40 protein-coding genes (1 of these 40 only partly in view) are annotated in these 45,334 nt (G+C 62.2%); 16 read left to right on the top strand and 24 right to left on the bottom strand.

The window, feature by feature from the left end; genetic code table 11:
* Nucleotides 1–826: methyl-accepting chemotaxis protein (locus ACJO3T_RS15655; protein WP_406965502.1), on the top strand; the 826-nt coding region annotated here is incomplete at its 5' end.
* Nucleotides 827–876: 50 nt separating this feature from the next.
* The gene (locus ACJO3T_RS15650; protein ID WP_406965504.1) at nucleotides 877–1,335 is read left to right on the top strand and encodes an ATPase; all 459 of its coding nucleotides are present in this window, start codon (nucleotides 877–879) and stop codon (nucleotides 1,333–1,335) included.
* A 42-nt stretch (nucleotides 1,336–1,377) separates the two neighbouring features.
* Here ACJO3T_RS15650 and ACJO3T_RS15645 read toward each other — a convergent pair whose 3' ends face one another.
* Nucleotides 1,378–2,139 (bottom strand): SDR family oxidoreductase, encoded by a 762-nt coding sequence (locus ACJO3T_RS15645; protein ID WP_406965505.1) that lies wholly within the window; start codon nucleotides 2,137–2,139, stop codon nucleotides 1,378–1,380.
* 206 nt (nucleotides 2,140–2,345) lie between these two features.
* On the opposite strand from ACJO3T_RS15645, the gene yihG reads away from it, so the two are divergent.
* Nucleotides 2,346–3,248: a 1-acylglycerol-3-phosphate O-acyltransferase, YihG family gene (gene yihG, locus ACJO3T_RS15640; RefSeq protein WP_406965541.1), complete on the top strand. Its 903-nt coding sequence runs from the start codon at nucleotides 2,346–2,348 to the stop codon at nucleotides 3,246–3,248.
* Here the strand turns inward: yihG and ACJO3T_RS15635 are convergent.
* On the bottom strand, nucleotides 3,229–3,972 hold the full coding sequence (locus ACJO3T_RS15635) for a sulfite exporter TauE/SafE family protein (RefSeq protein WP_406965506.1): 744 nt from the start codon (nucleotides 3,970–3,972) through the stop codon (nucleotides 3,229–3,231). The two genes, yihG and ACJO3T_RS15635, sit on opposite strands and share 20 nt — an antisense overlap.
* Nucleotides 3,973–4,223: 251 nt before the next feature.
* On the opposite strand from ACJO3T_RS15635, the gene ACJO3T_RS15630 reads away from it, so the two are divergent.
* Nucleotides 4,224–4,574 carry a YchJ family protein gene (locus ACJO3T_RS15630; RefSeq protein ID WP_406979071.1) on the top strand — a complete coding sequence of 117 codons (351 nt, stop codon included), beginning with the start codon at nucleotides 4,224–4,226 and terminating at the stop codon, nucleotides 4,572–4,574.
* 49 nt (nucleotides 4,575–4,623) lie between these two features.
* On the opposite strand, the gene ACJO3T_RS15625 is transcribed toward ACJO3T_RS15630, so the two are convergent.
* Nucleotides 4,624–5,964 carry an alpha/beta fold hydrolase gene (locus tag ACJO3T_RS15625; protein ID WP_406979070.1) on the bottom strand — a complete coding sequence of 447 codons (1,341 nt, stop codon included), beginning with the start codon at nucleotides 5,962–5,964 and terminating at the stop codon, nucleotides 4,624–4,626.
* A gap of 265 nt (nucleotides 5,965–6,229) precedes the next feature.
* Here ACJO3T_RS15625 and ACJO3T_RS15620 point away from each other — a divergent pair, with 265 nt between their 5' ends.
* Entirely contained in the window at nucleotides 6,230–6,460 is a 231-nt protein-coding gene (locus tag ACJO3T_RS15620; protein WP_406965510.1) for a DUF3565 domain-containing protein, read from the top strand.
* Here ACJO3T_RS15620 and ACJO3T_RS15615 read toward each other — a convergent pair whose 3' ends face one another.
* A complete protein-coding gene (locus tag ACJO3T_RS15615; RefSeq protein ID WP_406979069.1) occupies nucleotides 6,461–7,141 on the bottom strand; it encodes a type 1 glutamine amidotransferase domain-containing protein in 681 nt (226 codons plus the stop codon).
* A gap of 230 nt (nucleotides 7,142–7,371) precedes the next feature.
* Between ACJO3T_RS15615 and ACJO3T_RS15610 the strand changes: the two genes are divergently transcribed.
* Entirely contained in the window at nucleotides 7,372–7,572 is a 201-nt protein-coding gene (locus ACJO3T_RS15610; protein ID WP_406965512.1) for a hypothetical protein, read from the top strand.
* Between the two features lie 5 nt (nucleotides 7,573–7,577).
* Here the strand turns inward: ACJO3T_RS15610 and ACJO3T_RS15605 are convergent, their stop codons facing one another.
* Nucleotides 7,578–8,969: a CHAD domain-containing protein gene (locus tag ACJO3T_RS15605; protein ID WP_406979068.1), complete on the bottom strand. Its 1,392-nt coding sequence runs from the start codon at nucleotides 8,967–8,969 to the stop codon at nucleotides 7,578–7,580.
* Between the two features lie 162 nt (nucleotides 8,970–9,131).
* Between ACJO3T_RS15605 and ACJO3T_RS15600 the strand changes: the two genes are divergently transcribed.
* Entirely contained in the window at nucleotides 9,132–10,205 is a 1,074-nt protein-coding gene (locus tag ACJO3T_RS15600; RefSeq protein ID WP_406979066.1) for a TRAP transporter substrate-binding protein, read from the top strand.
* A gap of 330 nt (nucleotides 10,206–10,535) precedes the next feature.
* Here the strand turns inward: ACJO3T_RS15600 and ACJO3T_RS15595 are convergent, their stop codons facing one another.
* A complete protein-coding gene (locus tag ACJO3T_RS15595) occupies nucleotides 10,536–11,108 on the bottom strand; it encodes a PEP-CTERM sorting domain-containing protein (protein ID WP_406965517.1) in 573 nt (190 codons plus the stop codon).
* 349 nt (nucleotides 11,109–11,457) lie between these two features.
* Between ACJO3T_RS15595 and ACJO3T_RS15590 the strand changes: the two genes are divergently transcribed.
* The gene (locus ACJO3T_RS15590; RefSeq protein WP_406979064.1) at nucleotides 11,458–12,261 is read left to right on the top strand and encodes an SDR family NAD(P)-dependent oxidoreductase; all 804 of its coding nucleotides are present in this window, start codon (nucleotides 11,458–11,460) and stop codon (nucleotides 12,259–12,261) included.
* Nucleotides 12,262–12,327: 66 nt separating this feature from the next.
* Here ACJO3T_RS15590 and ACJO3T_RS15585 read toward each other — a convergent pair whose 3' ends face one another.
* From ACJO3T_RS15585 to ACJO3T_RS15555, 7 genes are all read right to left on the bottom strand, one after another.
* The gene (locus tag ACJO3T_RS15585) at nucleotides 12,328–13,263 is read right to left on the bottom strand and encodes a ketopantoate reductase family protein (protein ID WP_406979063.1); all 936 of its coding nucleotides are present in this window, start codon (nucleotides 13,261–13,263) and stop codon (nucleotides 12,328–12,330) included.
* Between the two features lie 47 nt (nucleotides 13,264–13,310).
* On the bottom strand, nucleotides 13,311–14,093 hold the full coding sequence (locus ACJO3T_RS15580) for an SDR family NAD(P)-dependent oxidoreductase (RefSeq protein ID WP_406979062.1): 783 nt from the start codon (nucleotides 14,091–14,093) through the stop codon (nucleotides 13,311–13,313).
* Nucleotides 14,094–14,194: 101 nt separating this feature from the next.
* The gene (locus tag ACJO3T_RS15575) at nucleotides 14,195–15,364 is read right to left on the bottom strand and encodes an MFS transporter (RefSeq protein WP_406979061.1); all 1,170 of its coding nucleotides are present in this window, start codon (nucleotides 15,362–15,364) and stop codon (nucleotides 14,195–14,197) included.
* A gap of 166 nt (nucleotides 15,365–15,530) precedes the next feature.
* A complete protein-coding gene (locus ACJO3T_RS15570; RefSeq protein ID WP_406965522.1) occupies nucleotides 15,531–16,832 on the bottom strand; it encodes a TRAP transporter large permease in 1,302 nt (433 codons plus the stop codon).
* On the bottom strand, nucleotides 16,829–17,377 hold the full coding sequence (locus ACJO3T_RS15565; protein WP_406965523.1) for a TRAP transporter small permease subunit: 549 nt from the start codon (nucleotides 17,375–17,377) through the stop codon (nucleotides 16,829–16,831). The genes ACJO3T_RS15570 and ACJO3T_RS15565 overlap by 4 nt, the downstream gene beginning before the upstream one ends.
* 177 nt (nucleotides 17,378–17,554) lie before the next feature.
* Complete coding sequence (locus tag ACJO3T_RS15560; protein ID WP_406979059.1) at nucleotides 17,555–18,637, bottom strand: TRAP transporter substrate-binding protein; 1,083 nt, start codon at nucleotides 18,635–18,637, stop codon at nucleotides 17,555–17,557.
* 265 nt (nucleotides 18,638–18,902) lie between these two features.
* Entirely contained in the window at nucleotides 18,903–20,456 is a 1,554-nt protein-coding gene (locus ACJO3T_RS15555) for a long-chain-fatty-acid--CoA ligase (protein ID WP_406979058.1), read from the bottom strand.
* 350 nt (nucleotides 20,457–20,806) lie between these two features.
* Between ACJO3T_RS15555 and ACJO3T_RS15550 the strand changes: the two genes are divergently transcribed.
* The 5 genes from ACJO3T_RS15550 to ACJO3T_RS15530 are packed head-to-tail and all read left to right on the top strand — an operon-like array spanning nucleotide 20,807 to nucleotide 26,120.
* Nucleotides 20,807–21,769, top strand: a complete 963-nt coding sequence (locus ACJO3T_RS15550; RefSeq protein ID WP_406979056.1) for an ABC transporter permease — start codon at nucleotides 20,807–20,809, stop codon at nucleotides 21,767–21,769.
* The gene (locus ACJO3T_RS15545; RefSeq protein ID WP_406965528.1) at nucleotides 21,753–22,610 is read left to right on the top strand and encodes an ABC transporter permease; all 858 of its coding nucleotides are present in this window, start codon (nucleotides 21,753–21,755) and stop codon (nucleotides 22,608–22,610) included. The genes ACJO3T_RS15550 and ACJO3T_RS15545 overlap by 17 nt, the downstream gene beginning before the upstream one ends.
* Nucleotides 22,607–23,590: an ABC transporter ATP-binding protein gene (locus ACJO3T_RS15540; RefSeq protein WP_406965529.1), complete on the top strand. Its 984-nt coding sequence runs from the start codon at nucleotides 22,607–22,609 to the stop codon at nucleotides 23,588–23,590. The genes ACJO3T_RS15545 and ACJO3T_RS15540 overlap by 4 nt, the downstream gene beginning before the upstream one ends.
* Nucleotides 23,587–24,636: an ABC transporter ATP-binding protein gene (locus ACJO3T_RS15535; RefSeq protein ID WP_406979054.1), complete on the top strand. Its 1,050-nt coding sequence runs from the start codon at nucleotides 23,587–23,589 to the stop codon at nucleotides 24,634–24,636. The genes ACJO3T_RS15540 and ACJO3T_RS15535 overlap by 4 nt, the downstream gene beginning before the upstream one ends.
* Nucleotides 24,627–26,120: an ABC transporter substrate-binding protein gene (locus tag ACJO3T_RS15530; RefSeq protein ID WP_406965532.1), complete on the top strand. Its 1,494-nt coding sequence runs from the start codon at nucleotides 24,627–24,629 to the stop codon at nucleotides 26,118–26,120. The genes ACJO3T_RS15535 and ACJO3T_RS15530 overlap by 10 nt, the downstream gene beginning before the upstream one ends.
* Nucleotides 26,121–26,146: 26 nt before the next feature.
* On the opposite strand, the gene ACJO3T_RS15525 is transcribed toward ACJO3T_RS15530, so the two are convergent.
* Both ACJO3T_RS15525 and ACJO3T_RS15520 read right to left on the bottom strand, forming a co-directional pair.
* On the bottom strand, nucleotides 26,147–27,583 hold the full coding sequence (locus ACJO3T_RS15525; RefSeq protein WP_406979052.1) for a DHA2 family efflux MFS transporter permease subunit: 1,437 nt from the start codon (nucleotides 27,581–27,583) through the stop codon (nucleotides 26,147–26,149).
* A gap of 1 nt (nucleotide 27,584) precedes the next feature.
* On the bottom strand, nucleotides 27,585–28,601 hold the full coding sequence (locus ACJO3T_RS15520; RefSeq protein ID WP_406965534.1) for a LacI family DNA-binding transcriptional regulator: 1,017 nt from the start codon (nucleotides 28,599–28,601) through the stop codon (nucleotides 27,585–27,587).
* 281 nt (nucleotides 28,602–28,882) lie between these two features.
* Here ACJO3T_RS15520 and ACJO3T_RS15515 point away from each other — a divergent pair, with 281 nt between their 5' ends.
* Complete coding sequence (locus ACJO3T_RS15515) at nucleotides 28,883–29,284, top strand: PilZ domain-containing protein (protein WP_406979051.1); 402 nt, start codon at nucleotides 28,883–28,885, stop codon at nucleotides 29,282–29,284.
* Between the two features lie 42 nt (nucleotides 29,285–29,326).
* Here the strand turns inward: ACJO3T_RS15515 and ACJO3T_RS15510 are convergent, their stop codons facing one another.
* From ACJO3T_RS15510 to ACJO3T_RS15470, 9 genes are all read right to left on the bottom strand, one after another.
* Nucleotides 29,327–30,964, bottom strand: coding sequence for a methyl-accepting chemotaxis protein (locus ACJO3T_RS15510; RefSeq protein ID WP_406965538.1), 1,638 nt, complete (start codon nucleotides 30,962–30,964; stop codon nucleotides 29,327–29,329).
* A 139-nt stretch (nucleotides 30,965–31,103) separates the two neighbouring features.
* The gene (locus tag ACJO3T_RS15505) at nucleotides 31,104–31,403 is read right to left on the bottom strand and encodes an Rdx family protein (protein ID WP_406965539.1); all 300 of its coding nucleotides are present in this window, start codon (nucleotides 31,401–31,403) and stop codon (nucleotides 31,104–31,106) included.
* A gap of 226 nt (nucleotides 31,404–31,629) precedes the next feature.
* Nucleotides 31,630–32,520 (bottom strand): chemotaxis protein, encoded by an 891-nt coding sequence (locus ACJO3T_RS15500; RefSeq protein WP_406965540.1) that lies wholly within the window; start codon nucleotides 32,518–32,520, stop codon nucleotides 31,630–31,632.
* Between the two features lie 524 nt (nucleotides 32,521–33,044).
* Nucleotides 33,045–35,729, bottom strand: coding sequence for a cation-translocating P-type ATPase (locus tag ACJO3T_RS15495; protein WP_406979049.1), 2,685 nt, complete (start codon nucleotides 35,727–35,729; stop codon nucleotides 33,045–33,047).
* 19 nt (nucleotides 35,730–35,748) lie between these two features.
* A complete protein-coding gene (gene arcC / locus ACJO3T_RS15490; RefSeq protein ID WP_406965543.1) occupies nucleotides 35,749–36,654 on the bottom strand; it encodes a carbamate kinase in 906 nt (301 codons plus the stop codon).
* A 15-nt stretch (nucleotides 36,655–36,669) separates the two neighbouring features.
* Nucleotides 36,670–37,671, bottom strand: a complete 1,002-nt coding sequence (locus ACJO3T_RS15485) for an ornithine carbamoyltransferase (protein ID WP_406979048.1) — start codon at nucleotides 37,669–37,671, stop codon at nucleotides 36,670–36,672.
* Between the two features lie 18 nt (nucleotides 37,672–37,689).
* Nucleotides 37,690–38,919, bottom strand: a complete 1,230-nt coding sequence (locus tag ACJO3T_RS15480; RefSeq protein ID WP_406979047.1) for an arginine deiminase — start codon at nucleotides 38,917–38,919, stop codon at nucleotides 37,690–37,692.
* A 34-nt stretch (nucleotides 38,920–38,953) separates the two neighbouring features.
* Nucleotides 38,954–40,399, bottom strand: a complete 1,446-nt coding sequence (locus ACJO3T_RS15475; protein WP_406965548.1) for a YfcC family protein — start codon at nucleotides 40,397–40,399, stop codon at nucleotides 38,954–38,956.
* A gap of 348 nt (nucleotides 40,400–40,747) precedes the next feature.
* A complete protein-coding gene (locus tag ACJO3T_RS15470; RefSeq protein ID WP_406979046.1) occupies nucleotides 40,748–43,966 on the bottom strand; it encodes a bifunctional cytochrome P450/NADPH--P450 reductase in 3,219 nt (1,072 codons plus the stop codon).
* 133 nt (nucleotides 43,967–44,099) lie between these two features.
* On the opposite strand from ACJO3T_RS15470, the gene ACJO3T_RS15465 reads away from it, so the two are divergent.
* The gene (locus ACJO3T_RS15465; RefSeq protein ID WP_406965550.1) at nucleotides 44,100–44,720 is read left to right on the top strand and encodes a TetR/AcrR family transcriptional regulator; all 621 of its coding nucleotides are present in this window, start codon (nucleotides 44,100–44,102) and stop codon (nucleotides 44,718–44,720) included.
* Nucleotides 44,721–44,729: 9 nt separating this feature from the next.
* A protein-coding gene (locus ACJO3T_RS15460) for a TrkH family potassium uptake protein (RefSeq protein WP_406965552.1) crosses the window boundary here: on the top strand, nucleotides 44,730–45,334 show its 5' end (the start). The gene runs 835 nt beyond the window's last position; the window shows 605 of its 1,440 coding nt (coding positions 1–605); it begins with the start codon at nucleotides 44,730–44,732; its stop codon lies beyond the right edge, outside the window.

The raw sequence follows: 45,334 nt of genomic DNA, 5'->3' as shown, positions 1-45,334 counted from the left end.
CGACACCACCCACCAGGTGGCCTCGGCCGCGGAGGAACTGAGCCGGGTGGCGGAAGAGACCCGCGCCTCGGTGCAGGTCCAGGGTTCAGAGACCGACCAGATCGCCTCCGCCATCAACCAGATGGCCGCCACCATCCACCAGATCTCGAAGAACGCCAACGAGGTGCAGCAGGCCGGGGCGGATGCCGACCGCCTGGCCAAGGATGGCGGCCAGACCATGGCCGGCTCCCAGCAGTCGGTGAACAGCCTGTCCCGGAATATCCTGGAAAGCGCCGAGGCCATCGACGCCCTGGCCTCCCGCAGTGACGAGATCCAGAAGGTGCTGGACGTGATCCACGAAGTCACCGACCAGACCAACCTGCTGGCCCTGAACGCCGCCATCGAGGCCGCCCGGGCCGGCGAGCATGGCCGTGGCTTCGCCGTGGTCGCCGATGAGGTGCGCCAGCTGGCCAAGCGCAGTGGCGAGTCCGCCGGCCAGATCCGCGAGATGATCGATGGCTTTATCCGTGAGTCCCGCAGCGCGGTGGAGCGCATGCGTTCCTCCCAGGGCCTGTCGGAGGAGACTGTGGAGCGTATCAACCACGCCAGTTCGGCCCTGAGCACCATCGAGCAGTCGGTGGAGCACATCCACGATCAGGTGACGCAGATCGCCACGGCCTCCGAGGAGCAGAGCCAGGTGGCCGAGGAGATCAACAAGAACGTGGTGCGCATCGTGGAGGCGGCCCAGAACAGCGACACCGGCGTCACCCAGACCAACGAGGCCAGCCAGGAACTGGCACGACTGGGCGAGCGGCTGCGTGAACTGGTGTCACAGTTCCGGGTCTGAAACGATGTAGGGTAACGGCTATACGTCATTGCAGCGGATAAGGAGGGTCTATGGAAATCAAGACCTATGAAGAACTGATTGACTGGGTGAGGAACATGCACGGGCTGCTGGCCCGGACCCTGACGGAAGGCGCCGATGGCAACAGGAACGAGCAGGCCCGCGCCCTGCTGAACTATCTCGCCGACCACGAAAGGGAGCTGGAGCGGATTACGAAGGAATACGAGCGCCAGGCCGCTCCCAATACCCTGCAAACACGCCTGTATGACTACCTGACGCGCAGTCCGGTGAAGGTACAGGACCCCAGGGACAGCCATTTCGACTCACTCGGGTTCGACGATATCTGCAGGGAGATCTTTACCTTCCACGACCGGATCATCGACATCTACCACAGCCTGGACGAGCAGGCCATCACGCCGGAAACCCACGAACTGGTGGAGTCCCTGCGGCAGATGGAAACCAACGAGGCCATGCGCCTGGCCCGTCAGCTCGCCAGCAGTCAGGATATGTGATCCGACGGCGGGCAGAGGTGCCGACCGTCAGTTCCGGTTGCCTCAGATGGCGGTGTAGCCGCCGTCCAGGGGCAGGGCAACGCCGGTGGTAAAGCCCGCGCCTTCGGAGCACAGGTAGAGCACCGCTGCGGCTACCTCGTCAGGCTGGCCGATGCGGCCAATGGGATGCATGGTCTTGTGCAGCTCCTCCTTGCGGGGATCATCCGCCAGCGCCCGACGGAACATCTCGGTGTCGATGATGGCCGGGCAGACGGCATTGATACGTACGCCCCGGCGTCCATACTCCACGGCGGCGGACTTGGTCAGGCCCACCACGGCATGCTTGCTGGCGCTGTAGATACTCATCGACGGGGCAGCACCGAGGCCGGCGACGGAAGCGGTGTTGACAATAACGCCGCCACCGGCTTCGACCATCAGCGGTATCTGGTGGCGCATGCACTGCCACACACCTTTCACGTTTACGTCCATGATGCTGTCGAAGAGCTCTTCTTCGCCGTCGGCGAGTTTGCTGCGTTCGAGCTCGACACCGGCATTGTTGAAGGCGAAATCCAGTCGCCCGAACTGTTCGATGGTCTGCTCCACCAGGGTTTTGACGTCGCCGGACCTGCGGACGTCACAGTGCACAAAGGCAGCCCTGCCGCCGGCCCCGTTGATGGCGGCGGCCACCTTCTCGCCGGCGTCCTGGTTGATGTCGGACAGCATGACGCTGGCGCCCGCCTCTGCGAATGCCCGGGCGGTGGCTTCGCCAATGCCCGCGGCGGCGCCGGTTACCAGGGCCACTTTTCCATCGAACTGCTTGGTCATTCCGTATTCCTCATTGTTATTGGCATTGAGCGGCAATGGTATCCTTTTTCAGGGGGAGGAAGAAGCGGCGTGACCGGCCCCGGGAGTCCCTGCCGGGAGGTTGGTGGAACCGGCCAGGCGGGTGGGTGAAGCGACGGCCGGGAAACGTTATGATTCCCGGACAGATAGTCTGAAGTTATCGGAGAAGGCGGTAGAACCCCGTGCTGATTATCCACCTTGCCAGGGCAGTCACCATCTGCCTGATGATCCTGCTGATCACCCTGATCGGCATCGGTCCCATGCTGCTGATGGGTCTGGTCAAGGCGCTGGTGCCCATCCGGCCATTGCAGCGGGCCTGCTCCATCGGCGTCATGTGGATCGCCGAAACCTGGGCGGAAGGGTTGAAGAATATCTTCCGGTTGATGACACCCACGGTCTGGGATATCCGCAACGAGGCGATCCTGGACCGGGAACAGTCCTACCTGGTGGTGAGCAACCACCAGTCCTGGGTCGACATTCCGGCCCTGGTGGAGGTGTTCAACCGGCAGGCGCCCTTTTTCAAGTTCTTCCTCAAGAAGGAGCTGATCTGGGTGCCGCTGGTGGGGCTGGCGTTCTGGGCCCTGGACTATCCCTTCATGAAACGGTACAGCAAGGAACACCTGGAGCGGCACCCGGAAGACCGGGGCAAGGATCTGGAGATCACCCGGCGCGCCTGCGAGAAATTCCATGACCTGCCGGTGACCGTGGTCAATTTCCTGGAAGGCACCCGCTTTACGCCGGATAAACATCGTTACCAGCAATCTCCCTACCGCAACCTGCTCAAGCCCAAGTCCGGCGGCGTTGCCTTCGTGATGGGGGCGCTGGGGGAGCAGATGCGATACCTGCTGGACGTGACCATCGTGTACCCGGACGGACCGGTGCCGGGGTTCTGGCATCTGCTCAGCGGGCAGGTGTCGCGGGTGGTGGTGGATATCCGCAGCCGTACCGTGCCGCCGGAGCTGTTCCAGGGGGATTACGCCAATGATCCGGCCTTTCGGGATACCTTCCAGGCCTGGGTGCGACACCTCTGGGAGGAAAAGGACGCCCGCATTGATGAACTGAAGGCGGCGTTCAGCCCCCGTTCAGGCTGATCAGTCCCCGGATCAGGGCCGCCAGGCCGGCGATTGCCGCAATGCCGAGGATAATCGGGCGCAGGGCCTCGAAGGGCAGCCGGTTGACAAGCCCGGCCGACAGCCAGAAACCGATGAACACCCCGGGCAGGGTGGCGATGAACAGCCACAGCTCTGGCTTCCCCAGGTAGCCGGAGACCACCAGGGTGATCAGCGAGAACACGCTGGCGAACAGGAAGAAGGCGGACATGTTGGCCCGGACCAGAGGTCCTTCCTCGTTCTGATAGATCATGGCGATGGGCGGTCCCCCGACTGCGGTGATGGTGCCCATGTAGGTGGAGGCGATTCCGGCAATGATGCTGTTGCGGGGATTGAGCCGGGGTTTCAGGCCACCCACACTCAGCGCCACGGCCAGAAGAATCAGGACACCAAAGACCAGTTCGAATCCCCGGGCCGAGATCACCAGCAGGGTGAGGCCCGCCAGTACGGCGCCCGCCATGCCTCCGCCGATGGCGTAGCGGACCTCCCGTATCTGCAGGCTGGTGCGGTTACGCATCAGCATCAGCAGGGTCAGGACAACCGCATTGAGGGTCAACGGGGCGGGGATGAACGCCGGAGAGATCAGGAACAGCAAGGGCGCGGCCAGGGTACCAATACCAAAACCAGCCACGCCCTGCAGGCAGGAGCCGGCCAGGACCACCAGGTTGGCCAGGAGAATATGGACGACGGTGATATCTGCCGGCACGGTAGGGGCCTTGTCTGAGGGCGTGAAAAACTGGTGTAGCAGGGTTTTATAACATACAGCTCGATAGGTAGCTATTGGTGGTGCTGTGATAGATTGCCCCAGGAGTCTGCGCGGTAGAGCGTCGCAAACTCCTGAAACGTTTGTGGAGATCCGTTATGCCCTCTTGTCCCTGTGACAGCCAAGAATCCTACGAGGACTGCTGTCAGCCTTTCCATCTGAACCAGAGGTCCGCGCCAGGCCCCGAAGCACTGATGCGCTCCCGCTACAGTGCCTTCGTGCTGGAACTGCCGGACTATCTGCTGACCACCTGGCATGCGGACACCCGACCGGCCACGCTGTCCCTGGAGCAATCGCCGGACTGGACCGGTTTACAGGTACTGTCATCAGGGCAGCAGGGTGATCGGGGGCAGGTGCATTTCCGGGCCATCCATCGGGTGCCGGGCGGGTTCGCCTACCTGGAGGAGGCGTCGGACTTTGTCCGCGAGGAGGGGCGCTGGTACTACCTGCGTGGCGACACCCGGGAAGGGCGACTGGAACCGGGCCGTAATGACCGCTGCCCCTGCGGCAGCGGGAAGAAGTTCAAGGCCTGTTGCCGGGCGTGAATGTTTTGGTCGGCGGGGCACTCCACATGGAGAGACCCCGCCATCAGCCTTACCACCAGTCGTTGAACTGGACTGAAATCCGGTCGCTGTCCGACGGCCAGTTGGGCACATTGATGATCTGTTCAGCACCTTCGTTGCCATGGGGCACACTGCGCAGGGTAATGGTGCCGTCGGGCTCATCGGTGGCCGGCATGTAGACATCGATGCCGGACTGGAAGGCCTGATCCGGGAACCAGTCCAGCAAGGCCAGGCTGCTGTGGGCCGGGGTGGATTCGTCGTCGTGGATGTGCAGGCCGATATTGCCATTGGTCACGCCCTCGACGATGGCGTTCACCGGGGCCTGGTCCCCCCACTGGGGGCTGGTGGTGGAAATCCACAGCTCGTCCCGCTCGCCGTCCGGGGCGTCGGCAATCCACTCCCGCTGGCGGGTGACCACCAGGGTCGAGTGTTCCGGCCCTGTGTTGGTGTTGACCAGGATCTGGGAGCCAGTGGCGGAGGCGTTCAGTCTCACGAACCGGGTGTTCCTGGGGAGCGCCTGAAGGTAGAAGTGCATGTCGCTGTGGCCGTCCCGTATCAGGGTCATTTCATAGTGCTGGTCGGGGGACAGCTCTGCCGGGCCCCAGTGCCCGTCGGCACCGATGCTGTAGGTTTCCATCGGTATTTCCGCACTGCGCATGCCGGTGTCCGGATCCACGGGCCAGATTTCCAGGGTGGCGCCGTCGGTGCCGGTGTTGTCCGGGAAGATCACCGCCCGACCGGAGATGGACACCGGACTCTCCTGTTCAACGATCCGGGTGTAGGCGGGTTCCTCCCCGGTCAGGAAGGCGAACTGCAGGGCAAAGGACTCCGCGGAGGTGGCGGTTTCCACGTGTTCCTGATCTTCCAGGTAGGCGTTGTTGTCCCCCAGCGCCCGGCCGTCGTCGGCATCGAAGATGCCCAGGCAGGGCACGTCACCCGGGCAGGTTTCCGCGGTGCGGCCGTCCAGGCCCACGTACTTTGCCACCTTGGTGGCGTATTCCGGCACCATCAGGTAGCCGGTGTAGTTGGGGATGGCCTCGGACAGCGGACCCTCATAGCCAACAAAGGTCCCCATGGAATGGGCTACCAGGTAGACCTGGTCTTCCCCGGTTTCCGCCAACACATTGTCGATAAAGGCATCCAGCTCCGCTGGGTTGTGGGGCGCCACACCGGGGTATTCAAAGGCATGGATGTATTCTTCGGGGTAGCCGTTGGCGGTAAAACGCATCGCCTGGCTCATGTACTGGGCCGCGGAGCCGGCGCCGCCGTGGACAAACACCAGTGGCCGGATCACTTCTTCCGAGAGTTCCGGTAGAGAGGTTCCCGGGTCGGTGTCATCGTCTGAAGAAGAGGAATCGGAGTTGCAGCCCACCAGGGCTATACCAGACAGTAAGGCCGCGAGTACGGGAAGAGACCGAAGGCCTCGCGATTGTATGAACATAGCGCTTCCCTGTTTGTTGTGATTGTTGTTGGTCGGCTGGCCGAGGTACGGAACGGACCAGACTGGGATATCAGTCTAGTGAAGCCCCGGTTCATCGCCAGAGGCCTGGAAAGCCAATTTGCAGGCGGGGCCGGTGAGTGGTGCTTCTGTCGTTATTTCGGGCATATTCTAAAGTGCGAATAAGTGAGGCATGACCATGAAACAGCCCATTACCGGCTACCACCGTGATGATGAAGGCCACTGGGTGGCGCAACTGGCCTGTGGCCATAACCAGCATGTTCGCCATGAGCCGCCCTGGATAAACCGCCCCTGGGTGGTGTCAGCGGAAGGCCGGCGGGGAATGCTCGGATTTGAACTGGACTGCGTGAAGTGCCGGGAGGGCGCCCCGCCGGACGAGCGCCCTCCTCAGAACGGTGAGGAGGTGTGATCAGTCCTGCAGTGCCTGCAGTACCGCCTTGGCGGCCCCTTCCGATGAGGCCGGGTTCTGTCCGGTGATCAGGTTGGCGTCCACCACGATATGGGGGGACCAGTCATCCCCCTTGCTGTAGTCACCGCCGTTCTCAAGGAGCATGTCTTCCACCAGGAAGGGAACTACGTCGGTCAGCCCGGCGGCTTCCTCCTCGCTGTTGCTGAACCCGGTCACCTTGCGGCCACGCACGAAATAGTCGCCGTTGGGGGATTCCGGTCGACGCAACACGGCGGGGGCATGGCATACGGCGCCGATCACCTTGCCTTCCCGGTTGGCTTCCTCCAGCAGTCTGATGGAATCGGTATCCTCGGCCAGGTCCCAGAGCGGGCCATGGCCGCCGGGGTAGAACACCGCATCGAAGTCATGGACGTTCACGTCGCTGAGTTTTTTGGTGCTCGCGAGGGCTTGCCGTGCCCGGTCATCCTGGCTGAAGCGGCGGGTGCTGTCGGTGAGGGCATCCTCTGCCTCGCTGTTGGGGTCAACGGGTGGCTGTCCGCCCTTGGGAGAGGCCAGGGTGATATCCGCCCCCGCATCCTGGAACACATAGTAGGGCGAGGTGAACTCTTCCAGCCAGAAGCCCGTCTTGTGACCGGTATCGCCCATCTGGCCGTGGGATGTAAGAACCATCAGAATTTTCATGGGTGTGTCTCCCTTCTCAGTTCGGGAAATGACTATTGGGTTGGCGGGAACCCGGGGCGTATGTTGCTGCCTGATTTCCTACGTTGGTGCGCATTCCGGCGTTTACAACCCGGAAGCGTTTCTTGTGCGTAGATACCCTTATTACTGAACTGAGGCCTGGTTCCGGTTGATAGCTGTCTTCAGCCACGACGTGTCGGTATGCTGTGTCGGCCTGAAAGGAGTTGGATCTTATGAAGCACAAGGCAAGAGAGTGCGTGTGGGCACCTGGCATGCAGGACACCGATGTCACCTACGCAGGGGAACATACCTGGGAGGAGATTAACCGGGCCAGGAAGGAAATGGACCGCCAGCAGGGCCCCGGGGCTCCCACAGGGCTGTTCATTATCCTGGGGCTGGGAGCGGTCATGATCGGCGCCTGGCTGGTGCTGTAACGGCGTCAGTCGTCGGATTGGCCCTGATCGTCGATCCGGGGCGCGCGCGCCAGGATGGCCTCACGGGCGGCCTGCCGCTCCCGGTCGATCTGATCGGCCAGTTCCGTCATCACCGGAGGCAGCCGCCGGTCCATCCGGCTATCGGCCAGTTCCGCCAGTAGCCAGAGCTGCTGGTGACGGTCCTGGAATTCCCCGTACAGGGCCTGTTGTTCCTTCAGTTCCCTCAGCAGTGGGCGGTAGTATCCCTTGTCCAGTTCGGCCAGGTAGCGGAGCCGTTTGAGGGCCTTGCGCACCTCATGGAAGTCCTCGTCCGGTGCATCCGTAGACAGGGCGCGGAACAGCCCGAGGCACAGCATCCCCCGTTCCCGGACGGTGTCATGGATGGCGTCCGGCGTGGTTTCCCCCACAGCCCGGTCCAGCACCTTTCCGGTGATCGTCTGTTCCCATTGCGTCAGTTCCCGGTGCCATTTTTTCCGTTCCAGTTCCCCCGACAGCGACTGCCGCTCCTGTTCCCGCCAGTGCCGGTAGAAGTCCGTGGCACCGGAGGACCGTAATGAACGTTGCAGGCGCGGGTTGTCTGAAGCCTGTTGGTCGAGGTAATGCAGGAAAACATCCAGATCCCGCAGCTGGCTGGTTCGCCTGGCCATGCGCTTGAGTGGCTTGAGGCCCTTGCGGAGTGCGCTTTCTCCGGAAATGGTCTCGACGGCTTCGGTCACCGCCCGGCTGCGCCTGAGGTTGACCCGGAACTGGTGCAGGAACTCCGGGTCGATGCCCTGGATCACGCCGGGCTGGAGGGCTCTGATGGTGTCCAGTTGATGGCGCAGTGACACTGGCACCTGTTTGTGCAGACTGTTGCCGGTCTCCGGAGTATCGGGTGCCTTGCGGCGATAGAGCCGGTAGCTGGCCTGGGCCGGTGGCAGGTAGCGCACCAGTGTTCCTTTCCCCTTGCCCAGTTGGCGCCGGTGGTCCAGGGGCAGCCGCAGGTGGAGCACGGCGCCGGTGACCATGTCTGGTACCTCGCCATCGGTCAGCATATCAGCCAGGTCCGTCAGGGCGGGATTGTGGCCGATCAGGGTCACGGAGGAGGCGTCGCTTCGCAGGCTCCTGAGCCACTTGAACAGGTGCTTGGCGCGGAACGTGTACAGGGTGGGCTCGAATCGTATTCCGGAAACCAGATCCTGTTCCGGCAAGTGCTCCAGCAGTCCTTCGATGGTCTGTCGGGCGCGGCAGGCGTGGCTCACATATACCGGATCGCCCAGGGCGCCGAGTTCCAGTAATGGACCGGCCATGGCCGCCACCTGACGTTTGCCCCGCTTGTTGAGGGGGCGGTCGATATCGTGCAGGGAATCGTCGGTCCAACTGGATTTTGCGTGTCTGATCAGAAAGAGGTTCTTCATCGACAACATCCCTCTGTGCATCGGGTGGCCCGGGAAGCTATGATATCGGCTTCGTGCCGACACCATGCCACGACATTGGTCGGCCACTGGATCAAGCCAGGAAGTTCGTGGGCCTGACCCTATCGGCTTCCAACAATAAAACCAAAGCAGGAAGTAATCACCATGACATTACGCTCAATGCTGAAGACAACGACGCTGCTGCTGTCGCTGTCCCTTGCCGGGACCACCGCCATTGCCGAGGAAACCTATACCCTGAGGCTGGCCGAAACCTGGGGCCCCAACTATCCGATCCTGGGGGACACCAACCGCAGCCTGAAGGCCATGGTTGAGAAGATGTCCGAGGGCCGGCTGCAGATCCGCATCGATTCCTCCAACAAGCACAAGGCGCCCTTCGGTATCTTCGACATGGTAAAGGCCGGTCAGTACGACATGGGCCATACCGCGTCCTACTACTACAAGGGCAAGATTCCCAACAGCATGTTCTTCACTACCGTACCATTCGGCATGACCGCGCCGGAACAGTACGCCTGGTTCTACTACGGTGAGGGTTTCGACCTGGCCCAGAAGGTCTATGGCGAGCACAACATGCTGTCATTCCCCGGTGGTAACACCGGTGTGCAGATGGGCGGCTGGTTCCGTGAGGAAATCAACTCCCTGGAGGACCTGCAGGGCCTGAAGATGCGCACCCCTGGTTTTGCCGGCGAGGTAATGGCGGATATCGGCGTGGCCGTCACCAACATCCCGCCGGGTGAGCTCTACACCGCCCTTGAGCGTGGCACCATCGACGCCCTGGAGTGGGTCGGGCCGGCCCTGGACCTGCCCATGGGCTTCCACCAGATCGCCGAGTACTACTATGGCGGCTGGCAGGAGCCGTCCGCGGAACTGCAATGGCTGATCAACAAGGACACCTGGAACGAACTGCCGGAAGACCTGCAGGAAGTGCTCCGCGTGGCCATGCGAACCGCCGCCTACGACATGTACATCCAGACCATGCACGAAAGCGGCAAGGCCTGGAGCAGCATCCAGGAAGAGTACCCGGACGTGAAGTTCCGCACCTTCCCGGATGAGGTCATGGAAGCACTGCGGGCGTCCACCAAGAAACAGCTGGCCGAGATGGCCGAGGAAGATCCGCTGACCCGTGAGATCATCGAATCCCAGCGTGATTACATGGAGCAGATCCGTCCCTGGACCAACATCTCCGACCGGGCTTACCTGAACAACTCCGACGTGGAGTAAGTCTCACCGTCGATTGGGATCTGGTCAGATGATCAGGCTCCCTGAAACAACAAACCCCGCCTTGAGCGGGGTTTGTTGTTTATGCAGGAGGCGAATACCACAAAGCTGTTTTCTGGCTGGCATGAATGAGGACAGTCACCTCCGGTCCAGGTGAATCGCATGTAAATAAAATTGACAGTGGTGTCGACGGCCAGAGTATTACAGCGCCAGTACGCCTGGCATGAGGGGGTAGCCCGTTATGGGCAGCGAGGAGGAGTTAAAGCAGGAACCACGAGTCCAGAAACAGACACCCCCGCCGGAGCGGAGATGTCTGGACAGTGTTGCAGAGCGTCACTTGGCTGCGGTTTTGCGTCGGGCAAAACCAAGCCCCAGCAGCCCCAGGCCCAGCAGGCCGAGAGTGGCGGGTTCCGGAACCGGAACATCGACAATACGGATAAAGCCGGCGGCGAAGGAGAAATCGTTGACCTCCTTACCGGTAGGGTTTAGCCAGAAGTTGTTGAATCCGCCTTCGATACCAAGAGTCACGTCTTCGAACAGGTAACTCATGTAGCTGTTGCTGCCCTGCTTGACACCCAATACCCAGTCAACGGTACTGCCGACATAGGCATCGGGTACGAACAGTTGGTAAAGAAATTCGAATTCATCATCGGAACCTGAGACCTGCAGATCGAAGCCCGCAATGTCTCCGGCTTCAGCATCCTTTCCGACATAGGTGAACGGATCAGTGACACCCCAGATACTGTTGGTCAGGTTTGTAATGTCGGTCGGGTCCGCGATGTTGCTGTCACTGTAATAGTGACAGGCATCGGCGTAAGAGCCATTGGCACTGGCGCTATGAGTGTCGTTGACGCCGCCATTGATGCAGGCAATCGGGTCTGCCTGTACGGCCAGGGAGGCTGCCATCAGAAGGCTCCCGGCTATCAGCGCTGTTGGTTTACTGCTGTGTGTTTTCATTTCTCGCTCCTGGCGGTGTACGGGACACCGGGTAGAGAGTGCTGCGCCACCTTGGCGCAGCCGATCCACACACTCCTAAGCATGGTTGATGCCAAAACAACAATGTATTGATTTAAAAGAATTTGTAAGTGTCAGTACATTTCTGGTGTGTAAATAATATCGACGCTTATCGGGGCGGCTCTTATGATGTGACTTCCTCGTTTTCCCGCCCTGTGAAGCATGCCGACAAGGCCGTGAACTTTTTCCGGTCTGTGGTCCCGGGTTATGCTCCACCAACAATCACAACAGGAGCGAAGTCATGTCAGATCGTCTTGCAGGAAAAGTGGCGGTGATTACCGGCGGCACCAGTGGCATTGGTGAAGCCACGGCCCGTCGTTTCGTGGAGGAGGGTGCCACGGTGATCATTGCCGGTCGCAGTGTCGACAAGGGTGAGAAACTGGCGGCGGACCTGGGGCCGAACGCCGTCTTCCAGAAGGCGGACGTCATGGACGAGGCCGATATCGCCGCCCTGGTGGACGGAGCGGTGGAACGGTTCGGTCGCCTGGACTGCCTGTTCAACAACGCCGGTGCCGGCGACCGCACCACCCTGGATTCGGTCACCGAGGAGGAGTTTGGCCATATCATGCGCCTGCTCACCGGCAGTGTGGTGTTCGGCATCAAGCATGCCGCACGGGTAATGCGGGACCAGGGCTCCGGCTGCATTATCAACAACTCCAGTATTGCCGGGCATCGCCTGGGGCAGGGTGGTTACCTTTATTCCGGTGCCAAGGCAGCGGTCAGTCATCTGACACGGCTGGCCGGCGTGGAGCTTGGCGCTGATGGCATTCGGGTGAACGCCATTTCCCCCGGGGCTGTGGCTACCCCTATCTTCTGGGGTGGCTCCGAGCGGGCCAATACACTCAGCGATCTGGAAAACGAGGCCAAGATGGCCAAGCTGGAGAAAAACCTGGCGAAAGCGACGCCATTACCGCGGGCGGGGTTGGCAGTGGACATCGCCAACGCGGCGGTGTTCCTGGCCAGCGACGAGGGCTCGTTCATCAACAGCCACGACCTGGTAGTGGATGGCGGTCGTATCTCCATGTTCAACGAGAAGTCCGGCTGACCGGAACCGGCCCAACCAGAAAGGGGGCGCCCTGGCGCCCCCTTTTCTATCGGGATTGAGGCTGGTTCAGTCCCTGCCTTCCAGCACCGCCCGCATTTTCAGAGTCACCAGCACGGTATTCAGGTGCGGCACCGGTATACTGTGGCGTTGGGCGATAGCCACCACGTTGCCCAGTACTGCCTCCCGTTCGATGGGCCGGCCGTTGAGGTAGTCCAGCGCCATGCTGTTCTTGTAGGGGGGCATCTTGCGGGTGCCGGTGATGTTCTGTTCGATCACCTTGTCGTCCATGGGGTAACCCTCGGCGGCGGCCACGTCCATGACCTCCCGGATCATGGCGCGAATCAGGTCCTCGCCGCCTTCGGTGTCCAGGATGGTTTTGGTGTCCGCGCCGTTGGCGATGACGGACAGGGGATTGAACGGGGTGTTCCACAGGCATTTGCGCCAGCGCTCGCCCACCACCTGCTCGGTCAGGTCGATGTTGATGCCACCGTCGATAAAGAGCTGGGACAGCTCCCGGCAGTTGTCATCGATGCCTTTCGGGTAGCGGCCCATGACCAGCTTGCCGTAGGCCTTGTGCTCCACCACGCCCGGCTCGGTGCGGCTGGCGGCGATAAAGGCCAGGCAGCTGACGATGGGGTTGTCCGGGTAGGCGTCGGCCAGTTCCCGTTCGATATCCAGGCCGTTCTCGATCAGCACCAGTCGGGTGTTGCTGCCCATCCAGGGTTTTACCAGGGCAGCGCGATCCACGCCGGGCAGGACTTTCACGCACAGGATCAGGTAGTCCGGCTCTTCCACCGGCGTGTCGCCGTCCCGGTAAACGTGATCCGGCTGGTAGGACAGGTCACCCAGGGGGCTGGAAATACGGATGCCATTGGCTTTCACCGCATCGTACTCGGAGCGTAGTACCGTGCTGACGCTGCATCCCGCCTTCTTCAGGATGGCGCCGTAGAAGCTGCCGATGGCGCCGGCGCCGACGATCAGGATGCTGGGTTTGTTGCTCATGTCTGGAATGTCTCCTTGATTCGTCAATAAACGTGATCAGAGGTGTCTTAACGACGGACCGGGGCCATGCCCAGATGGGCGCCGCCGTCGATCAGGATGGTTTCGCCGGTGGTCAGGTCACCACCGATTATCAGGCCCAGGCATACGTCCGCGACGGTTTCCGGGGACGCGGCGTCATGCAGGGGGGCGGCACCCTTGGTCTTTGCCAGCAGCGCATCGTACTTGTCTTCGCCCAGGCCCTTCTTCAGCCATTCCCCCTGGACAAAGCCGGGGCAGACCGCGTTGACCCGGACCTCCGGCCCCATGATCCGCGCCAGGGACCGGGTCATGGTGACCAGTGCGCCCTTTGAGGCGGCATAGGCAATGGAGCTGCCGATGCCCGCCAGGCCGGCGATGGACGCCATGTTAATGATATGGCCGGAACCATTGGCCCGCAGGGCCTTCTCCGCGGCACGGGTCATCTGATAGGGGCCCACGGTGTTGACAGCGTACAGGTCCAGAAAGTCCTGCTTGTCGAGGCCGTCGAGGTTGGCGTGGTCGCAGAATTTGGTGGTGCCGGCGTTGTTCACCAGGATATCGATGCGACCGAACTGTTCCAGGGTGGCGTCCACCAGGGTCCGGCAGTCGGCGTCTTCTGCCACGTTGGCCCGAACTACCAGGGTCCTGACGCCAAACTTCTCGCAGTCGTCGGCCACGGCCCGGGCGCCGTCTTCGTTGTTGCTGTAGTTGATCACCACATGGCAGCCATGCTCGGCAAACAGGCGGGCAATGGCAGCACCTATCCCGGAGGAGGAGCCAGTGACGATAGCAACGGAATCTTTGAGTTTCATGGAGTGGCCCTTCTTGTGGTTGTTGATTGGAAAGGGGAACGAGCCTCATCCTTGATTGGCGAATTCGGTATCTTCTCTCGTTCTGCGGAACACATCAATCATTATTGGCCCCTGGCGGGGGTGAGCGGGTCGTCATGCCGTAGCCAGGTAACCCCAAGCATAGCCATTACCACGGCCAGCGACAGGCACAGTACGGCAGCCGCCAGGTAGACATCCCGCAGTGACCCCAGCAGCACGGCAACAGGGGCAACCACCAGGGGGGACAGGAACTGCCCCAGGAAGATGGCTGACGACGAGCCCCCGAACACGCGCCCCCGGTATGCTGTCGGGGTGATGCGCATCAGCCAGACATTGGTATTGGGCAGGAAGATACCGAATCCCAGACCTGCCAGGCTGACACCCACCAGCGTAAGGGCATAACTGTGAGCGTAGCCCACGATGCTAAACCCGATGGCTACCAGTACGAAGCCGATCACGTAGAGGGTGCTTACGGAGAGCCAGGGCTTGAGGCGACCATAGGTGAACGACACCACAGCCGCGGCCATAGGGGTGGTAGACAGTGCCAGCCCGATGGCGGTGCCGCTGACCTCGTGGCGCTCTGTCAGCAGGAACGGCAGTTGCGCTGGCACCATGTAAAACATGGCCATGCTGATCAGGCCCAGGCTGTAGGCCAGGATGACCCGGCCCCAGGGGAACGGCTCCGGGGAAAGCGGTGCTCCGGATTCGTTGCCTGTATCGGTTGGCGCAGATGGTTCATAGAGCACGGCCCGCGCATAGGGCAGCAGGAGAAGTCCGGCGATGTAGACCAGGAAAGGACCGCGCCAGCTCCAGTCCGCCAGGGCGCCTCCCAGGTTGAGGAACACCACCCCGCCCAGGGCCATGAAACTGCCCTGCAGGCCCAGGAACCGGGCCCGTTCGGTGGCATTGAAATAGTCGCCAATCAGCGTCGTACTGATGCTGATGATGCCCGCCACGGCGATGCCGAGAATGGCCCGGGACAGGATCAGCACATCCACCCGGTCAATCAGGAACCCGGACAGTCCCGCGACCCCGTAAACCAGCAGGGCCACAAGAAGCAGGTTGCGGCGGCCGAAACGGTCCGCCAGGTAACCCATGGCCGGACTGAACAGGGTGATCATCAACGCCGGTATGGTCAGCACCAGTTGCACCGCCACCTCGGCATCACCGCCGAAGTGACGGTTCATGCCGGGCAGGGAGGGCGCAATGATGGCGCCGGCCAGCACAGTCATGGTGCTGGCCAGTAACAGCACGGCCTTGATGTGGATGGGGCGGGAAATGGCAGGGCTCCTTGGGCGCGAATCAAATAAGAAAGCTACATGATTTGGCGGAGCCTGCCCAGTGGTTCCGATCCTTCGGCGGGGAGCCGAACAAAAAAGGCCTGCGGATGCAGGCCTTCGTTCATGGCAATGGCAGGGATCAGTAACCGGAGGTGGCGGACAGTCCGAACCATTCCGGCATCACCAGCAGGGTAATTACTACCGCGATCTGGATCAGGATGAACGGAATCACCCCCCGGTAGATCTGGGTGGTCTGCACACCCGGTGGCGCAACCCCCTTGAGGTAGAACAGACTGAACCCGAAGGGTGGGGTCAGGAAGCTGGTCTGCAGGTTCATGGCGATCAGGATCGCGAACCACAGCATGTTGATGCCCAGCAGTTCGGCAATCGGCGCCAGGATCGGCACCACGATGAAGGAGATCTCCACGAAGTCGATGAAGAAGCCCAGGAACAGGATGATCAGCATCGACAGGATCAGGAAGCCCCACTTCTCGCCGGGCAGTGCCAGCATCCATTCCTCCAGCAGGTAGTCGCCGCCGGTGTAGCTGAACACCATGGAGAAAGCGGTGGCGCCCACCAGGATAGCGAATACCATGGCGGTCACCTTGACGGTATCCCTCGCGGAATCCCAGATCACCTGCCACGAGAACTGGCGGTAGATCAGCGCCAGTACCACCGAGCCCACGCCACCGAGGGCGGACGATTCTGTCGGGGTGGCAATGCCGGTGAAGATGGAGCCCAACACCACCACGATCAGGGTCAGGGGAGGAATGATGGCCAGTAGCGCCCGGCGTATTTCCTGGGCGCGGGACTGACTGTCGTCTCTCGGCATGGCCGGGGCGATCTCCGGCTTGAGGAAGGCCATGATCAGGATGTAGGCCACATACAGGCCGATCAGTATCAGGCCAGGGACCACTGCCGCCTTGAACAGATCGCCCACCGGCAGACCAATCACGTCACCCAGGATGATCAGGATGATGGAAGGCGGGATGATCTGACCGAGGGTGCCGGAAGCACAGATGGTGCCAGTGGCCAGTTCGGTCCTGTAGCCGTGGTGCAGCATGACCGGCAGGGAGATCAGGCCCATGGCCACCACGCTCGCCCCCACCACGCCGGTGGAAGCTGCCAGCAGGGCGCCCACCAGTATGGTGGAAATCGCCAGGCCGCCACGGACGCCACCAAACAGCTTGCCCATGGACTCCAGCAGTTGTTCCGCCAGCTTGGTGCGCTGTAGCACCAGCCCCATGAAGATGAACAATGGCACCGCCATGAGCGTGGTGTTCTCCATGATGCTCATGATGCGGAACGGCATGAAGGCGAACAGTTGCGGGCCTTCGGCGATCAGCCCGAATATCAGCGCCACGCCGCCGAAGGTGAAGGCCACGGGGAAGCCCCACAACAGCATCAGCAGACAGACCCCGAACATCACAATACCGATCATGCGAGGCCCCCCGCACTGTGCTCAACGTTCTCGTAGTGGGCGTCCCGTTTCAGGACACGGATTGCGTAGGTCACCATGTTGATACCGGCAATGGCTGTAAAGAAGGAGGAGAAGGAAATCAGGCTCTTGATGATCCAGCGGTAGGGCAGGCCACCGGGGTCGCCGCTGCTTTCGCCCAGGTTGTAGGATTCGACGGCGAAATCGATCCCCAGCCAGGCGATGAAGAAGGCGAAGGGGATGACCAGCACCAGTGCCCCCACCAGGTTGACCCAGGCCTTGAAGGTCTCACTCCACTTCGCATAGAACACGTCAACCCGGACATGGCCGTCCGTGCGCAGGGCATAGGGTATGCCCATCAGGAACACCACCGAATACAGGTGCCATTCCATCTCCTGCATACCAATGGAAACGTCGTTGAACACATAACGTGCCACTACGTCGTAGAACACGTTCAGCGTCAGCAGGATAAAAGCCACGCTGGCAATCCAGCCACACAGATAGCAAATGCGTCCCAGCCCGTTATCGATGAATCTGAGCCATCCCATGATGAGTCCTCGTACTACGGAAACAATCCCGCCCGGTCGGGCCTTGACGTATGGGGCAGGCCTGTGAAAAAAGCGCCGGTAGTGTAATCGAAAGCGGTGTCTTTTTCACAAACATGCCCTGCAAAAAACAGCGCCGAAGCCCTGGGGCTCCGGCGCTGGTGACTGCATGGCCGTGATTTACTCCACCTCGGCCATGTTGTTGAGGTAGGCCCGATCGGCGATGTCGATATAGGCACGGGCATCTTCCAGGTACTTCTCCTGGGATTCGATAATGCGCGCGGCCAGCTCGTCGCCCTCGGCGGCTTCCGCCAGCAGTTTCTCGTTGGCGTCCACCATGGCCTTGAAGACATCGTCCGGGAAGTTCTTGACCTGGATGTTGGGGTGCTCTTCCTTGATGGAGGCCCAGGCCTTGGCGTTCTCGTGGACAGACTGGATCATCATGTCGTAGGCGGCGGTGCGCATGGAGATCCGCAGGATCTGTTGCAGGTCCGCCGGCAGTTCGTCCCAGGTGTCCTGGTTGACCAGGAACTGCAACTCGGTGGCGGGCTCATGCCAGCCGGTGTAGTAGTAGTCGGCAATCTGCTGGAAGCCCAGGCGCAGGTCCAGGGCCGGGCCAACCCACTCCACCGCGTCGATGGTGCCACGCTCCAGGGAGGTGTAGAGCTCGCCCGGGGGGATGTTGGTCGGGTTCACACCCACTTCCGCGAATACCTCGCCCGCAAAGCCCGGAATCCGCATCTTCAGGCCTTCCAGGTCCTCCAGTGAGTTGATCTCTTCGCGGAACCAGCCGCCCATCTGGATGCCGGTGTTGCCGCCGGGGAAGGACAGCATGTTGTGAGGCTCGTAGACCTCCTGCATCAGATCCATGCCGTCGCCGTAGTAGAACCAGGCGTACTGTTCCTGGGCGGTCATGCCGAAGGGCATGCTGGTGAAGAACAGGGTGTTGGGGACCTTGCCCTTCCAGTAATAGGAAGCGGAGTGGCCCATGTCGTACTGGCCGGCCTTGACCATATCAAACACACCGAACGGAGCCTTGTGCTTGTTGGCGGAGTCGATGCGGATGCGCAGGCGGCCGTCGGACATTTCCTCGGCCATCTTGGCCATGTTCTTGGTGGCTTCACCGAAGATCGGGAAGTTGGGGCCCCAGGTTTCCGCCAGGCGGAGGGTGAATGTCTCCTGGGCATAGGCCAGGGGGGATGCAATCAGCGCGGAGAGGGCTGCCGCGGTCGCGGCGCGCCTGAAGAATGAACGACGTTTCATGGTGCGCGTTCCTCTGTTTGTTGTTGTTTACGATGTCATGATTGTCGCCCCGGGCGCAGTGTCCCGAGAGCTGGCAAGCTTACCCGGTAAACCTAGCACGGATCGGAGGACCGGTGAACTAATTCAGGATGCTACCTAGACTATCGTCGTAGACGTGTCGGGAGCGGCGACCGTCACCCCTTTATGAGGTTCGGCGCTTGAGGGGGCTGTTGTCGATGGTTGGGCAGTGCCCCTGCCAGCCTGGCGGCAGGGGCATCCTGGAGAATTACTCGATCTCCACGGCTTCGGCAACCTGCTCCCGCAGGGACTTCTTGAGGATCTTGCCGACGCCGTTGCGGGGCATGGCGTCCATGAAGATCACCCGGCGCGGGGTCTTGTATTTGGCGAGGCGCTCCTGGCAGAACGCCAGCAGCTCTTCCTCACTGATGTCCGAGTCGGTATTGCGCACCACCACGGCGATCACTTCCTCGCCCATGCGTTCGGACGGCACACCCACAACCGCCACCTCGGCCACCGCCGGGTGCCGGGAGATCAGCTCTTCCAGGTCGCGGGGGTAGATGTTGAAGCCGCCCCGGAGGATCAGGTCCTTCTTGCGGTCGACGATGTAGAGGTAACCGTCCTCGTCCATTTTCGCCACATCACCGGTATGCAGCCAGCCGTCGTGGATGGCGGCGTCGGTGGCTTCCTGGTTGTTGTAGTAGCCGGGGGTGACGTTCTCGCCCCGGACCAGCAGTTCGCCCACTTCCCCGGTTGGCAGCGGGTTGCCGGATTCGTCGGCGATGCGCAGTTCCACCCCGGGCATGGCCCGGCCCACGGAGCCCGGCTTGATGGTCTCGCCACGACGATGTACTGACACCGCCGGAGCGGCCTCGGACAGACCATAGCCTTCGTAGATCTCGGCGTTGAAGCGTTTGCGGAAGGCTTCGATCAGCGATACCGGCAGGGGGGCCGAGCCGGACCCCAGGGACTCCAGTGAGGACATGTCGTACTCGTCCACCTCCGGTGCGGTGGTGAGGGCGTAGATCATGGCCGGCACGGCGCTGAAGCGCTCGACCCGGTATTTCTGCACCGCTTCGCACACCTCGCGCACGTCGAACTTGGGCAGGATCACCATGCTGCCGCCACGCAGGAACAGGGTGTTGGCCATGGTGAAACCGTAGATATGGGCCAGCGGCAATACGCCGATGGTGGTGCCAGGCTGGTCACCGGCTTCCTCTGCCAGGCGCACCGCCGCTGCGGCGTTGCTGTAGAGGTTGCGGTGGGTCAGCATCACCCCCTTGGGCTGGCCGGTGGTGCCGGAGGTGTACAGGATCACGGCAATATCGTCCTGCCTGATCTTCGGTTTGCGGATATCGGGATCCGCCGCAGCCATCAGCGAGCACAGGCTCTGGCAGGGAATGCCGGCGTTGGCACTGGGCTGGTTCTGGGCGATGCCCGCCACCACCAGTTTGGGTGGTGTTTCCATGCCGGAGGTGGCCTGCTCCATGACCGGAACCAGGGCCTCGCTGGTGATGATGGCGCTGGCCCCGGAGGCCTGCAGGATGAATCCGATCTCACGGGGGTGGAGTACGAACATCACCGGCAGCACGATGGCTTCCGCCCGCATGACGCCCTGGTAGGCGATGAACACCTCGGGACAGTTGGGCATGCACACCACTACCCGGTCACCGGGCGCCACGCCCAGGTCCCGGAGGCCATTGGCCAGACGATTGGCGCTGTCCTGGAGTTCGAGATTGGTGATTTCCCGTTGCCCGGCGTAGAGCATGGGGTACTCGCCAAAGCGTTCGAGGCTCTGTTCTGGCAGATCGGTCAGGATCATTGTTGTTTTTTCCCTGGTTGATAAGGCTGTCTTTGTGGGGAGCCGTCAGGCGGTCCCCGAATCGTCAAGAGTTTACCGGATTGTCCCTGGTCATTTATGCGGTCTGTTTTGAAACCTTACAATAAAATTTTGCGCCGGCGTAACCCTTGTGCTAATTCTTTTTTGTGTTATCGACGTTTTTTGTCGACCTTAAAGTGAATCGTTTCAATATGGCTGACCCTGTCAGCCGCGAGACTTCCGGGACAACAACAATAAGCGGTCGGTAACCGGCCGCAAAGGGAAACCCTATGCAGGGCAAGACGGCGTCTGCTCTTCCTCCCCAGGCCGCAGCCGGGCACGGTGTGCCGGTCATGCCACCGATCGCCAGGCGTTTTGTCCGCCGGCTCACGCACCTGCTGGCGGTGCTGGTGATCGTCAGTGTCGCCACCTTCCTGATGCTGGAACTGCTGCCCGGCAACCTGGCTGATTCCTTCCTCCATGAAAACGCCTCCGAGGCGGAAGTGGCCGCCATTGAACGGGATCTGGGGCTCGACAAGCCCCTGGTGGAACGATTCCTGGGCTGGGCGGGCAGCGCCCTGCTGGGAGACCTGGGAGAATCGCCAGTCAGCGGGGAACCGATCAGTGCGGCCATCGCCGAACGGTTACCGGTAACGCTGCAACTGTTGCTCTATGCCCAGTTGCTGTCCCTGGCCATCGCACTGCCACTGGGCATCCTGGCCGGCTACCGGGAGGGCAGCACGCTGGACCGGGTCATCTCCGGCGGAGCCCTGGGTTCCCTGGCCATGCCGCATTTCGTGTGGGGCATCCTGCTGATCCTGTTCCTGAGCATCTGGCTGGACTGGCTGCCGGCCACCGGCTACGTGCCCTTTATGGAATCCCCCCGGGGTAACCTGATGTCCCTGTTCCTGCCCGCCCTGACCCTGGCCATGGTGGAGGCGCCTGTCTACCTGCGGCTGCTGCGCTCCGATGTGGCCAGCACCCTGCGGGAGGATTACATCGTGGTGGCCCGGGCCAAGGGGCTCAGTGACCGGCAGATCATGCTGCGCCATGCCCTGCGGCCGTCCTCGTTCACCCTCATCACCCTGATGGGGATCAATATTGGCAACCTCATCGGAGGGGCGGTGATTGTGGAGAGCCTGTTTGCCTTGCCCGGCGTTGGTCGATTTCTTGTGGAGGGAGTGATCCGCCGGGACTTTTTTACCGTGCAAGGCGTGGTTCTGGTCATCGCCGTGGCCTTCGTACTGGTCAACCTGCTGGTGGACCTGGCCTACAACCTGCTCGATCCGAGGCTCAGTCATGACAGCACTCAGTGAAACAGCCGCCAGGGTCCCGGCCCTTCCGCGTCTGGACTGGCGCCTGGCACTGCCCGCCGGCTGGCTGGTGCTGGTGTTCACCGCGGCCCTGACCGTGGACTGGCTACCGGTACCCACCCCCACCGACATGGACTTCATGGCGGTGGAGACCCTGCCGTCGGCGGACCACTGGCTGGGCACAGATCAGGATGGCCGCGATATCTTCAGCCGGGTGGCCCATGGCGCCCGGGTCTCCCTGGTGGTGGGGTTCCTGGCGCCGCTGGTGGGGCTGTTCTTCGGTACTCTTCTGGGCCTGCTGTCCGCCTGGTACGGGGGCATTGCCCGTACCTCCATCCTGGTGGCCCTGGACGCCATCCTGGCATTCCCGGGGCTGGTGCTGGCCATGGCGGTGACCGCCATTCTGGGAGCGTCGGTGGGCAGTGTCTCCCTGGCCCTCGGCGTGCTCACGATTCCGTCGTTTGCCCGTATCAGCCGGGCGCGGGCACTGTCGCTGATCCAGCGGGAGTTCGTGCTGGCGGCAAAAACCGCCGGTGCCGGTGATACCTGGATCCTGCTGCGGGAAGTGCTGCCCAACATGGTGATGACCCTGGTCACCTACACCCTGACCATTGTCTCGGTAATGATCGTCATCGAGGGAGCCCTGAGTTTCCTCGGTGTCGGCGTGCCGCCGCCCGCGCCCAGTTGGGGCGGCATGATTTCGGAAGGGCGCAGTGCCCTGGAGCGGGCGCCCTATATCAGCCTGATTCCCGCGGCTGCCATGTTTTTCACCGTACTCAGCCTGAATGTCCTCGGGGATCGCCTGCGCCGCCGGGCGGAAGCCCGGGAAGGAGGGTTGTCATGAATGCCGCCGTACCATTGCTGGCCATTGAACACCTGAGCCTGGCCTTTCCCACACCGGCGGGAGAGGTCCTGGCCCTGGACGATATCTGCCTGGATCTGCACCGGGGGCGCACCCTGGGGCTGGTGGGGGAATCCGGCTCCGGCAAGTCGGTACTGTCCCGGGCGATCCTGCGGCTGCTGCCGCCGTCGGCGCAATGGTCGCCGGACGGCCACGTACGTTTCCATGGCGAGGACCTGCTGGGGCTGGGCCGCAAGGGCATGCAGCAGATCCGCGGCCGCCGCATTGCCATGATCTTCCAGGACCCCATGACCGCCCTCAATCCGGTGCGGACCCTGGGCGCCCAGTTGATGGAGGGCATGAGCCTTCACCTGGGCATCGGCCGCCGGGAGGCGAAGCAGCGGGCCCTGGATCTGCTGAAACAGGTGGGCATACCGTCACCCGCCAGCCGTATGAACCAGTATCCCCATGAGCTCTCCGGCGGTATGCGCCAGCGGGTGGTGATCGCCATGGCCATCGCCTGCGAGCCGGACCTGCTGATCGCTGACGAGCCCACCACTGCCCTGGATGTCACCGTGCAGGCGGAAATCCTCGACCTGCTGAAGGAACTGCAGGCCCAGCGCCAGATGGCCATGCTGCTGATTACGCACGATCTGGGCGTGGCCGCCGGCTACTGCGACGATGTCGCGGTGATGTACGCCGGCCAGCTGGTGGAGATGGCTGACACCGGGTCGCTGTTCCGGCATCCGCGTATGCCCTATACCCAGGCGCTGATGGACTCCATTCCCCGCATGGAGGACGAGCCCCACAGCACCCTTACCAGCATTCCCGGTCGGCCTACCGCACGGATGTCGGGGCAGGCCGGCTGCCCGTTTGCCGGCCGTTGCAGCCGACGCCGTAGCGAATGCCTCAGCGAAACACCGCCGCTCACCGGTTCCCGGGAGGGCTTCTTCCGCTGCCACAACCCGTTGGAGGCCCCATGACCGTGTCATCGCCGGTGCTGGATGTGCGTCACTTGTGTGTCGACTATCGCCTGTCCGGCCGTCGCACCCTGCGGGCGGTGGACGATGTCAGCCTGCGGGTGAACGACGGCGAGACCCTGGCGCTGGTGGGGGAATCCGGCTGTGGCAAGAGCACCATCGCCCGGGCGGTGATGCAATTGAACCCCACCACCGAAGGCACCATCGAGCTGGAGGGCGTGGACCTGGCCGACCTGGGCCGGTCCCAACTCAAGGCCCTGCGCCACCGGTTCCAGATGATCTTCCAGGACCCGATCTCGTCCCTCAATCCCCGCCGCCGGGTCCGCGCGATCCTGGAGGCGCCCCTGAAGATTGCCGGGATGAAGGATGCCGACGAGAGGCGTCGCCGCATCGAAAACATCCTGGAACTGACCGGCATGGACCCGGCGGTGCTGGACCGCTATCCCCATGAATTCTCCGGCGGCCAGTGCCAGCGGTTATCCATTGCCCGGGCGCTGGTGCTGGAGCCGAAACTGCTGGTGTGCGACGAACCCGTGTCGGCGCTGGACGTGTCGGTGCGGGCCCAGGTGCTGAACCTGCTCAACGACCTGCAGCGCAAGCTGGGCCTGAGCATGCTGTTTATTTCCCACGACCTGGCGGTGGTCCGCAACGTAGCGGACCGGGTGGCGGTGATGTACCTGGGGCGGATCTGCGAATCCGGTCCCGCCCGTGAGGTGCTGGAGCGTCCGGCCCACCCCTATACCCGCAGCCTGCTCAGCGCCGTGCCGGTTCCCGATCCGTCCCGCCGCCCCGGGCGCATCGCCCTGGTGGAAGCGGAGTCCGCCTCCCACCTGGCGGTGCCCACCGGTTGCCGGTTTGCGCCCCGTTGCCCCCAGGCCCAGGCCATCTGCCATGAGCAGCCGCCGGAACTGACCGATGCCGGCCAGGGGCGGGGGGTGGCCTGCCATTTCCCGGTGAACGGTGAGGATGGCAGGGCAACCAGGGATACCGCTGGCGGTCAGGGCTCCAACGATCACAGGAACAACAGGGAGAATCAGTTATGTCCATGAAAGTCTTCACCGGGGGTGTCCTGGCCATGGCGTTGTGCGGGCTCTGGGGCCAGGCCCAGGCGGCCGGCACCCTGACCATGGGGCTGGAGAGCGATCCCATCGGTTTCAACGCCACCAAGGCCCGACTGTTCAACCAGACCACGTCCAATGTGGCCCTGGCGGTGATGGAAGGCCTGTTCGCCTATGACCGGGAGGGCAACATCGTGCCCCGGCTGGGGCTGGAGCTGACCGAGGCGGAGGACCGCATGAGCGCTACCGTGACCCTTCGCGAGGGGGTGACCTTCCATGACGGCACGCCGTTCAACGCGGATGCGGTGGTGGCCCACTACGACTGGATTACCTCGCCGGGCAGCGGTATCAACACGGCGATGATCGAGCCCATCGACTATGTGGAGAAAGTGGATGAGTACACCGTGCGTTTCGTGCTCAACCAGCCCTGGGTGGCCCTGAAATCCGCCCTGGCCATCGACCATATGTTCAACTTTATCGGCTCACCCACGGCGGTGAAGGAAGATCCGGACGGCTTCCACCGACATCCGGTGGGTACCGGCCCGTTCGAGTTCGAGGAATGGCGCTCCGGGGAACGGCTGGTGGTTACCCGTAACGAAGACTACTGGGACAGCGACCTGCCACACCTCGACCAGGTGGTTTTCCGGGTTCTGCCGGACAACGATACCCGCAACCAGAGCCTGAGGGCCGGGGAGGTGGATGTCACGCCGGTACCCACCCCGGCGCAGGTGGTGGCAGCCCGTGATGACGACAGCCTTGTGGTGCATGGCCATGAAAGTTCCGGGGCCCTGTCCTGGAACTTCCATAACCGCAAGGCGCCGTTCAAGGATCCGGAAGTGCGTCGTGCGGTGATCCAGGCAGTCAACCCGGAGGCGCTGATCAAGGTGTTCTACCAGGGCACCACGGTGCCCACCTCGGGGTTGTTCAATGCGGACTCCCCCTGGCACTGCGAGGACCTGGACTGGCCGTCCTATAACCCGGAACAGGTCAGCAAGGTGCTGGAGGAGAAAGGCCCGATCCAGTTCGAACACATCAGCGCCAACACCCCGGCGGGGCGCCGGTTGGGGGGTATCTTCCAGCATTTCTTCAAGGAGGCCGGTTTCGATACCAACCTGGAGTTGCTGGATCAGGGCCAGAACATCCGTGCCGGGCTGTTCGGTAACTACCAGATGAACATCTGGAGATTCGTGGATTTCGGTGGCGACCCGGACCTGAATCTCACCAGCTACCTGACCAGCACCGTCACACGCCATGACGTGGAGGCCTACAAACCCCTGTTGGAGGAAGCCCGGGCCGAGACCGACATGGATAAGCGCAGGCAGCTCTACTGCGAGATTTCCCGGAAGTTTGCGGAGGATGCCATCTTCATGATGCCCGTGCAGTCCACCTACTATGTGCTGGCATCACCAAAGGTGAAGGATGTGGCGCCGCTGCGGAACAACCTGGTTCAGCTCCGGGATATCCGTATCGAATAAGCTCCAGGGCAGGGCGTCCGTCGGGATCAGGCTGCGGTGGCTTCCTGCCGCTCCTGCGGCGGTGTTCTCATGCGGGCCATGGGATAGAGCCCCAGCAGGTAGAGCAGGGCCATCAGTGCGAAGGCATCCTGATAGCCGGGGAAAGCCAGTGGAATGCCCAGGCTGGAGGTCCAGAGGGTTTGCTCCTGCAGCAGGATGGCGGACAGGCTGACTCCCAGGGAGCCACCGAACTGGCGGGCGAAACTGACCAGCCCGGTGGCCTGGTTGACCATCTCCTGGGGCACAATGCTGACGGCGCCGATGACCACCGGGGGCATGGTCATGGCCAGGCCCACCCGGCCCAGGGCGGCCATCAGTGCCACCAGGGTCAGCGAGGTGCCGGTGTCGACTTCCGCGAGCACGATGCAGGAAACGGCGAACACAATCAGCCCGCCGGCCACCAGGATCTTGGGCAACACCCGGTCGGTGAGCCGGCCGATCACCGGGAACGACAGGGCCATGGCCAGGCCTGCGGGCATCAGCAGCATGCCCGCGGCGGAGGCGGATTCGCCCATGGCGGTCTGCACCAGCATGGGTAACAGGTACACCGAGCCGAACAGCCCCGCACCAGTGAGCATGGCCACGATAAAGGCCGGCCCGAACCCCGGATAGCGGAAGATCCCCAGGGCCAGCAGCGGCGACCGGCTTTTGAGCTGGCGCAGGGCAAAGGCGATGAACAGGGTCACTGCCATCAGCAGGCCGATGAGTACGGGGCTGCTGGTCCAGCCCAGGTGGGGGCCTTCCGAGAGCCCCCACAGCAGGGCCACCATCCAGCCGCACAACAGCAGGATGCCGGGGCTGTCCAGGCGTCGGTGCACATGGGGGGCGGACGCCGGCCGGGACAGGAAGGTGCTGCCCATATGGAAGGCCGCCAGGCAGAAGGGCAGTACCACCAGGAACACCGCCCGCCAGGACCACCAGTCCACCAGCACGCCACCCACCACGGGACCCACGGTCGGGCCCAGCACCACGCCCATGGCATACAGGCCCATGGCCTGGCCGCGCTGGTTGACCGGAAACACGGCGTACAGCATCAGCATCGCCAGGGGCTGGACCATGCCGGCGATCAGGCCCTGGATGATGCGCACCACAATCAGCATGCCGAAGTTGACCGCAAAGCCACCGGCCAGGGCGGCGATCACGAAGATCAGCAATGACCCCATGTAGGTGGTACGGGGGCCGAACCTGTCCACCATCCACACGTTCAGCAGCATGCCGATGGCCATACTGGCCAGGAAGGCGGTCACCAGCCACTGCCCCATGGTATGGCTGACCTCGAAGGTGTGCATGATGTCCGGCAGGGCGACATTGACGATGGTGGACGACAGCGACATGGTCATGGTGCCGATCATCACCGTCATCATGACCCACCACTTGTAACGGTCACCGTAGCGTTCCTGGAGCTGGTCCATGGAAGCAGCCATATCAGCCCACCTCCCGGTCCGAAGGTGGCACCGGACCGCAGGAGTCCCGCAATACCAGTTCGGTGGGGACGGTGACCTGGACCGGGCGCAGGCTGCTACCGTCCATCTGCTTGATCAGCAGCTCCACCATGGTGTCCACCAGGGTTTCCACCGGCCAGCGCAGGGTAGTGATGGCCGGTGAGTAGGTGGACACCCAGTCGTTGTCGCCAACACTGATGATGGACAGGTCCTCCGGTATGCTCAAGCCCAGCTGGCGGGCCATCTGCAATGTCAGCGCGAGGATCCGGCTGCCGGGCAGGATCAGGGCGGTGGCCCGGTCCGGCCCCTGCAGCATGGCTTCCAGGTCGGGCATCGGATTCAGGCCCACGGCCAGCGGTCGGATCAGGTCATCATCGACGGTCAGCCCCCGTTGCCCGAAGGCCTCCCGGTAACCGGCCTCCCGCTCACGGCCCGGCCATAGATGGGACAGTGGTTTAAGCAGGGCAATGCGGCGGTGGCCCAGCCCCAGCAGGTAGTCTACCGCCTGCCGGGTACCGGCTCGGTAGCCTACGCGCACCCCGTAGAAACGGCTGGGAAACTCCACGCTCTGGATCACCGTGGGGGCGCTGAAATCCTCCAGGGCGCTGATCAGTTCCGGATCATCCTCACTGTCGGGCACGAAGATGAGACCGTCCACCCGGCGCCGGCGGAACTCCGCCAGTACGTCCTTCGCTTTCCGTCCCCTGGCGCTGGCCAGCAGCAACATCAGGCCCCGGGCCTGCAGGCGCTGGTCAAGGCTGTTGATAATGGCGCCGTACAGGGGGTTGGCTACATCCGGCACGAAGAACCCCACTGCCCCGGTGGAGTTGGTGCGCATGCTGCGGGCGAGGCTATTGGGTTCGTACCGGAGGCGGGTCCTGGCCTCTTCCACCTTCTGGCGCAGCCGGGGGCTTACGGGCAGGCCGTTCAGCACGCGGGAGACGCTGCCTACGGATACCCCGGCTTCCCGGGCGACGTCCTTGATGGTGCTTCTGGCCATGGAACCTCGGCGAGTTCGTCAGTGCGACGACGGGCGGGCGCCGTCAGTTTGTGAGGAAGCGAATGAATTCGTAACAGGGGGATTGTAACGTTTCATTTTTGCCTTGTCGCCTGTTGCAAACCGAAATATTTTTCATGATAACGAGGGGAGGGAGGACGAGTTTTCCGAATCGTGACCTGTATCCGTAATCGGCGGATTCCATCGACTCCTGTCTCTGATAAATTGAGACTCCCGGACAAAAAGTCCCACAACAACGACAAATGCCATGCAGGGGAGTAGGTATGCAAGAGCGCCGGAGTCGTCAGAGGTTGCCCTCCATCAGGGTGACCGCCAGGGTTGGCATCAAGCGTGGATTCCTTGGCAGGGACTGGCTGAATGTCAGGGTACTGGATTTCAGTAACCGGGGCCTGGCTTTTACCGGCGATGTTCCCCTGGAGCAGGACGACAGCTTCCAGATGAGTCTGCGGCTCAGCACCGAAACCGGCGATTTCGTGGTGGAGAAGGCCAGCGCGTCCATCTCCAATATCCGCAAGGTGTCGGACCGGCGCATCTACGGTGTCCACTTCGCCGACGACAACCCGGCGGCCACCCTGGCCAGCCTCGAGCGTATCGAAGGTATCGTGAAACGCTACAAGGAACTCAGCTCCCGCATCTTCAGACACCGGTCCGGCAAAGAGGCCTGAGGCCCCTTACCGGACAAGTCGACACTCCGGCCCGTTACCTGATCACACCTTGAAACGACCGGCCTGCTCCTTAAGGCTGCTGGCGTAACCGGCCATGGACTCGCTGATGGTGTTGAGGTCGGCGGAACGCTGATCGCTCTCGCCGGCCAGATCGTTGATCTGGGTAATACTCCGGTTGATCTCGTCAATCACCTGGGTCTGTTCCTCGGTGGCGGAGGCCACGCTGGAATTCACATCGGTGATGTCGTTCATGGCGTTGAGTATGGAGGACAGCTCGGTTTCCGCATCGGAGGCCAGGGTCTCCGTGGCACTGGCCTGCTCGCTGCCGGTCTCCATCACCGAAACAATGTCGGATACCCCGGACTGCAGGGCGGTGATCATCTCCTGGATGTTCTCGGTGGACTGTTGCGTACGCTGGGCCAGGGTACGCACCTCATCCGCCACCACCGCAAAGCCCCGGCCCTGCTCGCCGGCCCGGGCAGCCTCGATGGCGGCATTGAGGGCCAGCAGGTTGGTCTGCTCGGCAATACCCCGGATCACGTCCAGTACCGAGGTGATGTTGTCGGAATCCGAGGACAGCTTGCGGATCACCTCCACCGCCTTGGTGATCTGCTGGGCCAGGCGCCGCACCTGGTTGGCGGATTCCTGCACGATTTCTGCGCCCTTGTTGGCATTGCCCTGGGCATTGCGGGTGACTTCCGCAGCCCGTGAGGCGTTGCCGGCCACCTCCTCGATGGCGCTTTGCATCTCATTGATGGCGGTGGCCACCATGGTGATGGACTCAGTCTGTCGGGCCACGCCGTCACGGTTTTCGGAAGCGGAGCGCTCCAGATCCCGGGCCCCTTCGGCAAGCTGCTCGGACAGTTCCTGGATGGTTCGGATCATACCCTGCAGGTTGCCCAGTACCGCGTTGAAGGACTGTGCCAACTGGCCCAGGTCGTCGTTGTTCTCCACCGGCACCCGCTGGGTCAGGTCACCCTCGCCCTGGGCGATGTTGTCCAACTGGTCCCGCAGGGTCCGGATGGAGGAGATGATCATCCGCAGGGCGGACACGAACACCAGCAGGGCAATCACCAGGGACGCCAGGGTCACCACGACGGTAATGGTGATGGCCTGGGCCCCCTCGCTGGAAGCACTGGCCGCCTGCTCGGACGCCAGCTTGTCCGCGAACTGCCCGGTCCGGTCGAAATAACCGCGCAGGGTTTCGAACAGTTCATTGGTTTCGTTCTGGATAAGCTCACGGCCGCCGTAGGTATCGCCGATCTCGGCCCGGCCCAGGGCTTGCTCCGCGGAGCTTCGCCATTGTTCGTAGGCGACATCGAAACCTTCCATTTCCGCTTCGAAGCCGGTGCCTTCCAGCTTCCCCTGGGCGTCATGGATACGGTCCCGGGCCTGGTCCGCGTTCTCGTGGAACGCTGCCAGAAGGTCTTCAGCGCCCTGGTTACTTTCACGGGCGCGGATGTAGCCATTCTGGGCCACAAGCGCCTGATAGAGATCCCGATCACCGTTGAGGATCTCGCTGGAGGCGGGTAGCAGGTTGTCCGCGAGAAAGTCCGTGCCCGAGACCAGATTGCGGGCGGTGATCACACTGAGAACGCCCAGGACGATAACTGCCAATGCAGTGATAACAAAGGGAAGGCCGACCTTGGTCCTGAATCCCAGCAACTTGCCGATAGCCATATAAATACTCCGATAATGGGGAATGTTCTTGTTGTTTTATGACGGAGTATAGACAAGAGTGTTGGATATAAAACTAATTTTGTGCGTTAAGTTGTCACGGCATGTGTATGAATATTGGCAGTTGTAACAAATGATAATCTCACTCGTTCCCCGGCTTGCGATCACTGTGTCCCAGCGATCGGTCGGGAGACACCGTATCCCGCACCAGTTGCTTGAGCTGGGTGATTTCCGGAAACCCACCCATCTCCTTGCGGGACCAGATCCGCTGCCCGTCGACATGGACCTCGAAGATACCTCCGGTGCCCGGGTGTAGCGCCAGTTCGCCAATCTCGTCCTCGAAGGTGGTGAGCAGTTCCTGGGCCATCCACGCCGAGCGCAGCAGCCAGCGGCAGCCGGTGCAGTAATGGATGTCGATTTTGTGGGTGCGGGTATCTGCCATGGTGTCCCCCGGGTTGGCTGGATCGGATCGTGTAATGATCGGTAAGGAGAGGGGAGTATATCCTTCCGCTGCCAGGGGACAAAAGCCGGCAACCGGGGCGCGAAGGGCGATGCGGCAGGGCATGGTCGTGTGCTCCCGGAGGACATGGAAACCGGGCTCCATTGCACACAACCACGGTTACAGATCTGGTGTCTGAGCGGGCTGTCAGAAAACGTTCAGGAAACCGTCACACGGCGTCGGTGTGGGTACCCCGCAACATGGCCTGTAGCAGTTCCTCAGCGTCGAACTTGGTCAGCGCCTCGTTGGCACCCACCTGTTTCGCGTAGCTGACGCTCATCTCACTGTTCAGGGAGGTGTGCAGGATCACGTAGGGCTGCTGCATGGACCGGTCGTCCCGCAGGTGGAAGGTGAGTTCGTAACCGTCCATGCCCGGCATCTCGATATCGCTGACCAGGATGGTGACCGGGTTCTGGTCCCGGTTGCCCTGGATCAGGGTGTCCAGGGCGGTCTGGCCGTTGCCGGTGACCTCGTAGGGAATGTTTTCCCGGTCCAGGGCATCGGCAAGCTGGCGGCGGGCCACCTGGGAGTCGTCCACCAGCAGGATGCGCTGTTCCCGCAGGGTTTCCCGTTCAACGTCCGTGAGCTGCGCCGGGGGGCTGTGCAGGGATGCGGGGTAGACTCGGGCCAGCAGCAGTTCCACGTCCATCAGTTGCACCAGGTCGTTATCGATCTGCAGCAGCCCGGTGACAAACGCCTGGTCCCCCAGGGCTTTCGGGGGCGCCTGAACCTGCTTCCAGTTGGCCTCCACAATGCGGTCGACGGCCCGCACCAGGAAGCCGATTTCCTGGCGCTGGATATCGGTCACGATGATCGACGCGTTCTTGCGCTCCTCCCTGTCCAGGGGTGGATAGCCCACGGCGGAGGCCATATCGATCACCGGCACCGCAGAGCCGCGGAAGTTCATGGTGCCGATCACCGCCGGGTGACTCTGGGGGATCTGGGTCAGGCGCTGCAGGGTCATGATCTCGCGGATCTTCAGGGTACCCAGGGCCGACAGCCGGTTACCGGCCAGGCGGAACAGCAGCAGTTTCTGGGGGACGGCGTTACCTTCGCTCATGGAGGTTCCGGGGGCTTGAAAGTTAAACGTTGGAAGCTATCGCTAGTGCACTAGATGGTAGCCCACCGGGTCAAGAAACGGCAGGCTGCGATTGTTTCCGTTTGTACTCCCGGTTATCGATCTGTGGCGGGAAAGCTTTAGGGAACTGGGGCAAAATATTGTCTTCTCTTTCATGTGCTGTGCACTGACTCGCTGCTACCGAACGGGTGTAATTCAAACGCAAACCCCGCATCTGTTGGTCTGGTGTGAGTGCCCGTGCTAGTGTCCCGTCCGGGTAATTCGTTGATCTACTGAGCCCCTGAAAGCCTTGAGAGTAAGGCGCGGTGGCGAAGATTTGGTGGTTCCAAATCGAGACGCCGCAACACAGCTCTCAAGGCTTTCAGGGGCTCCCGAAGGGCGCGTCGTTGGCGCCTCTGGACCTGTGTTGCCAGCCCTTGATGTGGAACCACCACACCTGCGGACTGGCGCCTCGGCCAGAGACGCCAGCGACACGCAGTAGATTAACGAATTACCCGGACGGGACACTAGCCCAGGCGGCTTCGGGCCCAGCCCCTGCGAATCCGGGTTTCGATCTCCAGGATCACCAGCACGACCACCCCGGCAAGACCGGCGAAGACCAGCATTTCCAGGGACAGCGGGCTGGATTCAAAGGTGTCATGGAACCATGGCAGGTAGGTAAACAGCAGTTGCAGGGCCACAATGGCCGCCACTGCCCCTAGTACCACCGGTGTTCCCAGTACACCGCGAAGGGTGATGGACGGTGTATCCAGGTAGCGCACGGCAAACAGGTAGAACACTTCCATGGCCACCAGGGTGTTGACGGCCAGAGTGCGCGCCACGCTCTGGTCACCATGCAGGTGCATGGCCCAGAACCAGGCTGCGAAGATACCCACCAGGAAGAGGAGCGATACAAAAAACACCCGCCAGACCAGGAATCCCTGCAACAGGGATTGCTCCCTGGGCCGGGGCGGCTGCTTCATGACATCCGGTTCCGGCGGTTCGAAGGCCAGGGTCATGGCCAGCACAACGGAACTGACCATGTTGACCCAGAGAATCTGCAGCGCCGAAATGGGCAGTGTCAGCCCCAGCAGCAAAGCGGTAATAAGGCTGATGGACTCGCCGCCGTTAATAGGCAACATGAACGCGATGCCCTTTTTGAGGTTGGTGTAGACGGTGCGTCCCTCGCGAACGGCAGCAGCGATGCTGGCAAAATTATCGTCCAGTAACACTACCGATGATGCCTCCCGTGCGGCTTCAGATCCCTTGACGCCCATAGCGATGCCAACGTCGGCACGCTTCAGCGCTGGCGCGTCGTTGACACCGTCGCCGGTCATGGCAACAACCCCGTGTTGCGCCTGCAGGGCCTCCACCAGTCGCAGCTTGTGTTCCGGGCTGGTGCGGGCGAACACGTCCACGTCGGTCGCCAGTTGTTGCAACTCTTCGGCGCTCAGGCCATCCAGTTCCTTCCCGGTTAACACCCGCTCGCTGTTCCGCAGCCCCAGCTTGCGGGCAATGGCACCTGCGGTCAGGGCATGGTCGCCGGTGATCATTTTCACGCGGATACCCGCATCATGGCAGTCCGAAATGGCCCGGATGGCTTCCTGGCGGGGTGGGTCCAGCAACCCCACCAGACCCAACAGTTCCACGCCTGCATCCAGGTCTTCCACCGCCAGGTCCGTGGTGCCACGGGGTACTGATTTGCGGGCCAGGGCAAGTACCCTCAGGCCCTCGGATGCCAGGTCAGCAATCACCTGATCCCACCGGTCTCGGTCCAGTACGGCGGTAGTGCCATCCGCCGCACACTCTGCTTTGCACATGTCCAGGATGCGCTCAGGGGCGCCCTTGAGGTACACCACACTATGGCCATGGTGATCATGGTTCAGTGTGGCCATAAATCGGGTCTGGGTGTCGAAGGGGATCTCATCCTCGCGGGGCCAGGCGCTGGCACTGGCTTCGATATCGAACGCCGCCTTGTGGGCAAACACCTTCAGGGCGGCTTCCATCGGGTCTCCCTGGATGTGTGGTGAGCCTTCGCGAAAATCAAGATGGGCGTCGTTGCATAGGGCGGCGGCGCGGGCCAGATCCTCCAGCGCCCCGGTAACCTCGGCCGGCTGGTTATCCTGGCGCACCATGCCCTCCAGCTCATAGCCCTCGCCGGTCACATCCAGCCGTCGATGGCCCTGCACGGCGGTGGTCACCATCATTTCATTACGGGTGAGGGTGCCGGTCTTGTCGGAGCAGATAACGGAGACCGCCCCCAGAGACTCGATAACGGGCATCCGCCGGACAACGGCCTGGCGCCGTGCCATCTGGCGCACGCCGATGGCCAGTGTAATGGTCAGTATCGCGGGCAGCCCTTCGGGAATCGCCGCCACCGTCAGGCCAACCACGGCCATGAACAGGTCCCGGAAGGGCAGGCCGCTGAACACCAGGCCACCAGCGAAGATGGCCGCTCCGGCAACGATCACGATGATTGAAAGCACCCGGGCGAAACGGTCCATCTGTTCCAGCAGCGGCGTTTTCAGGGCGGTGGTCCGGGCCAGCAGGCCGGAGATACGGCCGATCTCTGTCGCCGCTCCGGTGTGAACCACCAGGCCACGACCGGTTCCCGTGGATACCATGGTGCCGGAAAACGCCATGCCTTTCCGGTCACCCAATGCAGCGTCTTTTTCAACCGGTTCCGGGGATTTCTCCACCGCCTCGGATTCACCCGTCAGAATGGCTTCTTCGATCTTCAGGTTGTGGCACTTCTCCAGGCGGATATCCGCCGGTACACGGTCTCCGGGTTCCAGCAGGATGGTATCCCCGGGCACCAGGTCAGCGGCATCAATCTGATACTGGCCATCCTCACGGACCACGCGGGCCTTGGGTGCCAGCATGTGCCGGATGGCAGACAACGACTGTTCGGCCTTGCCCTCCTGTATAAAGCCCACCAGTGTCTGGATGACCACCACTGCGAGGATCACGCCGGCGTCCACCCAATGGCCCAGCGCACCGGTGATGGCGGCGGCGGCCAGGAGAACATAAATCAGGAAATTGCGGAGCTGGCGACCGAGCCTTGCCAGAGCACCGCTGGATCGCTCTTCCGGCAGGCGATTGGGGCCATGGGCGGCGAGCCGCGAGGCCGCTTCCTCTGCGCTCAGGGGAGCCGTTGCTTCCAGCTGTGCCCTGGCGTGGCAGGTGTCCAGGGTATACCAATGCTGTTCCATGGATTCCGCGGGCAATGGTTTAGCTGACAATGCAGGTGCCTGCACGCCGTTCAAGGATTGCCACCGCATCCTCCAGTCGGCCAATGCCACTGATACCGCCGCTTTCGGCAAAATCCGCAGCAGCGGCGAGCTTGGGCCCCATGGAGCCTGCCGGCAGGTTCAGGGTGTCCGCTTCGGCAATGGTCAGTTGGCGAATGGGGGCGGCGGCGTCCGTGCCGAAATCACGGTAGATGGCCTCCACGTCGGTGAGCAGCAACAGGGCGTCTGCTCCCAGCTGTCGGGCCAGCAGCGCGCTGGCCGCATCCTTGTCGATTACGGCTTCAACGCCGATGGTGCTGCCGTCGTCCCGGCGAAGAACGGGTATGCCGCCGCCTCCGGCGCAGATCACCACCACGCCCTGATCCAGCAGCAGCTGGAGCACCCGCATGTCCGGAATTTTCAGGGGCCTGGGTGAGGGCACTACCCGCCGCCACTTGTCGCCATCCGGGGCTATATGCCAGCCGGCGGCTTCGGCCATGGCCTCGGCCTCTTCCCTGTCGTAAACCGGCCCGACAAACTTTGTGGGATTTTTGAAAGCAGGATCGTCCTTGTCCACCAGCACCTGGGTTAGCAGGGTTGCCACAGGGCGGTCATGGCCCAGGGCGTTTTCCAGTTCCTGTTCGATGATATAGCCGATCATGCCTTCCGTTTCGGCACCCAGTACGTCCAGCGGATAGGTTTCGTCCGGCTTGTAGGCGGCGCCCTGCAGCGCCAACAGACCTACCTGTGGGCCGTTGCCGTGGGTGATCACCAGTTGATGGCCAGCACGAACGATGCCTGCCAGTGATTCCGCGGCAATCTTGACGTTGGCGCGTTGGGCCCCGGCGGTCAGCGGTTCACCGCGCCGCAACAGGGCATTGCCTCCGAGGGCTGCGACCACAAGCATATTGAACTCCCTGTATCAGGTTCCCAGAGTGGCAACGAGCACCGCCTTGATGGTGTGCATCCGGTTTTCCGCCTGATCAAACACAATGGAGGCGGGGCTTTCAAAGACCTCTTCGGTGACTTCCATGGCATCAATACCGAACTCTGCCTGAATCTCCCTGCCCACGGTGGTTTCGGTATTGTGGAAGGCTGGCAGGCAATGCATGAACCTAGCCCGGGGGTTGCCGGTTTTCTCCATCAGGGCGGCATTGACCTGATAGGGCTGCAATAGCTTGATCCGCTCCGCCCACTTCTCCTTGGGTTCGCCCATGGATACCCAAACATCAGTGTAGACAAAATCCACACCCGCCACGGCGGTATCGATGTCCTCCGTGATCATGATCCGCGCGCCGGTGTCATTGGCGATGGCCCGGGCTTCCTTCTGGATGGCCTCGCTTGGCCAACAGGCCTTGGGGGCGCACAGGCGCACGTCCATGCCCATCTTGGCGCCGCCGATCAGCAGGCTGTCACCCATGTTATTGGCGGCGTCCCCGATGAACACAAATGCCACGTCCCGCAGGGGTTTTTCCACGTTTTCCTGCATGGTCAGGAAGTCCGCCAGTATCTGGGTAGGGTGAAATTCATTGGTCAGCCCGTTGTAAATGGGCACGCCGGCGTACTGCGCAAGTTCCTCGACGACCGCCTGGCCAAATCCCCGGTATTCGATGGCATCGTAAACACGGCCCAGAACCCGGGCGGTGTCCTTTACCGATTCCTTGTGACCGATGTGTGTGCCCGTCGGGCCCAGATAGGTGACCCGGGCTCCCTGGTCAAACGCAGCCACTTCAAAACCTACCCGGGTTCGGGTGGAGTTCTTTTCGAAGATCAGTGCGATGTCCTTGCCCTGCAATTGTGGTACTTCGGTGCCGGCGTACTTGGCGGTTTTCAGGTCGGCGGACAGCTTGAGTAGAAAGCTGATCTCCCGGGGAGTGAAATCCCTCAGGGTCAGGAAATGCCGGTTCTTGAGATTGAAAGCCATGGTTCTGCTCCTTCCTTGTTAAACGGCGTCTCGTATGGTCGGGCAACTCATACAGCGTCCACCGCCCCGACCACGGCCCAGTTCTGCGCCGGGAATGGCAAGTACTTCGATGCCGGCGGCTTCCAGGGCGGCGTTGGTGTCGTCATTGCGGTCGTAACCAATAACCACGCCCGGGCTCAGGGCCAGTACGTTATTGCCATCGTTCCACTGCTCCCGTTCCCGCTCGGCGGGGGTGTCGCCGCCGGTGGCAACCACCTCCAGTGAGGGGTAACCCAGTACCTCCGCAACCACATCAAACAGCGGCCGGGGGTCCTGGTGGAATGAGAGGTGCTTGCCGTCACTGCCGGGGCGAAGGTCGTAGCACACCATCTGGTCGGCTACCTCCTTGAAGGTGGTCACCACATTGCCACCACAGAAGGTAAACACGGTATCCAGGTGCATGGCGGAACGGGTCTTGGGGATCTGGCAGGCAATCACCCGGTCGGCGACACCGTCGGCAAAGAGGGTTTTGGCCAGTTGGCCGATCGCCTGTGGTGATGATCGTTCCCCCATTCCAACAAGCACGGCCCCATTACCTACCGGCATAATGTCACCCCCTTCCAGGGTTGCCAGGGCATGGTCTTTGAGGGGGTCACCCCAATGCACATTGACCTTGCCGGCGAACGCCGGGTGGAACTGGTAGATTGCGCTCGTTAGCAGTGTTTCCGGTTTGCGTGCGGCCCAGTACATGGGGTTCAGGGTGACACCACCATAGATCCAGGCGCTGTTGTCCCGGGTGAACAGGAAATTCGGCAGCGGCGGCAGCACGAATCCGTGGGGTCCCAGGTGGTTTCCAAACAGGCCGTACGGGTCGAACGGCAGGTCGCCCACTTCCAGGCCGCCGATCAGGAACTGGGCGAGGGGCTCGCTTGGAAGCTCGTCCATCCAGGCGCGAAGGTCGGAGACCATGCCCACGCCGATATGGTTCCAGGTAATGCGGTTGTCCAGAATCCAGGCCCGTGCCTCGGGGATGTCCAGGGTGTCGGCCAGCAGTTCGTTGACATCCAGCACCTCCACACCCCGGGCACGCATCAGCTCGGCGAATACGTCGTGGTCTTTCTGGGCCTGCTTGACCCAGAACACATCGTCAAACAGTAGTGCATCGCAATTGGACGGGGTCAGCCTCCGGTGGGCCAGCCCGGGGCGGCAGACAATCACCTGCCTCAGGGTGCCGGTTTCGGAGTGAACACCAAGTGTGTACTCAGCCATGTTGCATACTCCTTTGCCTTGGGTTTCAAATGGGTTACAGAAACGCGCCGATACTGATCACCACCGTGATGAACACTGTCAGGATCAGCAACAGCGGCCAGATAAACACCAGCCAGCGGTCATAGGAGACTCGACCGATGGCAAGGCCGCCAACTACAACGGCGAAGGTGGGGTTGATCAGGTTCACCAGCCCGTTGGCGGACTGGTAAGCGGTGACCACCAGATCCCGCCCCACATTGGTAAAGTCCGCCAGTGGGGCAAGGATTGGCATGGACAGCACAGCCAGGCCGGATGAGGACGGCACAAAGAAACTCATGCCCACTTCAATCCAGAAGATCAGGTTAATAAATGCCAGTTCCGATAATCCACCCAGGGTGGTTTCGGCACTGTACAGGATGGAGTCGGCAATCATGCCTTGCTCCATAATCACCACAATGCCCCGGGCCAGGCCCACCACCAGGGCGACACCGAGCAGGTCACGGGCACCGTCAACAAAGCTGCCGGTCAGCTTTTTCTCGCCCAGCCGGGCTATAAGGCCAATCACGATGGCGGCCCCAAAGAAGAGCGAGCCCATCTGGGCCATCCACCAGCCCTGGGACGATACGCCCCAGATCATCACGATGAAGGTAAGGGCAAAGATGATCAGGGCAATTTTCTGGGTGCCTGTGAGGTCAAAGTTCTCCAGCTCATCATGGCCCTGGAGGAAGAGCCTGCGATGGGCATCTCTCTGCTTCGCGACCACCGAGCGGGACGGATCCGCCTTGACCCGCTGGGCATAGCGCATCACGTAGGCGGCACAAATGACGAGCCCCCCGATAAGAAGTACAAATCTCAACACAATGCCGTCAGTAAATGGAATATCGGCGGCATTCGCGGCAATAACCGTTGCAAACGGATTGATGGTGGAACCCATCACCCCGATACCGGCACCCACCAGAATGATGGCGACCGCGGTCACGACGTCGTAACCCGCCGAAATGATGACCGGAATGAGAATGGCGTAGAACGCCAGGGTTTCCTCTGCCATGCCGTAAGTCGTGCCGCCCAGCGCGAACAGGGTCATCAGTATCGGGATCATCCATATCTCACGCCCTTCAAGCCGGTGCATGGCGCTACGAATGCCCGTGTCGATCGAGCCGGTGGCGTTCATCACGCCCAGGAAGCCACCAAGGAACAGCACAAAAAGGGCCACATCAATGGCGTTGGCCACATAGCTGTCGGGGTCATAGAAGCCTGCCGTGGGCGCCAGCATTACGTCTACAAATCCCTGGGGGTTGGGCTCGACGGTCTGATAGGTACCAGGCACTGCTACTTCACGCCCGACCTCTTCATTCATGGAACGCTCGTACTGCCCTGCGGGAATAATCCAGGTGAGTGCTGCAACCAGAATGATGAGCAGAAATAAAATGGTATACGCCGTGGGGAATCGTGTTGCCAGATCGTCTTCGGGGTTCGATGAGGAGGGCTTTTCGTCAGTCATGGAGCTTCTCCTGTCCATAGTAGCTCGCTGATGCGATCTTCACGCATCGCAAGTGTAGCTCCCCTCAAGAGCGGGGGAACTGACAAATATCAAACCGACTAAAATATCCGGGGCACCGTAGAGTCCACCGTTAACCTACCAACGTCCCCTTTGTTAACACAGAGCTTCGCGGCGATTTCGAAGTCGCGAAGCGTTGGTAACATTGTTCGCCGAAAACGCTGGTTACAGAGTGGGGCCGGTGACTGACAACAATTCGGCAGGCAAACAGGTCAGGTTGTTGGTCAGCGCAAAAGGTCTGCCTTTTTCATACCGATGGAAGCCACGGCCCCGGGCACTTCCGGATGCTTACTAATGGCTCCCAAAGATATCCTGGTGGTACCGGCCCTCCTGCATCAGGGTCTGTAGCCATTGGGAGGCTTCCTCCCGGGAGCATCCGCGCTGGTCTTCGCAGATGCGGATCAGGCAGTCCCGCACTGCCGGGGCCATGCGGCTGCCGTCGCCGCAGACGTAGATCGGGGTGCCGGCTTCCAGTTGTTGCCAGATCTGGCCCCGGGCCTGCCACAGGGCGTCCTGCACGTATCGGTGTGGGTGGCCTGCCCGGGCGGAGCAGGCGGTGAGCAGGGTGACGATGCCCTGCTGTTGCCAGTTTGCCAGTTCGTCCGCATAGAGCAGGTCATGGTCCGGGTGCCGGCAGCCGTGGAACAGCAGGCTGGTGGCCACTGTCTGGTCCTTGGCCGCCTGTTGTGCTCGCTCTTCCAGGAAGCCCCGGAAGGGGGCGATGCCGGTGCCGGCCCCTATCAGGATCATCGGCTGCTGCGGGTCGGCCGGGGGCGCAAAGGCGGGTGAGGGTGTCCGCACGTAGGCCAGTACCTGGTCCCCCTCTTCCAGTGCCCGCAGGTAGTTGGTGGCCACGCCCCGGTATTCCCCGAGACCGGACCAGGCCGGGGCCTGTACGGTGCCCACGGTCAGGATGACCTCGTCCGGATGGGCCAGGGGGCTGGATGATATGGAGTAGAACCTGGGCCGCAGGGGTGGGCACAGGGCCGCGTGGATCTCCAGCGGTAGCTGGATGGCGGGATGGCGTTCCAGCAGGTCCAGCACTGACAGCCTGGGTTCCAGTATGTCCCGGTGATACTGGTCGCTGTCGTCGGCCAGTTCCTCCAGGGTCCGGCGGGTATGGGGGCAGGGGCTGTGTTCCGCCAGTGCGCGCAGGTCGCGGCGGCTGGCGGGTTCCTGTAGCTCCAGGAAGTGGCGCAGTAGCTGGCCAACACTCAGGGTGGCACCAGCGGGCAGGTGGGCGGGGGCGCCGTTGCTGTCGATGGTGACCAGGTCCGTTGGGTGTGCTCCCAGCAGGTTGCAGGCCCGCTGGATCAGGGGGTCGTGGTTGGCCGGGTAGATCGCCAGGTGGTCGCCGGTCCGGTAGTGCGTGCCCTCGGGCAGGGCCAGGGTGATCTCCCGGGTGGAGGCATGGGAGCGGCTACCGGTGAAATCCGGAAGATCACTGGCGTCCGTGACCAGTTCCCGGTTACGTCGCACCGTCAGGGGGCGGGCACTGGCCGGCAGGACCTGTGTGCGTGTGGCCTGGTGATCCACCATCCGCAGGGGCGGTTTGATGGCGGGGCTGTTGCCACTGGTCTCTCCCAGGGTCTGCCAGAAGTCGCTGAGCCAGTCTTCCACCGCGCCTTCGAAATCGCCATTGCCATCGGCGGCGCCCCGCTCCAGCAGACGCTCCGCGCCGGTGTCCGCCAGGGCTTCGTCCATGCGTTGGGGGAAGGCCTGGTAGTTCACCCATTGGGAGTTGCCGCAGCCAAGCACGGCAAAGCGCAGGCCGGGGCGCTCGATGTTATCAAGACCCTGTTCGTCCAGCAGGGCTTCGAAGGCCCTGGCGCTGTCTGGCGCGTAGCCGTTGTAGGTGGCGGTCACCACCACCAGGATGCCGGTGTCCGGCAGGTCGTTGGCCAGGTCATCCAGGGGAACGCAGCGGGTGTCGAAGTCCAGGCTGGAGGCGCGGCTGGCCAGTTCCTCGGCAATATCCCGGGCCGTGCCCAGGCTGGTGCCCCAGGCTACGGTGAAAACTTTCCCCTGGCCCTGGACGCCGCTGGTTTCGGGCTCTGTCCGTTTATCGCTACTGTCGGCGACCGGAGTGGTGACCAACCGCTCATAGGGTTTGCGTCGACGCACCCGCAGGTAGAAGTTATCCGGCTTGAGGGTCAGGGTTTCCTTGATGTCCAGGCGGTAGTCGTGGGGATCGCTCAGGGCGAAGCGTTGCAGGATCATGGCCACCGCCAACTTGGCCTCAGTGAGGGCGAACTGGCGACCGATACAGGCCCGCTCGCCATTGCCGAATGGCTTGTAGCCGTGGGGATGGATCCTGGCCTCGTTCTCCGGCAGGAAACGGTCGATATCGAACACGTCCGGATTGCTCCACACCTTCGGATCCCGGTGCAGCGACGGCAGGTGCACGGAGATGCCCTGGTTGCGGGGGATGCGGTAGCGGCCACCGATAATTTCATCCTGGTATGGCGCCACCAGGAACGCCGGGGCAGTGGGCCATAGGCGCAGGGTTTCCTTGAGCACCCGTTCGATCACGTCCAGCTTTGCCAGGTTGCGGTAGTCCGGCACGGTGTCGCCGGGCAGCACCCGGTCCACTTCCGCGTAGGCCTGGGCCAGTACATGGGGATTGCGCAGCAGGAAGTAGAGGGTGAAGCTGAGCAGACCGCTGGTGGTCTCGTGGCCCGCCACCAGGAAGGTCAGCACCTGTTGGCGGATGTTGAGGTCGTCCAGGCGTTCGCCGGTCTCCGGGTCTTCGGCGGTCAGCATCAGGTTAAGCAGGTCGTTGCTGTCGGTGGGGTTTTCCCGGCGCTGGCGGATCACCTCGTCCACCAGGTTGTTCATGGTGTCGATGTCTGCCAGGTAGTCCGGCGGGTCCTTGCGCAGGCGTTCCAGGACGGGGATCTGGGTAAGCTTGGCCATGTTGGCCGCCAGCACCCGCACCATGGCCCCCAGGAAGGGGTGCAGTTCCCGGGACTCGAAGGAATTGAAACGGTAGTCGAACCCGGCCAGGGAGATGGTGTCCAGGGTCAGCCGGGTCATGTCGTCCGCCACCAGCAGATCTTCCCCTTCGTGAGCTGCCCAGTAGTCGCACAACTGGCCTGCCACGTCGGCCATGGCATCGAAATAGCCCTTCATGGCCCGCTGGCTGAAGGCGGGCATCAGGATGCGATGGGCCTTGCCCCAGGGCGCCTCGTCACTTTTTGCGGTGAACAGGCCATCGCCGACCACATCGCGAAGCAGTGACAGGGGCGGGCGGATGACCTTGCGGAACCGGGTTTCGTCGCACAATTCCTCCACCAGATCCGCCGAGAAGGCGAAAGGAATGCGAACTCCCGCGAAGTCCATCTCGAAGATGCCGTCAAAGTCCCGCGACACCTCCAGAAAGTACTGGGCCATGCGGGACTTGGGGATCTGCAGCAGGTTGCCCACCAGGGGCCATCGCGGCGGGTGGGGCAGTGGCTGGAGTCCGCTCGCCGGAGTGATGGTGTCGGGGGTGCCGCTGTGGTCGCTCATGATCGTTGTTATTGCCTTACAGTGCAGGGTGGATAAAACGCTACCCTACACTGTAAGGTTGGTCAATGGTCGCTTTTCAGGGCATTATTGGCGGCTTATACCCGGCACTCAGTGATCCATCACAGGACAGTCAATGGCACGACAGGCACTGGTCAGACGTCAGCCCCTCAGTCCGGAGCGTATCTACCGCACCGCACTGGGGCTGATTGAGGAAAACGGCGTGGACGACCTGAGCATGCGCAAGCTGGCCGGGGCGCTGGGGGTGGACGCCATGTCCATCTACCATCACGTGGAAAACAAGCAGGCGTTGCTGCAGGGGGTGTTCCAGACCGTGCAGGAAGAGCTGCCGCTGCCGGATCCCATGCCGGCGGACTGGAAGGAGGCGCTGCGGCAACTGGGCAAGGGCTTTCACCACCTGGCACGGCGATACCCGGGCATCTTTCCCGCCATGATCACCAGCTCCTATGGCACCGAGCGGGAGCGGGAAATCTTCCATTACATCCGGCGCGCGCTGCAGAAGGCAGGGGTTGCCGATTCGGATATGCCAGGGGCCACCAGCGCGCTGTATACTTACGGCATCGGCATGGCCAATGTGTCGGCCAATGGTTTGCGGCTGCGGCCACTCTATGGCGAGCCGGAAACCGAGAGCCATCCATCCCATGGCACGACGGACGCGGACGCAGAGTTCAGTATCGAGATGATGCTCGCGGGTATCGAATACCTGGTGAGTCGCAGGCACCCCAAGGAGGACTGACGGAAAATCATGTTACCCGTGGTCCAGATACTGGGGTTCCTGTTAATCCTGCTCAGCTTCCTGATGACCCTGCCCGTCAACCTGCTGGCCCTGGCGGAAACGCCAGACTGGCTGGCGTTCGTGAAATCCGCGTCGCTGACCTTTGGTGTCGGCCTGGCGTGTTTTCTCACGACCGGGACACGCTCGCACCATCTGAAGCAGCGGCAGATGTTCTTCCTGACGGTCTCTGCGTGGGTGGTGATCCCCCTGTTCTCCAGTCTGCCGCTGTTGCTGAGTGACATGAAACTGTCGATCACCGACGCTTTCTTTGAGAGCATTTCCGGCGTCACCACCACCGGCTCAACGGTGCTCACCGGGCTGGATACCCTGCCGGCGGACATCCTGCTGTGGCGGTCGATCATGCAGTGGATGGGGGGCATCGGCATCATTGGCATGGCCGTGGCGATACTGCCGTTCCTGAGGATCGGGGGCATGCGACTGTTTGCCACCGAGTCCTCCGAGTGGACCGAGAAGGCCGTGCCCCGCACCGGGCGGCTGGCGAAGGGGCTGGTGTTCAGCTACCTGATGCTGACCCTGGCCTGTGCGCTGGTTTACTGGGTACTGGGGATGGATTT

Origin of the sequence: Marinobacter shunpengi, from assembly GCF_045449715.1 — a bacterium.
GTDB lineage: Bacteria > Pseudomonadota > Gammaproteobacteria > Pseudomonadales > Oleiphilaceae > Marinobacter.
Note: the sequence above shows the minus strand (reverse complement) of the source record. Positions and strands in the feature narration are given on the sequence as shown.

What these genes read in the sequence shown, in the direction of transcription:
- ACJO3T_RS15650 (WP_406965504.1), top strand. Translation starts at nt 877, where the DNA reads ATGGAAATCAAGACCTATGAAGAACTGATTGACTGGGTGAGGAACATG.
- ACJO3T_RS15645 (WP_406965505.1), bottom strand. Translation starts at nt 2,139, where the DNA reads ATGACCAAGCAGTTCGATGGAAAAGTGGCCCTGGTAACCGGCGCCGCC.
- ACJO3T_RS15630 (WP_406979071.1), top strand. Translation starts at nt 4,224, where the DNA reads ATGCGCTCCCGCTACAGTGCCTTCGTGCTGGAACTGCCGGACTATCTG.
- ACJO3T_RS15620 (WP_406965510.1), top strand. Translation starts at nt 6,230, where the DNA reads ATGAAACAGCCCATTACCGGCTACCACCGTGATGATGAAGGCCACTGG.
- ACJO3T_RS15615 (WP_406979069.1), bottom strand. Translation starts at nt 7,141, where the DNA reads ATGAAAATTCTGATGGTTCTTACATCCCACGGCCAGATGGGCGATACC.
- ACJO3T_RS15610 (WP_406965512.1), top strand. Translation starts at nt 7,372, where the DNA reads ATGAAGCACAAGGCAAGAGAGTGCGTGTGGGCACCTGGCATGCAGGAC.
- ACJO3T_RS15605 (WP_406979068.1), bottom strand. Translation starts at nt 8,969, where the DNA reads ATGAAGAACCTCTTTCTGATCAGACACGCAAAATCCAGTTGGACCGAC.
- ACJO3T_RS15600 (WP_406979066.1), top strand. Translation starts at nt 9,132, where the DNA reads ATGACATTACGCTCAATGCTGAAGACAACGACGCTGCTGCTGTCGCTG.
- ACJO3T_RS15595 (WP_406965517.1), bottom strand. Translation starts at nt 11,108, where the DNA reads ATGGCAGCCTCCCTGGCCGTACAGGCAGACCCGATTGCCTGCATCAAT.
- ACJO3T_RS15590 (WP_406979064.1), top strand. Translation starts at nt 11,458, where the DNA reads ATGTCAGATCGTCTTGCAGGAAAAGTGGCGGTGATTACCGGCGGCACC.
- ACJO3T_RS15585 (WP_406979063.1), bottom strand. Translation starts at nt 13,263, where the DNA reads ATGAGCAACAAACCCAGCATCCTGATCGTCGGCGCCGGCGCCATCGGC.
- ACJO3T_RS15580 (WP_406979062.1), bottom strand. Translation starts at nt 14,093, where the DNA reads ATGAAACTCAAAGATTCCGTTGCTATCGTCACTGGCTCCTCCTCCGGG.
- ACJO3T_RS15570 (WP_406965522.1), bottom strand. Translation starts at nt 16,832, where the DNA reads ATGATCGGTATTGTGATGTTCGGGGTCTGTCTGCTGATGCTGTTGTGG.
- ACJO3T_RS15565 (WP_406965523.1), bottom strand. Translation starts at nt 17,377, where the DNA reads ATGGGATGGCTCAGATTCATCGATAACGGGCTGGGACGCATTTGCTAT.
- ACJO3T_RS15560 (WP_406979059.1), bottom strand. Translation starts at nt 18,637, where the DNA reads ATGAAACGTCGTTCATTCTTCAGGCGCGCCGCGACCGCGGCAGCCCTC.
- ACJO3T_RS15555 (WP_406979058.1), bottom strand. Translation starts at nt 20,456, where the DNA reads ATGATCCTGACCGATCTGCCAGAACAGAGCCTCGAACGCTTTGGCGAG.
- ACJO3T_RS15550 (WP_406979056.1), top strand. Translation starts at nt 20,807, where the DNA reads ATGCCACCGATCGCCAGGCGTTTTGTCCGCCGGCTCACGCACCTGCTG.
- ACJO3T_RS15545 (WP_406965528.1), top strand. Translation starts at nt 21,753, where the DNA reads ATGACAGCACTCAGTGAAACAGCCGCCAGGGTCCCGGCCCTTCCGCGT.
- ACJO3T_RS15540 (WP_406965529.1), top strand. Translation starts at nt 22,607, where the DNA reads ATGAATGCCGCCGTACCATTGCTGGCCATTGAACACCTGAGCCTGGCC.
- ACJO3T_RS15535 (WP_406979054.1), top strand. Translation starts at nt 23,587, where the DNA reads ATGACCGTGTCATCGCCGGTGCTGGATGTGCGTCACTTGTGTGTCGAC.
- ACJO3T_RS15530 (WP_406965532.1), top strand. Translation starts at nt 24,627, where the DNA reads ATGTCCATGAAAGTCTTCACCGGGGGTGTCCTGGCCATGGCGTTGTGC.
- ACJO3T_RS15525 (WP_406979052.1), bottom strand. Translation starts at nt 27,583, where the DNA reads ATGGCTGCTTCCATGGACCAGCTCCAGGAACGCTACGGTGACCGTTAC.
- ACJO3T_RS15520 (WP_406965534.1), bottom strand. Translation starts at nt 28,601, where the DNA reads ATGGCCAGAAGCACCATCAAGGACGTCGCCCGGGAAGCCGGGGTATCC.
- ACJO3T_RS15515 (WP_406979051.1), top strand. Translation starts at nt 28,883, where the DNA reads ATGCAAGAGCGCCGGAGTCGTCAGAGGTTGCCCTCCATCAGGGTGACC.
- ACJO3T_RS15510 (WP_406965538.1), bottom strand. Translation starts at nt 30,964, where the DNA reads ATGGCTATCGGCAAGTTGCTGGGATTCAGGACCAAGGTCGGCCTTCCC.
- ACJO3T_RS15505 (WP_406965539.1), bottom strand. Translation starts at nt 31,403, where the DNA reads ATGGCAGATACCCGCACCCACAAAATCGACATCCATTACTGCACCGGC.
- ACJO3T_RS15500 (WP_406965540.1), bottom strand. Translation starts at nt 32,520, where the DNA reads ATGAGCGAAGGTAACGCCGTCCCCCAGAAACTGCTGCTGTTCCGCCTG.
- ACJO3T_RS15495 (WP_406979049.1), bottom strand. Translation starts at nt 35,729, where the DNA reads ATGGAACAGCATTGGTATACCCTGGACACCTGCCACGCCAGGGCACAG.
- arcC (WP_406965543.1), bottom strand. Translation starts at nt 36,654, where the DNA reads ATGCTTGTGGTCGCAGCCCTCGGAGGCAATGCCCTGTTGCGGCGCGGT.
- ACJO3T_RS15485 (WP_406979048.1), bottom strand. Translation starts at nt 37,671, where the DNA reads ATGGCTTTCAATCTCAAGAACCGGCATTTCCTGACCCTGAGGGATTTC.
- ACJO3T_RS15480 (WP_406979047.1), bottom strand. Translation starts at nt 38,919, where the DNA reads ATGGCTGAGTACACACTTGGTGTTCACTCCGAAACCGGCACCCTGAGG.
- ACJO3T_RS15475 (WP_406965548.1), bottom strand. Translation starts at nt 40,399, where the DNA reads ATGACTGACGAAAAGCCCTCCTCATCGAACCCCGAAGACGATCTGGCA.
- ACJO3T_RS15470 (WP_406979046.1), bottom strand. Translation starts at nt 43,966, where the DNA reads ATGAGCGACCACAGCGGCACCCCCGACACCATCACTCCGGCGAGCGGA.
- ACJO3T_RS15465 (WP_406965550.1), top strand. Translation starts at nt 44,100, where the DNA reads ATGGCACGACAGGCACTGGTCAGACGTCAGCCCCTCAGTCCGGAGCGT.